Raw genomic sequence first — 57671 nt, 5'->3', positions numbered from 1 at the left:
GTTGGCCGACTACAACATGCCCGGGATGAATGGCCTGCAGCTCTTGGAGGCGGTCAGGTCCAATCGGCAGACCCAGAATGTCGGCTTCATCCTGGTGACCGGCAGCCCGACGAAGGAGATGGTCGACAAGGGACGCGCACTCGGATTGAACAACCTCGTCAAGAAGCCGTTCACGACGGCGTCGCTCAAGGCCTCCATCGAGCAGGTGGTCGGACGACTATGACCGATCGGTTGTCTGACCTTCCCCTCGCCGAGCTTCTTTCCGCGATCGCGCAAGAGATCGACGGCCCTCGCCAGGCCATCCTCTGGGCGGAACAGCACTTGGCCGAAACGCTGGACTGGACCGAGGTTCCCGACGGGTCGGCTCAGGACCTGCAGAGGATCGACCTGGCTTTGCAGGTTCTGAACGATCTGGAGGGCTTCATCCTGCGGCTCGGCCGCCTTGTGCCAGCAGAACTTCGTGTCGACGCAACGGCCGCGCTGGAGGCTCTCAGACTTGAGCGCGTCGCCGTAAACCTGGCTGCCGCCCTCGGGGCGCCCAGGATCCCAACACCCCACGATATCCCCGTCGAGCTTTTCTGAAAGTCTCGTCAACCCGCATGTTTCAGGACGTCCTATGACCCGTCGCTTTCCGCTCACATTGCGCCTGCCCGTCACCGTCATGAGCCTGATGGTCGTCATGACGGCCGCCTTTGCGCTCCTGTTCTATCAGCATGGCCGGGCGGATCCCTTCCACCCTACCCCCAAGCTGGATGGCTTGATGCTGAGCTTCATGGGGTTGGGCTTGGCCATTGCAGGGGCTGTGGGTTGGCTGCTGGCCCGCTCGGTCACCAAGCCACTGGAAGACTTGGGCCGTTCCATGGAGGCCGTCGCCCAGTACGATTTCGATTATCAGATCCCAGGTCTCGATCGAGACGACGAGTTCGGTGACATCGCCACCATTCTCGGGGATTTTCGGCACAAGCTGCGCGAATCCGATCTGATCGAACGAGAAAGACGCTTGGCTCGGGAAGAGCAGGAGCGTGTCGTGACTGAACTCGGCCGCGGTCTTACCCGCCTCGCGCAGGGCGAACTGGGGGCCACCATCGAGGTGCCGTTCCCCCCGGCCTATGAGGCGCTGCGCGCGGACTTCAATCGTACGCTCGACACCCTGAGCAGCATCGTGTCAGCTGTCGTGGGAAGTGCGACCAGCATTCGTGACCGGTCGTCGGAGATCAGCAGCTCGTCCGACGATCTGTCACGTCGCACGGAAAGCCAGGCCGCCGCCCTGGAGCAGACAGCCGCCGCCATCGGCGAGCTCACGGCCAGTGTGGCCTCGGCCGCGGCACGGGCCACAGAGGTCGAGAACGTTGTCGGTGAGGCCCGTGGTGAAGCCGAGAGCAGTGGCTCCGTCGTGCGCGAAGCCGTGTCCGCCATGTCCGAGATCAAGCGTTCTTCGGACGAAATCTCCCAGATCATCGGAGTGATCGACGACATCGCATTCCAGACGAATCTCCTTGCCCTCAATGCTGGGGTCGAGGCCGCCCGCGCAGGGGAGGCTGGGCGCGGCTTTGCCGTCGTGGCATCCGAGGTCCGGTCTCTCGCTCAGAGGTCATCCGAAGCGGCACGCCAGATCAAAGCGTTGATCGAAGGCAGCGCCAAGCAGGTGCAGGACGGCGTGGCACTCGTCGGTCGTGCAGGCACCGCGTTGACCAGCATCGTTGGGCGCGTGTCGGAAATCTCATCCCTCGTGAGCGAAATCGTGGTCGGAGCACGTGAGCAATCGACCGGGCTCGGCGAGATCAATATCGCAATCACACAGCTGGACCAGGTCACTCAGCAAAACGCGGTCATGGTTGAGGAATCGACAGCAGCAAGCCACGTTCTGAGCCAAGATGCCGCCCATCTTGGCGAGATCGTTTCTCGGTTCAGGCTGACGGCTGCCGAAGTCGCGACCAATGTGATCCCGATGATCAAACCCGCGCCTGCGCTGGAACTGTCGCTGAAGGACGCCAGCTTGGCAGAGCATGGACATCGTGTACGCTCGGGTACCGCCGAAGGGGCTTGGGAGGAGTTCTGACCGCTCACGCGGAGAGGGGCTTCAGGTCGGGTGTTCGGCCTGAAGCAACCGCCCTCCCCAACCTGAGTTCCGATGGCTTGCCGAGAGCCTGCTGCGGATTGTTAGGGGCAACACATCCAGGCACACTGGTGGTCCTTGGACGTGATCAGAGCCGCGGGTGCAAGGTCAACGATGGGGAGGTTGCAGGTGAGACCCTTGGGGCTGGTCGCCTGAGGTCAGGTTGAAAGTTGTGGGTGTTCCCTCAAGCGACGGTTCGCTCCCGATTGCCGCTTCGGTGGTCCGATCGACACCTTAAGAGGAGCAATCAAAGGCGTGTTGGCTCTATCACCACGCCAGAACCGCCGGACTGGGGAAACGGTCAGCCAAGACCTGTGTTGCCGGCCCAGGCGACAGCTCAAGCAGCAAGACTTGGCCGGATCGTCTCAGCAAGATGGCCAGCGGCTGGCGACCCCTATGCTCCCCATCTTGTCGTCGCGCATGGACTCCGGCGCTTGCCGCGCCGAACGGGTGTCGTTGCCGCTCCGGAGAACACTCGCCACAAGGCGCCTTGTTGTCCCACGAACGCCAAGGCCATGGGATAGTCCAGCCACTTTGGATGCAACAAGGCCATTGGACCTCGGTGCGGTCCGGCGGCTCAGGCGCGGGCCGCCTGACTCAACCCGCGACTCCGTCCAGCGTGACTGCCGAACCGCGACAGATACCAAACCGTCACCTCGGTCCGATTGCGGGCTCCAAGCTTGCTGATGATGTGATGCATGTGGAGCTTCACGGTATGCTCCGAGAGTCCGAGCTCGGCCGCGACGGACTTGTTCTGCTTGCCCCTCGATACAAGTTCCAGGACTTGGAGTTCCCGGTCGGTCAGGTTCGCCGCCGGGCCGTCCTGCAGCAGCGGCTCGGCCCTCTCCTTGTCCATCTGGTCCGGCGCCAGGTCACGCAGAATGGAGTTCACCACGTCCCGCGGAATATACCCTTCACCGCTGATCAGAAGCGACACGATCGATCTCCAGGCGTCGTACTGGATCCGCATCGGCAAGAGGCTCAGCCGACTGGGCAGCGGCTGATGGCTGATCTTCCGCAGGAACCGGACCGCGAGGTCATGATCGCGGTAGGCCAGGGCCACATGCGCGTTCGGCACCAAGAGTTGGATCTGGGCATAGTCGTCGGCCAATCGACCGGCGAGCCCCTCCTCCAGCACAAGCGTCACCACGGTACCGAGGGCTGCCTCTCCAGAGCTGAGCAACTCGGCGAACGAAGCATGGCGCCTGACCTGAAGACCCGGAAAATCCGGCGAGACGAGACGCATAAGATCGTTGGAAAAGCTGATGCAGTTTCCGACAAAAGCGATCGATAAGCTAACCTCGGACACCGCTGAACCGACTGTTTCAATCTTGCTCACCCAAGAACCTCCATTTCAATCCAGTCGACCTTAGATGAGCTCAAACAGCGATTGCCCTTTGTCGGTCGTTCCCGCGCGCCTAAGTTCCTCAATCAAGGCATGAACGTCAAGAAAAAGCCACTAAGCGTTCACATCTGTTCACATTTTCAACTTGCAGACGAGCCGCAAGCGGACCTCTGGCTCGGGTGCGCAAGCCCGCTGAGACGGCCCACGCTCCGGCATGTCGGAAAGAACGTCACAACGAAACTACCCTGGGGAGAAGGCGGTCGCTGGAAATGCATTAGAGTTCCTATAACGTTCGCAGGAAAAGACGCCGTTTGCTGTCTTTCAGTCTTCGAACGTATTGGCCTCGTCCAAATGTCGGTGACCACGGCAGCCATCGTCCTGCCCGGTGATGGCCCGGTTGGCTCACCTTCTGCGGCGCAAGGATCCGCCCGGATGGATCGCGAGCCGCAGAATCGGTACGTCGCAGGGGGGCCGCATCGACACAGGCTTGGTCATGGATGTCGTAGGCGGGATCCAAGAGGGTTGAGAGCGCGCCCAAAGCTGGGGGTCGTCAAACGGTTGTCTGGATCGGATCTGCCGGGCGGAACTGCTTCCGGCCAGGAGCGGCAGCCCAGCCCGTTCCTGCGCCAAGCAGTGCGGCTAGACATCGAACCAGCCTAAAGTGCGGGCCGACCACAAGGCGATCAAGCTGTTGGCCACCACATGACACAGGATCGCGTCCGAGACCCTGTCCCGACGCAGCTTCACCATGGCAAACACCACCCCAGCCAGGAAACCGACGATCCAACGCTCGTGCAGGGCCGCGAACAGCAGGCTCGACCCGGCGACAGATATGACGCGGCCCAGCCTGCCTCCGACATCCATCCGGTCCTGCAAGTAGCCTCGGAAGAACAACTCCTCAACGACCGGGACCAAGACTGCGCCCCCGACCAGCCGGGACAGGACCCAGGTGACCTGCCATAGCACGGCGGACTGGGAGAGAGATCGGGTCAGGTCCGGATCGGACGTCCCATCCACTTGCGTTGCAACCCAGCCAGCGGCGACGACACCCCCAAGGATCATGGCCGCCAGATCAAGAGAGATGAGCCTGTCCCAGAAGTTACCCGACAGCACAGCCAGCACTGCGGACACCGCGAGCATCCGCGCCGGAAAGATCTGGTCTGGATGGATGGTGAAGGCCGGTGCGATCGCACCTGTCAGCACAAAGACCGAGAACGGCAGGATGCAAGCCGCGAGCCAGTCGTCCCGGAACGGCATCGCAGGCCTTGGCGCGGGATTCCTCTGAAAGCCCGGGACGGCATGAACCACGGCGATCAGACCTAGAGATACCATGGCAAAGAACATCCACCCTGCGTGGCTATGAAACCCGTTCACGGCGATCTCTGGCGACACCCGAGCGCCCATCACGACCAGCGCCGCAATTCGAACCGCGTTCAGGAGCCAGCTCAACACGAGGCCAAGCGGCAGGAGCAGGATGAAGAACCTCCAAAGGTTCAAGCTGCGACGGAACAGAACGCCGTAGTGCAGGATGAAGCCAGAGATCAGGACGATGCCCTCGAGGCCTGCACAGGGCTGACCGACCTCGACAAGAAAGCCGTCTACGCCGAAAACGTGACGCGCGGGATCGGCGTGCACGTTCAAGCCGAGGATCGAGACCATCTGCGCCGCCGCCGCGAACGTCGCGCCCGTAAGGACCTGCCAGTTCCACAAAGGCAGGATCAGGCTCACGATGTCTGGAGCCATGGCCGCAGCTGCGACAATGACGAAGGGCCACCATCTTTCCCTGGCTAGCCAGCCAAACCAGCTTCGGGCAGATGCGATCCAGAGCAGGGCACCAAGCCCGGCCAGGAACGCCCCGACCAGCCACGCCGACACCGAAGTGACAAAGAACACGTTGTCGTCTATGGGCACTGCGGAGAACAGCGGAGCGAACAGCAAGGCGACGCCCGCAAAGTGCAACGCCAAGGATGCAACCGCATAGCGCTCCCGCCCTTTCGGATCCCTCTGGCCGGATGGGACATCGAACGTGCCCAGGTCAGGTCCCGACACGAGGGGGTCTGGTCGATATCCGGGTGCGTCGGAACGTTGGCCTTGCCAGCCCCCTTTTGCCCAAAGAAAAAGCCCGCTGGCGACAAGAACGGTGATCGTCCGCCCAACAAGGCTGCTGAGAAATCCGCAAAGGTGGATGAAATCGGTGGCCCGGCATTCGAAGTCGAGAAACAGCTGATAGGCAAGGACGAGCAGAATCATTTCTGCCGTGATTAGGGCGCCCATCAATGCCACAGATCGCGTCAGGATTGAATAACGACCCATTCTCATACGAAGCCTTTCCGATGGAACAAGCCCATCGCTCCGGCTGACCGTACGATTTGTCAGATAGTTTATCGCAGACTCCGTGGATAAGACTATTGCCCTCCGGTCCAGGCCGGAGGCCACATCGGATAATCCAGGCTGGGATGATCTGGACCTAACGCGCTTCACGAGCGACTGGATCGCGCTGCGAAAGGCCATCGGGATGCAACCGTGGCCGGCCCTAACCCTCAGACGAAGACGACCCAGAAGAAAGGCCGGACCAGATCAGGTGATCAGCGATGGCGTCAGGTCGTTCTGCCCTTCACTAATCCTTCGATCATGGCGCGCGATAGATAAGTCGGAAAGATCAGCGCGGCGCGAAGGTAGCGGGGGGCGAGACGGCGCGGCTCGCACATGGCCCGCCACAACCACTCCAATGCGAGACGTCGCATCCAGACCGGGGCGCGACGCTGTTCGCCCGAGATGAAGTCCAGGCCAGCTCCGATCGACAGGAACGCCAGACCGGGATGACGGGCGCGGCCGACTGCCGCCAGCAGCTCCTGCTTCGGCGCCCCCAACGCCACCAGGACCAGTCGAACGCCGGCCTTGGCCAAATCATCCAGGATTCGAAGCGCTTCGGACCCATTGGGATCGAAACCCATCGGGGGCGCGACGCAGGCCCGAACGTCAAGGTCGGGGATCTCGGCACAGAGTGTCGTTGAAGCAGCAGTGAGACTGGCCTCCGTGCTGCCGATGAAGCCCACGGGCACACCCGCCGCGGCGGCCACACGCAGCACGGGGCGGATCAGGTCGGAGCCGGGAAGAAGATCAACAGGCTGCTTGGCGGCCCGGGCCAGCCAAACGATCGGATTACCGTCGGCGGTGATCAGATCCTGCTTGGCATAAGCGGCACGAAATGCCGTGTTGGTCCGCAATTTCACAAGGTGATCGAGATTCAAGGTCGCCAAGGCAAAACCCTCTCCGACAGCGAAGCGGCGGCCGATCTCGTCAAGCAATATATTCTCGTGCGCAACATTGACCTTGATATTCCTGTCCCCAACCGGAAAAAACATAACAGCACCCCCTCCTCCTGCACGCGCAGGACTCGTACGTTGCAGCAGGTCAGCGCCGGGACCTCCCCCGCCCTCAGCTTGCCTTGATCCTGCCACAAATACGCCCCAAAAAAACCGTAACAGATCGGGGGCTATAATCAAGAAAGATGTTGCCCTCGGGGACAGGTCATCAGGACTCGCCTTTAGGATGATTTTGGATTTATCGGAAGTTGTGTAGATAAGGGCTTCACTCATCGAATTGGCGATCAACGGCGGAACTACTTCGGTCGAGTTATGCTCGCTCTTGCCATTAGCACCCTTTCCAGCTTTTCCTTATGGGGAGGCGCAGGATGCACCGCTTCGTTCAGTCAGGATCCTTTGCGCATTTCGCATCTGTTCCAGTAAGAGGTGGCCATAAGATGATCGACCAGGTTCCGGATCTCGCGGAGGCACCATCCCGGTCGGACATCATCGATACCCATGGGCCGATCGTTCGGCGGTTCGGGCTCTCGGACGCGACTGTCCGTCCGGCGCGTGATCTCCTCCGGCCATCTGCCATGAGTCGGCCTTTGACTGTGGCGTTGCCGGGACCTGTGGCCTGGCTTACCGGAGAATACATCCGTGTCTCGCACACCTTCATGCGCCGGGAAGTAGCCGCCCTCAGGGACCTCGGCTTCGACCTGAGGACCTTCTCGATCAGGCGGAGTGGCCGCGACCAGATCGTGGGCCGCGACCTCGAAGAGGAGGCCGAGCGCACCTTCTATGTGCTGGAGGTGGCAAAGAGGCCGCTCGCGGCTCTTCGCGCGCATGCCTCCGCCTTGGGCCGCTCCCCGCGACTTTGGCTCCGGACGCTGTCGGAGGCATGGTCGACGGCGCCCAAGGGCGTCCAGGGCCGGCTGTATAACCTGATCTACTTCCATGAGGCGGTCGTCCTCGCCGGGGAGCTGCGCAAGCAGGGAATCGTTCATCTGCACAACCACCTGGCGATGTCGTCATCCACGGTGGCGCGACTGGCCGCACCCTTGGCCGGCATCTCCTGGAGCTTCACGCTGCATGGGCCCGATGAGATCGCCGAAGCCGACCACTGGCGGCTCGATGACAAGATCGCGCAAGCCGACTTCGTCGCCTGCATCAGCGCCTTTGCCCGTTCCCAGGCGATGCTCCACGCGCCGCAGGCGGACTGGGCCAAGCTCCATGTCGTTCACTGCGGCGTAGAGCCCGACCGCTACGCCCGGCGGGCGGAGCAGACGACGGATCGCCTGCTGTTCGTGGGGCGACTGGCCGCTGTGAAGGGCGTGCCAGTTCTGCTCGCCGCTCTTGCCCGGGCCCGCGCCACGCGTCCAAGCCTGAGGCTGACCCTCGTGGGCGATGGGCCTGATCGCAAGAAGCTGGAACGGGAAGCTGAAGCCCTTGGCCTTGGCGAGGCGGTCACGTTCCGGGGCTACTGCAACCAGGACGAGGTCGCCCGGATCCTCTCCGAGTCGTCTGCCCTGGTGCTGCCCAGCTTTGCCGAAGGAGTGCCGGTCGTGCTGATGGAAGCATTGGCGACAGGCCTGCCCGTGATCGCTACGCGAATCGCGGGCATTGGTGAGCTGGTCGAGGATGGCGTGTCGGGGCTTCTGGTGCCGCCCGGAGAAGAGGAAGCGCTCGCACGCGCAATCTTGGGGATCACAGAACACCCGGCCCGGGCCGCCGCGATGGGTGCCGCGGGCCAGGCCCGGGTCCGGGAAGAGTATGATTCCCGGGCCGAGGCGGCGCGGCTTGCGTCCCTCGTGCGGTGGGCCGTGGTTGGCGGCCCACGGCCATCGCGCCGGCCCGAGGAGTTTCAGCCATGAGCCGCGTGGGCGCAGTCGCGATCGGCCGCAATGAAGGTCAGCGCCTGGAAAGATGCCTGACCTCTCTTCGCACTCAGGTCGAGCGGATCGTGTATGTCGATTCGGGCTCGAGGGATGGAAGCGTGGCCCTCGCGCGCGGCCTTGGCCTCGATGTGGTTCTCCTCGACACCAGCGTCCCCTTCACGGCAGCCCGTGCCCGTAACGCCGGACTTGAGGCTTTGCTTGCCCAAGGAAATCTGGATTACGTCCAGTTCGTCGATGGGGATTGCGGTGTGGAACCCGGGTGGATCGACGCCGCCTGTGCCACCCTCGACGCGCATCCCGATATCGGGATCGTCACCGGCTGGCGCACGGAGATCGATTCCACAAGAAATATCTACCACGCCATGTGCGAGGTCGAGTGGCACCGCCCAGCCGGGGACATCACCTCCTGCGGGGGGGACATGATGGTGCGAGTCAATGCGTTCCGGCAGGCTGGCGGCTTCAACCCCCGCCTGATCGCGTCGGAGGACGAGGAGTTCTGTCAGCGCCTCGCCGAGCGGACGGGCCTTCGTGTCGTTCGGATCCCCAGGATCATGACCCGCCATGACATCCAGATGACGCGGTTCAGCGAATGGTGGCGCCGACACCTTCGCGCGGGGCACGGCTTCGCGGAAGTCGGAGGCATGTATCCCATGCACTTCCGCCGGGAACGGCTCCGGGCCTGGGGGTATGGCCTGCTGCTTCCGGCCCTTGCCATGGTCGGGCTGCTGACGGGGCAATGGTGGCTGGCGGTCTTGGTCGGCCTGCTTCTTGCCGCGAATATCCTGCGGACGGCGGCGGGGCTTGCCGGCGCCGGGCTGTCATCCGGGGATGCGCGGCGCCAGGCTATCTTCCTTGCGATCTCGAAGTTACCGAACGCTCAGGGGATGCTGACCTATTATCTTCGGCGCCTGCGCCGGAGGGAGTTCCACCTGATCGAATACAAGTAGGGCGGCCCATTTCGATTTGGCACGGGATCAGGACAGGTATATTGCGGATTGCAATGGCATCACCTTGTGGCTGGAAGGTCGAGGGATGGACGAATGGATGAGTCCTCATGCCCCGGAGGCCTGTCATTTCCCCGGCATCATGGCGTCGCGCAGTTTGTTGATGTTACTGGCCTCTTTCTCGTCTAGGCTCAGATCGTGATTGCAGTCGTGCAATGTCTCAAAGCTCACGGTTTCCCGTCATGGGCGAACGGTTTGCCTGGGAATTGGCGCAGGGTTGATGGGACGATGGACGATGTTTGAAGAAGTTCGCAAGAAGGTCCGGTTCGCCACGGCCGAGCCGGTCGAACCTCTGGCATCCCCCGATACCGCTCCAGAGCATGACATCGTCGCCGAGGCCTGGTCCAAGCTGCGTCAATTGACGCTCCGCCCCTCGCTGCTCGACCGAAATCTGGTGATCACGGCCGCGCGCCGCGATCCCGCCCACGGAGCCTTCGATGTCCTGCGGGCCAAGGTGTTCCAGGCCCTGGCCGAACGCAAGTGGCGCCGGGTGGGCATCACCTCGCCCACGAAAGGTTGCGGAAAGTCCTTCGTGGCCGTCAACCTCGCTGTCACCCTGTCGCGCTATGAGAAGTGCCGCACCATTCTTATGGACATGGATCTGCACGTGCCGTCGGTTGCCCGAAAGCTCGGGGTCCGTCCGCCGCATTCCATGGGTGACTTCCTCCGCGGCCTGGTCGCACCTGACGACTTCCTGAGCCAGGTCGGCGGAAAGGGGTTGGCAATCGGTCCTTCGCTGGCGCTGGGGCTCAATGGAAAGCCCGAACCGTTCGCGGCTGAGCTCTTCCACAACCCCTGCACCGAAGAGGCGTTCGGCCGCATGGAGGCCATGCTCGCCCCCGATGTGGTGCTGATGGACCTTCCGCCCGTCTTGGCCCAGGACGATGTCCTTGCGCTCAAGCCGCATCTGGACTGCGTGATCGTGGTTGCCGGCGGCGGACGGACCACGACCCGCGAACTTCAGGAAGCCAGCCACCGGTTAGGGGATGCCTTGCCCATCTTGGGCGTGGTGCTGAACAAGGCCGAAGGCGAAGGAACCCGCGACTACAGCTACTAGGCGTCCTCGCCGTCCGGGCTTGCGGCACCAGTTCCCGTGGGCTGAAGCTCGAGCGAGGATATCTCGGACGTCATCTGCTTGCCGTTGAAGACGGTGACCACGAGAAGCCCGACGAAGAGCGCGACGAGGCCCATCCGGCGACGCGCCGCGGCACGGGACGTCACCTGCGGGATGACCACGACCGGCTGGATCCCAAGCTGGCGTTGCATCTGGGTGGCATTGCGGATGACCTGATGCATCAGCTCCCGCCCGAGGGCGAGGCCGAAGGCCGCCGCAAAGACCGCCATCCCGCCAGCCAGCGCGATCTTCCGCTTGTTGGCCGAGACCGGGAGCTCTGGCGGCACCGCAGTTTCGAGCACGGTGAAGTAGCCGACATCGGTCTGCTCGGCCAGGTACTGGTTCATGGCAGCTTCGGTCCGCTGGGCCGTGATGGAGTCGAGTTCTCCTTCGAGACCCTGGAGCCGCCGCGTGAGGACGTTGAGCTCCCGTTGGACGCCCGGAGCGGCTGCCAAGGCAGCTTCACTGTCGGCGATCGCCTGGACGATGACCTCCCTCTGCTCGGTCAGAAGCGCGCGCTGCCGCTCGGCGACATTGGACCGGAGTTGGCCCAGCGGCCCCCCGTCGAATTCGATCAGCTTCTGATCCAGCTCGATCCGGTCGGAGGTCAATCGCGAGAGCTGGTCTCGCTGGAGTTGAAGGCTTTCAGGCAACGAATCCACGTGGATGGCGCGGTAGTTGGCGATCTCCTCCTCAATGGAGTCGATGTTGGCCGTGACGCGTTTCTCCTCCCGGTCGAGGTAGGCAAGCATCGCTTCCGCACGGTCCAGGGTGGAGGCTTCGCGTGCGCGGGCGCGTCGGGCGTCCTCGCTCACGATGGAGTTCAGCAAGGCGTTGGCGAAAGCCGCAGCCTGGGCCGCATCGTCCAGCCGTACCGTGATCGAAAGACCGTAGGGCTGGGCATCGGGCCTCCAGGCCTGCGCCGGATCCATGAGCTTGGTGATCGCGATGGCCTCCCGCGTGAGCGAGACCTTCTCGTTCTCGCTCTGCAGGTCGGGAAACAGGTCGAAGTTCCGCACATGCATGACGATGTTGTCGCGTGACATCAGCGCCTGCTGGATCTCGTCGAGCTGGCGGTTCACGTTGAGGCCGGTCTGCGCGGCCTGCATTTCCTCGACGCCCAGGACCGCCTTCGCCTCGAAATAGATGGGACGGGACGTCGCGTACCAATAGACCGCGGGCAGTCCGGCGATCACGACGATCAGGATGATCCAGACCTGCCGGCGCAACGCAGCCAGGAAATCGGAGAAGGAGTAAATGGAACCCATGGGGGACGTTCTGCTCGCGATGGATCGGACAATCGGCAACCGGTCCCCGGGGGGCCGGCCTCAGGCTCTGGCTAAACCGCCATCAGGAGTCGGGGCGCACAGCCAAATTCAGCATATCAGTCATTTGGAATCCTAACACCTGACTATTACGGCAGAAAGAACGAAGCGGCCGATGGCCATTTGCCGACCAGCCAATCGCTGCCCCGACGAGAAGCCGGGGGCCGGCCGCATGAACTCGGCCGAGAATTCACCGGTCATTGCAATCTCGAGACGCAAGTCGGCAAATTCGAGTGGCTGCCGGCTCAGCATGTACTGGGCCTTGTAGACCGCTTCCTTGGCGCTGAAAATCCGGATCGCGCGCGACTGATCCTCATCAGGCCGGCATACCTCATGGACGAGGTCCCCGGGCAGCGAAACATCCTCCTCGAGATCCAAGCCGATCGCCCGGAGCCCTGGGCCGAGCCGCCCGACAGCAGCAAGGACCTGGCCGCCGGCATGGGTGATGCTTCCCGTAACGCCCTCCGGCCAGGCTGGAGGTCCGTCGGGGCGGCGAGGAAGAGAACGTGGGAGCAGACCCAGATCGGCCATGGCCTGCCGCGCCGCCGTGCGCCCCGCCACGAATTCCTCTTGGCGCCGTCGGACGGCGCGGGAGATCGCGGACGCCTCGCCCTCCAGGAGGGGGCCCTGGCAGTCGGAGACGCGCCCGCCCGCGACCGCGATCGACGGTCCAAGGGCCTCGCGGGCCTGCGCAAGCAAGCCCGCGGAAAGGGGCGGCTCCATGATGTTCAGCACGCCCGTTCGCCCATCAGGTGGTGGTCAGCCGCCGCGCGCGCAGCTCGCGTCGCCGTGCCATCGCATCGGCGCGGCCGTCGCCAGCCTGCGCGGGCTCTTCGGCCGGAGTCGAAGGCCTGGCGCCCGTCAACTCGTCCACCCGCTGGGCCAAGGCGCCCAATGTCGGGAACCGGAAGATGTCCGTGATCGACAGCTTGTCCGAGCCAAGGCGTGCGCGGATATCGCGGTGCGCCTGCACGGCGAGCAGGGAATGGCCCCCCAGGTCGAAGAAGTTGTCCTGCGGGCCGATCTGCTCCACCCCCAGGATCTTGGACCAGATTGCCGCAATGCCGGCCAGGCTCGGTCCGGCCTGACCCGAGGGCGACACCTCGATCGGCTCCGTGCGGGTGACGGTGGCCGCGGCGACGGGCTTGGACACCTCGCGCGCGCCGGGCACCGGAAGGGCCTTGCGGTCCACCTTGCGGTTGGGCGTGAGCGGGAAGGACTCGAGCCGCACGACGCGCGCCGGGACCATGTGGACCGGAAGCTGCCGTCCCACCGCTTCGCGCAGGGCGGCCTCGTCGACCGGGGCGTCGGCCGTGACATAGCCCACGAGTTGCACGTTGCCAGGCACATCCTCGCGCGCCATCACCACGCTCTGGCGGATGCCGGGCTGCGCGTCGAGCACGGCCTCGATCTCGCCCAGCTCGATACGGTAGCCGCGCAGCTTCACCTGGTGATCGGCGCGACCCAGGAAATCCAGGCCCCCGTCTGCCGTTCGCCGCACGAGATCCCCGGTCCGGTAGAGCCGCCCGCCCGCGCGGAAGGGATCGGGCACGAACCGCTCGGCCGTCAGGTCCGGCCGCTTCCAGTAGCCGTCGGCCACGCCCGTTCCGCCGATCCAGAGCTCACCCTCGGCCCCGACCGGGAGGGGGGTCATCGCCTCGTCCAGCACATGCAGCTGCGTGTTGGCGATGGGGTGGCCGATGCCGACCGTCCCTGCCCCGGCCACGGCTTCGGCGGTCGACGACCAGATCGTCGTTTCGGTCGGGCCATACATGTTGGTCACCCGCGCGCCGGTCAGGCGAAGCTCGGCCGCCAGGGCGCCTGGAAGCGCCTCACCCCCGACAAGGACGTGCGAGAGCCGGTGGAGCGCCTGCGCGGAATCCGGGTTCGTGACCAGCATCCGGGCCATGGACGGGGTGCATTGCAGGTGGGTCACGCTATGGCGCACGATCTGCGCCGCGATCGAGAAGTCGTTCGCGGCGGGTCCGGTGCCACGGCATTCCGCCACGACCCGGGACAGGGGCTTGAGCCCATCCAGGACCTGCTGGACCGGAATGCCGTAGTCGATCAGGCAGGCGACCTCGCCCACGCCGATGGCCTTCAGTTGCTCGACGCGCCCCAAGGCATCCTCGACCGTCCCGAAAAGCCCCGACTCCTCGAAGTAGCGGTGGAAGGCGAACTCAAGGATGCCGTCCAGTTCCTCTTCGGAGAGCGAGCGGAGGTCGATGTCCATGGGCTGCGCCGCGCCCTGGGGTTTCTTGAACGCCGGGAACGCCCAGGCGTACTGCTTGATCAGCCCGGCGGCGGAGCGGAGATAGGCTTTCATCGGCTCCCGCGCGACCTCGCGCGCGGCATCGCGCGTCTCGGCCAGGTAGGTGTGCAGCATCAGCGTGACGGTGAAATCAGCCGGATCATGACCGGCGTCGCGCAGGGCGGCGTGGTAGATCCCGATCTTCTGCTCGACCTCGGCGATCGACTGGCCCAGGAGGTGCGTCAGCACGTTCGCCCCGAGCGTCCCGGCTTCGCGCCAGGTGTCGGGGTTGCCGGCCGTCGTGACCCAGAGAGGCAGCGACTTCGACACGGGGCGGGGCTGGGTCCTGACCTGCTGCGGACCGTTCGGCCCCTGGAACTCCACCGCCTCGCCCACCCAGAGCTTGCGGAGCTGGTGGATGCTGTCGATCATCGCGGCCTTGTTCTTGGGCACCGCGTTTTCGGGCCGGAGGACGAAATCCTCGGGCATCCAGCCCGACGCCACGGCAAGGCCCGTGCGCCCGTTGGTCAGGTTGTCGATGACCGCCCATTCCTCGGCGATGCGGGCGGGGTGGTGGAGCGGCGCCACCACGCTTCCGGCGCGAACGGCGATGTTGTGCGTGATGGCCGCCACGGCCGCGCCGGTGACCGACGGGTTGGGATAGGGCCCACCGAAGGCATGGAAGTGCCGCTCGGGCGTCCAGACGGCACAGAAGCCGTTCTCGTCGGCGATCTTCGCGCCTTCGAGCAGGAGACGGTACTTGTCCCGGCCGACCCCGTCGTCGTTGCCCCAGTAGTAGAGCGAGAAGTCCATGCCGGGCCCGCGCCCGAGGCTCTCCCCGGCGGCAAGGGTGCGTTCGTCGTCGCCCATCACCACGACCTTGAAGCCCCGGGCCAGCGTCCAGAACAGCTCGAGCACGGAGATGTCGAAGGACAGCGAGGTCACGGCAAGCCAGGTGCCCGGCTGCTTGGGTGCGATTCGCGCGTCCATGCCCGCGAAGAAGTTGGCCACGTTGCGATGGGTGACCATGACCCCTTTCGGCCGCCCGGTCGAACCGGAGGTATAGATCAGGTAGGCCAGATCCTCGGACGAGGGTCCCTGGCCCGCCACGCCCTCCGGCAGCGGCGCATCGATCCGGAGGACCCGCGCCGTGTGCGCGGGCAAGGTCGCCGCCAGGGCGGCGTCCGTCAGCACCACCGACGCATCGGAGTCCTCGAGATAGAGTGCGATCCGGTCCGCCGGATACGCCGGGTCGAGCGGCACATAGGCGCCCCCGGCCTTGAGGATGGCCAAGGCGCCGATCACGAGATCCATGGAGCGTCCCAGATGCAGGCCGACCCGGACCCCCGGCCTGACGCCCAAGGCCTGCAGCGATGCGGCAATCCGCTCCGCCCGGGCCTCCATCTCGGCGAAGGTGATCACGCGATCACGGTACGCCAAGGCGGGCGCGTCCGGCGTGCGGGCGGCCTGCTCGGCGATCAGTGTTGAAATCGGGCGATCCTCGAAGTCTGCATCCGTGGCGTTCCAGGCGGCGATGCCGTCCCATTCGGCGGCCGGGATCACGGGGAGAGCGGCCAGCGGCGTGGACGGTTCCCGCCCCGCCAAGTTCGCGAGCACATGCTCCAGCCGCCCGGCCAGAAGGGCGAAGGCCTCGGACGAGAGCTTGGCGGGATCGCCGGTCAGGACCGCGCCGGTCGGCCGGAGGCAGAGCGTCAGCGCCGTGCCGGGCACATGATCCTGCCGGGACAGGCCCACCTGCGGCTGCGCTGGACGGGAGGGTCCCAGGCGGAAGGGCAGATCCGCGGCCATCGGTCCGGGGATCCGAAACGCGTCGGCAAGGCTATGACCGAGATCCGCCAGGGTCGAACCCTCGACCCGGAACGGAACCCAGGTCGCGCTGACGCCAGCCTCGGTCTGCGGGTAAGCCAAGGCAACATCCACGGCCCCGCCACCCGGCGGCAGGATCATGACCGCGAGCGCCATCGCCACATCCCCTGCGGGCAGCGTGCGCTCGAGCGGGGCGTTCCCGCGCGGGCCTCCGAACGGCGGGAGGAGGGCCGGCCTGAGATCCAGCAGTCGGGCACGCCAGTGGCCCTCCGCCGGAACGGTTTCGGCAATCGCGGCATCCAGTTGGGCCACCCGATCCGGGGTCAGCAGCGGGAGCCGTTGCCCCGCCTTCAGCAACGGCAGGCCTTCCCCCAGCGGACGAAGCTTTCCGAGGCGCAGGGCGCCCTGCCCCGTTGCCACGGTCAGCCCTTCCGCCGAGGCTTCGAGGATCTGACCTGGATCGCCCAGACCGCCCACGACGTCGGCGGAGCCGACCAGCGCGATCACCCCGCCCAGGTCCACCTTGGGAAGCGCCAGCGGGTTCGGGTAGTCGCCGTGGTCGAGCGCGCGCACGAGCGCCGCGAGTTCTGTGGCGGGGCGCGACAGATCGAGCACCGCTCCGCCGCGCGGCCGGTCCTTGGCCTTGTGCAGGTGCTGACGCCGCGACAGCTCCTGGGGCTGCGCGCGCAGGCCGTCGCGCAACTGGGCCAGAACCTCGGGGAAGGAGTCCAGGCCCGCCGCGAAGCAGCGCGTGTTGAGCGACAGGGCCGTCTCGCCCTCGGCGACCGAGAAGCGGCGTGCCGCCAGGATCGGCCCGGCGTCGACGCCGCCCTGGATCAGGTGCCATGTGACCCCATGCTCCGGGGCACCCTCGAGAAGGGCCCAGACCGGCGCGTTGAGGCCGGCCCGCTCCGGCAGCGGTCCGTCGTGGAAATTGACCGCCCCACGGGTAGGCAACGCCAGAATATCGGCCGGCAGGATGTCGAGGTTCGCGACCGAAAGCAGCCAGTCGAAGGTCAGCGCGCGAAGTTGCTGGCCGAGATCCCGGCCCGGCGCCATGACCCGCAGGCCCGCCGTTTCGGCCCAGGCGCGCACCTCGCCATGCCGGGTGACCACGGCCTCGATGGTACGTCCGCCCTCCAGGATCATTCGGCCGCAATGCAGGGCCAGGGTGTCGTGGCCAATCAGGACAACGGACATGCTCATGGAAAAACTCCGTTCATTCGGCACCAAACAGTTCTTGCCGACGGGCCGAGGGGCCCGTCATCGCTCTCATGTCATGCGACAGAAGCCGTCGCAGGTAGCCGGGGGGATCGACCGCCCGTCGGCCCGTGAGGCCCATGCGGGCCCGATGAACCAACCCGCCCGCGAGATGGGCCAGGGTGGCGGCGCCCGCGACGGCGGCTCCGTGGTTCTTTCGGAAGTAATGAAGTCGGGAATCGTACCAGTAGTCCGGGACCCGGGACCACGTCTTCATGCCCGTGGACACAGAGCCCAGGTGAAGGACGGAACTCTCCGGGACATAGTGCGTCTCGAACCCGGCGCGGGCGGCCCGAAGGCACAGGTCCGTCTCCTCGAAGTAAAGGAAGAACGTCTCATCGAAGAGGCCGATCCGGTCCAGGACGGACTGCCGCACCATCATGCTGGCCCCAGCCAGCCAATCCACGGGCCCGGAGTTCTGCGGCAGGGCGACAGGCACGACGCGGTGCGCGAGGAGGCGGCTGATCGGGCCGAACCTCGCCGCGCCTTCGAACTCGCTCGCGACCGAAGGAAAGCGGAAGGTGGTCAGGTGCGGGTCGCCGTCAGGCCCATGGATGTAGCTTCCGGCGAGCCCGGCCCGGGGCGTGCGCTCCAGGTAGTCGATCAGGGCACGGATCGCCCCGGCGTCCGGGAAGGCGTCGGAGTTGAGGATGTAGACGAGGTCCGGCGCGGTCCCATCCGGCAGTCCAGCGCGGATGCCGAAGTTGTTGCCCGCGCCGTATCCGCCGTTCCGGCCGGATTGGAGCACGCGCACCCGGTCCGACGTCCAGCCCCGGGCGGCCACGCCCTCGCAGATCAGCGCCTCGGAGCCGTCGCCCGAGTCGTTGTCCACGATGTTGATGGCGCCCTCGATGCCCTGCATCTCGCGGACTGCGGCCTCGGCGGACTCCAGCGTCATGGCCGGGGTGCGCCAATTCAGGATGACGGTCAGGACCTTCACTCGGCGGCCTCCCGAACCGGCCAGGACATGGGCCGCACGGCGTTCCGTTCGGCGGCCTCGATCACCCGTCGGACCCGGGCGGCCAGCACCCGGACGTTGGGCTCGAGCACCATGGAGTCGTGATCGCCGGGAACCTCGACGACCTGCAGACGCGGAGCCCAGGGACCCCAGTCGTTGTCATGGAGCACGTAAGCCCGTTCGGAGGAGATCCACCGCCCCGGCGCCACTTCCCACTTGCCGCGCATCGGCGGGCGGAACAGCGTGAGCGGTCCATCCCAATCCGCCATCTTGTACGCGGCGATGGCCTCGTAGAAGGCGGCTTCGATGACGTCGTTGTGAAAGCCCGGCTGCGGCGGGGCCTCGATCTGCTTGCCGCGCAGCTTCGCCAGTTCCCAGGCCGCGCGCCGTGCCGCCCACTGGACCGGGTAGGCAAGGCCGCGCGACCTGATCTCGAGCCATTGGATCATGGCGCGGTCCCGCTGCGTCAGCGGTCGCCGCTGCGGCAGGGGGGTGTCGAGAAGGACGACCGCGGCCACCTCCTCGCCCGCTGCGCGCAGCTGCTGGGCGATCTCGAACGCCGTGATCCCGCCCCCGGAGAACCCCCCCACCATCCAGGGTCCTTCCCGCTGAACCTGCCGCATCTCGGCGAGGCAGTCGCGCGCAGCCTCGACCAGCGAGGTGTGAGGCGGCTCCCCTCCGACAAGGCCGCGGGCCTGAAGGCCATAGAATGGCCGATCCTGTCCGATCAGCTGAGCCAGGTGCCGCAGGTTCAGCACGTTGCCGAACATCCCGGCCACGAGGAAGAACGGCGTCTTCGGGCCCCCTTCGCCTTGGTGCATCGGGACCAGATGCGTGAAGCGCCGCGCCGGCCGGGCCGGAGCCGCGGGTGCCCCCGGGCCTCCGCTCTGAGCGACCCCGCCCTTTTCGGCAATGAGCCGGGCGCAGGCGCGGATCGTTGGCGCCTCGAACAGGACCGAGATCGGGAAATCGACGCCAAAGGTCTTCTTGATCTGCGCGAACAGCCGGACGGCGATGAGGGAATGGCCACCGAGGTCGAAGAACGAATCCTCTGCCCCGACCTGCGACACCCCCAGGAGATCCGCCCAGAAGGCGGCGAGGCGGGTCTCGATCTCGCCCTCGGGCGCGATGAAGTCGCCTGCGCTGGCGGGACGCTCGAAGCCGCGCGCGGGGGCGGTCACCTCCGCGGCCCCGGCCTGCGCGATCAGATCTGGCAAGGGCATGGACGACACGATGATCTCGGACCGCCCAAGAGCAAGCACCCGGGCGAAGGCCTGGGCCCCCTCCTCGGCCCGGATGCCCTGCCGGATGGCATGGGCGAGCCGTTCCTCGGCCGGCGACAGCGGACGTGGCGTGTCGCGACGAACGGAAGGGCTGGGCGCGGCGAAACCGGGACCGGCCTCGAGACGGCGCATGGTGAACCCTTCGACCTCCACGCAAACCGTCCCGTCGTGGGCAGCCAGGGTGACGTCGAAGCTCGCCACCTCGGAGCCGCCGGAGACGAGCCGCACATGGCTCAGGACCTCGGCCGGAAGAGGCGCGAACACCCGGACGGAGGCATAGGACAACGGAGCCCAAAGGTTGGTGGGCGCATAGCCCGGGATCAGGGCCATGGCCCAGCCCGTCGCCAGATCCAGAAGCCCCGGATGGAGCGGCATCCCTTCCGATCCCATCGGCGGGAGGCTCAGGCGCGCAAGGCCCTCCTCGGCTCCGAGCTTGCCGTCCCGCAGGACGCGCCAGCGGGGACCGAAGGCCAGGTGCCGCTCCTGCGGGGAAGCCAGCGTTCCCCCTGCCGCAGGCGCCAGGAGCGCATCCCGATCGCCGAGCCGCCCCCGGATGAGCGGCAGATCGATCTTCGCCGGCGCCGTGATGCCCAGCACCTCGATCCGAGCTTCGGCGTTGAGCTCGAACGCCTCCCGACCGGAGGCGCTTTCCAGCCGCATGTCATAGCCGCTCGCGTTGCGGCGCAGGGTCAGCCTGACATCGACTCCGCTGTCCGGAGCCCGGAGGGGGCGCAGGAAGGCGAGGTCGCGGATCTCGTAGGCCCCGTCCTCGCCCTGCCCCTGCATCGCCTCGGCGATCAGTTCGATCACCCCGGTCCCGGGCAGGAGCGCATCCCCGGCCTTGGTCCGGTGCTCATCCAGTACCCAGGTCGAGCGCGGGAGCCACCGCGCCGTGAAGAGGCGGCATCCCTCCGAGTCGAAGCCCATCGCGTCCAGCAGCGGCAGGTCCACGGGTTCGGGCTCGGCCTCCGTCCGCCCGGTGCGGGCGGCCATGGCTTCGGCCGCCATGCCGACGCCGTTCCAGACCCCCCAGTCCAAGGCCATGACCCTGGTGCGCCCGCCGGCCCGCGACCGGGCGAACGCGTTGAGGTAGGCGTTGGCCGCCACATAGTCGACCTGCCCCGCCGGCGCGGTTGCCGTCGACGTCGAGGAGCACAGGAGCAGCCAGTCCAGCATCCCGTCCGGGAACAAGGCGTCGAGCACCTGCGTCCCATGCACCTTGGGCGCAAAGACATCCTCGACGGCGAGGGGAGATTTCCCGAGGATCGGCGCGTCGTCCACCACGCCAGCGGCATGGATCACGCCGCTCAGCGGACCGAAGGCCGCCTCGGCCGCGATCTTGGCCTCGCGCATCTCCTCGAGGTTGGCGACATCGGCCGAAAGCGTCAGCACCGTGCCGCCCGCGGCCTCGAGCGATCGCACGGCGCGGATGCGGGCCGCGGTCGCTCCGCCCTCGCGGCGGAGGATGGCATCCCACTCCTCGCGGGCAGGGAGCGGCGTGCGCGCCACCAGCACGATCGGGGCCGTGGCGCGCCGCACCAGCTCCTGCGCCAGGGTCAGGCCGATCCCGCCGAAGCCGCCGGTGATGAGCACCGGACCTCCCGCCCTGAGCACAGGCTCGGCGGCGGGAAGCGGGGCAGGACGATAGCTGCGTTCCAGGCGGCGGCCCTTGCGGAGCGCGGCGATCCGGCTCGTCGGAGAAGCCAGAGCCTCCTCCAGCAGGGCGGCGACCAGGCTGTCGCGCGGCATCGCGAGGTCGATGTCCAGCAGCGCCGAGGTTGCGCCCGTGAACTCCCGCGGGATGACCTGCACGGGTCCGAGAACCGTCGCCTTGGCGGGATGGGCCAGACCTTCGGCCCGGACCTGCATCGTCTCCGAGGTGACCGTCAGGAGGTGGAGCGGAGCGCCGGACGCTTCCTCGCCCCAGGCCTGGGCCAGGAACAGCAGCGACCAGAAGCCCTGCTCCTGCGTGCGATGGAAGAAGCTGGACCCGGGGCGGAAATGCTCTCCCTTGGTGATGAGCCACAGATGCAGGACCCGGGTCGGATGCCGCCCCTGCGAGGAAAGGTCCTGCAGAAGGCGATCGTAGGACTCGCGACCTTGCTCGGGCGGAAGAAGGTACTCCCCTTCGGCCAATCGGGCAAAGCTGTCGCCGGGCCGGACGACCGTGACCGGATGACCAGCCTTGCGCAGGCGCGCCGCCAGATCCGAGCCGAGCCCCAGTTCGTCGGCAAAGACGAGCCAGGTCTCGCGCGGGGCCTGGTCCAGGTCCGTCGTGACATCCAGGTCGCATGCGGCGTACCTGGGGGTCCAGCCATCGACCCACCCCCATTCCGAAACGTCCTCGACCCGCTGCGGCAGGCCGGGCGCCTCGGACATGGAGACGACGCCCGGGTGGATGAAGTATTCGCTCCGCTGGAATGCATAGGTGGGAAGGCGAACCCGGTTGCGCCGTGCCCCGCCCCAGATCTGGTCCCAGTCGAAGCGACCGCCCGCCGCCCAGACCCGCCCCAGCATTGCCTGGAAATAGGCGTCGTCCGCCACCGTGTCGTTCTGGTGGCGAAGGGATCCGAGCACCTGGTTCGGCGTGACGGTGCCATGCTGCCCGGCCAGCGAGGCCAGGGCCTTGCCCGGACCGACCTCGATGTAGATCCGCGCGGACCGCTGGGCCGCGAGGGTCGAAAGCCCCTCGGCGAACAGCACGCTGTTGCGCAGGTGGCCGACCCAGTAATCGGGATCGGTGGCCTGTTCGGCGGTCAGCATTGCCCCGGTGCGGTTCGACACCATCGGGATCCGGGGCGCCCGCAGAGAGATCGAACGCAGGTAGTCGCCGAAACGCCCCAGGATGCCGTCCAGCATCCGGCTATGGGCGGCGATGGCGATCGGGATGCGTTGGGCTTCGATCCCATCGGCCTCGAGTCGGCGCGCCAGCGCATCCAGGGAGTCGGCCCGTCCCGACGCCACTGAAAGCCGGGGCGCATTCTGCCCAGCCAGATCGAGCCCGAACTCCTCGAGGTAAGGCCGCAGTTCGGCTGCCGCGAGGCTCACCGACAACATTCCGCCCGACGGCACCGTATCGAACAGCTGGCCACGCAGATGGACGAGTCCGATGCAGTCCTCGAAGGACATGACGCCGGCCAGGCAGGCCGCCGTGTTCTCGCCCATGGAATGGCCGATCAGGGCGGCAGGCTGCACGCCCCAGCTCATCCAGAGCTGCGCCAGGGCGTATTCGACGATCATGATGAGCGGGAGCTGGACGGACGGCGTCAGGAGCCGCTCCGACGCCCAGGCCTCGCGGTCGGGCGAGGGCAGCCAGACCTCGCGCGGGTCGTAGTCGAGCTTGGGCGTCAGGACGCTGAGCCCCTTGTCCATCCAATCGCGGAAGACGGGCTCGGTCTCATAAAGGTCCCGCGCCATCCCGGCATATTGGGCTCCGCCGCCGGGGAACATGAAGACGATATCCGGGTCCGCCCCCACCACCTGATGCGAGAAGACGCGCCGCGGGTCGCCGGCTTCGAGCATCGCGGCGGCATCCTCGTGCGTGGCGGCGACCAGTACGCGGCGCCGGTCGAAGGCCCGGCGGCCCTCCTTCAGGGTCCAGGCCACGTCGGCCAGCGGCTGCTCGGGATGCGCCCGCAGATGGGCGGCAAGGCGGCGGGAGGCGTCATCCAGCGCGGACTTGCTGCGTGCGGACAGCGTGATCAGCTGGAACGGGAACATCGGTTCCTCGGAGGCGCCACGGACCGGCGGCTCCCCGAGGATCGCATGGGCGTTCGTGCCGCCCACGCCCAGCGAGTTCACAGCCGCGCGGCGCGGACCGTTCAGGGGCCAGTTCTCCAGCCTGTCGGCGACGCGGAACGGGCTGCTCTCGAAGGGGATGGCCGGGTTCGGCGCCTCATAGCCGAGCGAGGGCGGAATCTCCCCGTGGTGCAGCGCGAGCGCCGTCTTGGCGAGGCTTGCGACACCCGCAGCCGTGTCGAGGTGCCCGATGTTGGTCTTGACCGAGCCGATGCGGCAGAACCCCGTCTGGTCGGTGGTCCTGCGGAAGGCTTCGGTCAGGGCGGCCACCTCGATCGGATCGCCCAGATAGGTGCCGGTGCCATGGCATTCGATGTAGCCGATGCTGTCGGCCTTGACCTCCGCGACGGCCTGCGCTTCCGCGATGGCCGCGGCCTGGCCGTCGACCGAGGGAGCAAGATAGCCGGCCTTGGCCGCCCCGTCGTTGTTGACGGCGCTGCCCTTGATCACGGCCCAGATCTCGTCGCCGTCCGCGATCGCGTCCGACAGCCGCCGAAGCACGGCCACCCCGGCGCCGGACCCGAAGACCGTTCCCGCCGCCCGGTGATCGAAGGCATGGCATTCGCCATCGGGGGACAGGATCTCGCCCTCCCGGTAAAGGTAGCCGCGCGCATGGGGCAGCTCGATCGTCACGCCTCCGGCGAGGGCCATGTCGCATTCGCCCGACAGCAGCGCCTGGCAGGCGAAATGCGTGGCCACCAGCGAGGTCGAGCAGGCCGTCTGAAGGTTCACGCTCGGCCCGCGAAGGTCGAGGATGTGGCTCAGGCGCGTGGCAAGAAAATCCTTGTCGTTGCCGGTGTGGCGAAGAAGGAAGAGGCCCGTCCCGTCCACCAGATCCTGGTTCGTCAGGATGTTCTGGTGATAGTAGGTGCCCTGCCCGCAGCCCGCGAAGACCCCGATCCGGCCCTTGAAGCTTTCCGGCATGTGACCCGCATTCTCGAGCGCCTCCCACGCCACCTCGAGGAACTGCCGATGCTGGGGGTCCATGATGCCGGCGTCCTTGGGCGACAGGCCCCAGAACTCGGCGTCGAAGTCGGCGAAGCCGGGCAGGTCGGCGGCGAACGGCACGTAATCGGGCCGATCCACCAGATGAGCGGCCTCCCCCGAGGCCAGCAACTCCTCGCGGGTGAGGCGACGGATCGATCGACGCCCTGACCGAAGGTTCTGCCAAAATTCCTCCGGGCTGCTGGCTCCGGGCACATGGAGCCCGAGCCCGATAATGGCGATATCGGTATCCGCCACGTCGAGCGGCGAAACCTTGTCAAATTGCATAACGGTTCCCCTGTTTCCCCAATCAGGTCCGCGAGCGATGCTGCCTGTGCAGTATGACAGCGATTGTTGTCGATGCGCTACTATTTCCTTCGTCCTCGGGGATTATTGTGGAATGGGCGCGGGGCTGGCCAAATCACAACGGGTCCCGGCCGCCCGGCATCGCTGCAAACTGCTTAACCACTTAGGGTTGTTGGCTTTCCGCACGAACAGGTCGATCAGGGGCCGCATCACGTCATCGGCCCAAGAAGCGACGACATCGAGAACACCACTTGCGCAAACATCCTGCGGGTCCTGCATTCGCCAGCCGTCAAATCTGCAAAGCACAACTCGCGGATGAACATTGCACATCCACAAATTGACAAACCAAGTAATTGTGCGGGTTGGCGGCTGGCTGTCGTCCGACTCGGCGAAGCACTGCCATGTCAGGTCGTTTCAACTCCAAGTCGATAAGTGGATGGAAATGGAATGAATGAGCGGCTCTCGGGAAGACCGTCGCATTAGGCCGACCTGCCCCACCCCACCGGACAGGGTTGCGTCTCAGGATGAACGAGCCCCTCCCGCGTAGCCGACCCAATGGGACGCCATGGACAGGGGCGGAACGCTGCCGTTCGCTTGATCTCGGCACCGCGCCACTCCGAACGGGTCGGTGGTCATCGCCCAGATCGCCAGTCGGTCCCGATGACCAGAGACGTCCCTACCCCGGTCGCACGTCAATCGCTGCAATTCCAGTCCTCTCCGGCAGTGCTGATTCGCGGGCACGGCCGGGCCGGTCCCCGCAGAAGGGCGGCTGCGAATCAGTCGTTCCGTAAGGTGACCCGGGATGTCACTCCGAGCACAGGAAACGAACGTCCGGTGCCTTGGCCCTGTCGCACCATGCGGATTCACCTTCTGTAATCCACCTGGAAGCGAGCGAAACGAACCATTATCCAGCCCGCGCCCGTTTAGGCCCCGACAATGCCTTGACGCAAAGTCATGTTCTCCGTCTCATTCGGCCAGTGCGCGGCCCGAACGACGGCTTCGCTGTCTGCATCAACCGTGGAAAGGTGCTCGGCTTCGACGTCAATCCCATGATCCGTGTGCGGGCACCATCCCGGGACTGGTCATTCAGTGGGCCGCTTCAGGAGTCACGATCCTGAAGGCCCAGTTCGTGTTCGCATTGGTGACGGTTCAAATGAGCACCTCTTGTTGCATGAGGCCCTTGGGGCCGGGGATCCGATCATGAGCGGCGGCATCCTCGACCACCGCTTCGACGCCATCGTCGTCGGCGCAGGCATGGGAGGCGGCGTCCTGGGGCGCACCCTGACCGAGCGGGGCCTGTCGGTGCTCTTCCTTGAAAAGGGGCGGTCGGGCTGGCGCAGGGAAGAGACGGGCCTCGATCTGACCTCGGAGGACCCGGTGGCACGCCTGATGTTCGGTGCCTGGCCCGACCCGATCGAGATCGACGACGGCGGCGGACCCCGAAGCATGTATGCTCCCCTGGGATGTGGAGTCGGCGGCTCTTCGGTCTTCTTCGCGGCCACCCTCGAGCGCCCCGAGCGTCACGATCTCGATGATGGCTGGCCCGTGTCCTACGAGGAGATGGGCCCCTGGTACGATCAGGCCGAACGCATCCTTCATGTAAGGGGAGAGCCCGATCCGCTGTCGGACGTTCCCTGCCCCAACCTTCAGGCGGCACCGCCCTCGACCGCCGCCGACGCGGCGATCATGGGACAGTTGCGGCGGAACGGCCAGCATCCCTACCGCCTTCACGTCGCGCTCAGGTACGTTCCGGGATGTGCGGAGTGCCTGGGTCGCAAGTGCCCCCGGACCTGCAAGATGGATGGCCGGTCAGCCGGTGTGGAACCGGCGCTCGCCACAGGACGGGCCGCGCTCCTCGAGGAGTGCGAGGTGCTCAGGCTCGTCGGGGGGCCAACGCGCATCAGCGCCGTCGAGGTGCTCCATGGCGGCGAGGTGCGGCGCCTGACGGCCCCCCGGATCATCCTTGCCGCCGGCGCCCTTTCGACCCCACGCCTGCTCATCGCGTCGGCGTCCGAGGCTTGGCCCCAAGGCTGCGGCAACGGGGGTGACCTGGTGGGACGCAACCTCATGGTGCACCTGAACGAGATGTTCGCCGTCTGGCCCAGGCGGGGCGACGCGACCGGTGCCGAAGGACCATCCCGGGCCGTGGCGCTGCGCGACTTGATGATCCGGGACGGACACCGCCTGGGCATGGTGCAGAGCCTTGGCGTCGATGCGCGGGAGCCCGAGATCCTGCACGCGTTTCGTCAAAGGATGTCCCGTCACGCCCTGGGCCGCACGCGGCTCGCCCGGGAATGGGCGCGGGTGCCAGCCAAGGCGGCCTCGCGGGTCCTGGGCACAGCGAAGCTGTTCGTCGGCCTCCTGGAGGATCACCCCGATCCGGCGAACCGCATCGTGGTGGACCCAGGCCGGCCGGGCCAAATCATCTGCCGTTACCACATTCCCGAGGAGTTGCAGGCCCGGCGACGTCTGTTCCGACGGGGCATCCGCCAGGCGTTCCGCAATCTTCACCCGCTGTTCCTCAACCACGCCGCGGAACCCAACTGGGGTCACTCCTGCGGGACCGCCCGGATGGGACGGGACCCGGCCACGTCCGTGGTGGACCCGACCTGCCGCGTGCATGGACTGGAGAACCTTTGGATTGCCGACACGAGCGTCTTTCCAACCTCCATGGGGGTCAATCCCAGCCTGACTCTTGCGGCCAATGCGCTCCGCGTCGGCTCGATCATAGCGGGCAAGGCGTCGTGACATGACCACGGGACCCGCCGTCGTGACTGGAGCGGACGGCGCGCTCGGCAGGGCGATCGCGATCGAACTCTGCGCCATGGGGCGCCGGGTGGTCGGATTGGGGCGGCGTCAGCCGGACCTGGACGCCACAGCCGCCCGCGCGGGCGAGCTCTTTCTGGGCATCGCCTGCGACATCGCCGACCCGGCCGAGACCCGCCACGCGTTCTCGGAGTTGCGGAGGCAGGTGGGGCCTGCGGAGATCCTGATCACCAGCCCGGTCGAAGCCCCCCGCCGCGACATCCTTGATGAAACCGCCGAGAGTTTCACGGCGACCGTCGTGGCGCAACTTGGGGGCGTGATGGCCTGCACGCACGAAGCGCTGGTCGACATGGTCGAGCGCGGCGAAGGCCGGATCATGCACATCGGCAGCCTGGCGGATCTTGACCCCGTTCCGGCATCGTCCGCGCTTGCTGTCGCAACGGGGGCGGTGCGGATCTTTTCCCGGACGGTGGTGGCTGATTTGGCCAGCCGCTTTCCCAGGATCGTGGTCAACCATTGGGTTCCCGGCGACCCGACCCCCAGGATCGATGGGTCCGAAGGCATGGATGCGGCGCAGATGGCCCGCTGGGGCGCAAAGCTCGCGTTGATGCGGGACCCCTCGCTGACAGGCAGCCTATGGAACGGCCATCGCGAGATGGTGCGGCAGGTTCCGCTCCGACGCCGGATCGTCCTGCGCCTCCTGGGACGGCAGCGGATCGGACGCGTGATCACCTGAGGCAAGACCTGTGATCCGGCAACTGGCGTTCGATCAGGTTACGGGTCCGCATGGAGCCTGGCCGCCATGCCGACTCCGTCTCAACCCGGGTCTCCCCCTGTCGGCGGACCGCAAGGGGACCAGCGTCCACGCGCCCTGGCCTTAGTGCGGAATGAGCGCGAGGTCGATCTGATTGGTCCAGAGCGCAAGAGCCGCCAGAAGCGCGGCGGCCACCATGAAGCGGGCGTCCACCGCGGGATCCCAGGCGCCGTGCGGGCGGACGAGCCAAGCCAGCGCCGGGTAGGTCACGATCTGCGCCACGCCTTGGCCCACAACCGCACCCACGAGCCCACCCAGATGCAGGCCAATTCCGAGGCCCGCCGTGACCAGCACCGCTCGAACCAGGGTAAGCACGAAGTAGCGCCGGGAGTCACCCATCGCCAAGGCGGCATGATCGCAGGTCAGGATCACCAGGGCTGGCGTCTGCGTGGCGGCGATCAGCACGACGATGCCCGCGGCTTCCTGATAGCGCGCGTCATAAAGGAGCCGTACGAGCGCCCCACCGCCAAAGGCCAGAACCGCCGACAGCCCCAGGAGCGCCACCAGAGCCCCCTCGCGCAGCCGCCGCACCCGCGCCGCATTGGCAGGTGAGGCCAGGGGCGGGGAATTGCAATAGACCGGGATCAGCACGCGTCGCATGACCACCGCGCCCAGCATGACCGGGAGCGACGCAAGCGAATAGGCGATGTTGTAAAGGCCGAAATGTCCAAGATCGAGGTGCCGCCCCAGGATGACCTTGTCCGCTTGGCCGACTGCGAATCCGCACAGCGTCGCCAGCAGTATCCACTTGCCGAAGTGAATGAGCTCTGCAGCCGCGGCAGGCTCCCATCCAAGCCGGTTGCGGTGGCCCGGCAGAAGCAGGTGCAAGAGCATCAGCTGCGCGATGCTGGCCACCACGCCTGATATGACCAGAGCCCAGACGCTTTGAAAGGCCCAGGCCAGTGCCATGGCGACGCAGACGCTGATGACCTGCGAGCCGATCTCCACAAGCGTCACGAGCCCCGCCTGAAGATGTCGGTTCGCCGTCTCGAGCCGGGTGGGAAAGAAGCCCATCACGATCAGCGCGAGCGCCGCGACGGGCAGGAAGGAGTTCAGGTCAGGTTCGCCGTAGAACCAGGCCAAGCCTGGCGTCGCCGCCAGCGCAACCAGCCAGAGAACGACGCCCCGGACGATCTGGATGGTCCAGGCCGTGTCCAGGAACACGGGATCGTCCCCCCGGCTGGACTGCATGATGGCCGGGCCGGTTCCGATATCCGACAGCATGACGATCGCCATCAGGAACACCGAGACCAGGGCCATCATCCCGAACGCTTCGGGAAACAGGAGCCGGGTCAGGATCAGGTTGGTCCCCAAGCGGATCACTTGCGTCGCGCCGAAACCAACGACCGTGATGGCCGATGATCGGAGAACCCGGCGACCCAGGGTTGGAGCTGCGGTTGCGGTCATCGTCCTCGGCTCCAGCTTCCATCTCCGGGCCACGCTCGGACCGCCAGGGCGACCGTGGCATAGAACACGAACCCGACGGGGTCTCGAAGGATCAATCCCAGAAGGCCCGCCGACGTGATCGGCAGCTTGTCTTCGTTGGCCAGGAGTCGGGGGAACCGCTCCGCGATCTCGGCCGTGCCACGGTCCTGGCGGCGTCGGACCCGCGTCAGGGCGTGAAGTCCCTCAGCGATGGGCCAGTCATAAGGTTCGGGCACCAGATGCCGTTCGGACGGTGCGAAATGCAGGCGCGCGTATAGGTCGTCCGCAATGATGGCTGGCCAATCGCCCCATCGGGCGCGTCCGGGCGCATTCACCGCGAAGAGGCCACAGCCGGGCACGCCCTTGGTCATGAAGGGGACGCGGGACCAAAGACGCGCGTAAGCACGAGAGATCGTGCCCCGCGCACGGATGGTCACGCGACCGGCGGCGTAGGCCGCCTCGGGCCGGTCGAGGACACGCACGAGGCTGGCCAGCAGACGCGGCGATACGGTCACGTCCGCATCCAGATAGACCCTTGTATCGCCCCGCGCGGCAAGGTCGCCGGCGTTGAGAGCGCGGAGTTTGCCACCTTGTGGGAGGTCAAGAACCGTCAGGTCCCATCCCCTGGCCCTGGCCTGCTCCTGGAAAGTTGCGGCCACCTCGGCCGTCCCATCCCGGGAGCCGTTGGACACCACGACGATCTCCGCCCCCGTGGTCAGGCCCTCCGAAGCCAGGACCGCGCGCAGGCAGTTCGGCAGGACACGAGCCTCATTCGAGGCAGGAATTATCACCGTCAACATGTAGATACGACCGATCAGCAGTGGCCTTGCCTATCTTCAACGGTCCGCATCCGCAAAGCAAACCATTCTTTGCAGCGCAATGGGATCATATCAAAGCGCTCAGGCACTTCGGACATCTTGTCACGCGGTTTCAGTGCCCCAATGCATTCCGTCATAGGGTTGTTCGCGCATCCGGAAAGCAAGAGAACATCTGCCATGGCATTGCACTTGGCCGGCAACCAAATCTATCTTGGGTTGTAGATCCTGGACAAGCTAGGCCGAAATATGAGTGCGACTTGACCCAATCCAACCCTGAGGACATCCAATCCACCGGAAGTTGCAATAACTGAGTGCTTATCTCGCCCTCTGACTTTAGGTGCCCCGCCGCACTCTATGGATCTCACGACGAGAAGTATATGGCCACCGCTTAGTTGATTGTCATTCGCCGCCTGCCTTACTGCTCCAGATTGTCTGCGACCCGCTATGGATGAACAATATCATCACCCGCTTCGCAAAGTTGCGGATCAGGACCCCTGCTGGTCGGCGGTGTTTCGATAGCTCGCTGAGCACCACGCGCGGAAACTCGGATTGCGCAGCCGTCGCGCCTGCATGGCACTGGTGTCCATAATCGGGCGGTCGGGCCGCAGCGTCGGACCCACATCGTCGACAGCGGCGCGGAACGGCCTCGACCGCAGCCCGGGAAGTCTTATGCCGGAACGCACGACCAGATCAGCAGGGGCGTAGGCTCCACAATCGCGCGCACGAGTCAGCGCACGAAAGGGAACTTGTACAGGATCCGACATCAAACCTTGACGGAGCGTCCCAAGGGCCGTTTGGGCATCATCCTGAGACGATACCCTGCCGATGAGCGTGGGGAGAACTCCAAAGCTCGATCCGTTCGGGACCTGGTGGAACAGGCCAGAGCATCGCGAGCCTGCCCTGGACTCCGGATGTCAGGTCCAGGTCTCATCCTGCATTCCACGGCCCTCTGAGCCTGCCAAGTTGGCCCAGGCACCGGCTAGGCAGCCGGGTTCTCCTTCCGAAGCAGTTGTTCAGCCTCCCCGCCGCCCAGATACCATTGACGCGTCACATCGCGCATCTGCATACCTTCGATCATCACCTCGCGCGGAGCAGCGTGACTGATGAAGTGGATTGGGCTCGCGGTCAGGCCATAAGCGCCGCTGGTATGGACGGCGACCACGTCACCTTCCTCCAAGCGAGGCAGCAGGATCCCTGTCGCGAGCCGGTCGATCGAGGTGCAAAGCGGCCCCGACAGGTCGATCTTCTCCTCGCCGTCTCCACCGCCCACCCGGTGCATCTGGTAGTTCCGGCGGATGACCATTCCGAAATGACCGGAGGCGGGAAGGTGATTGTTCATCCCACCGTCGCAAACCCCGATCCGGGTGCCGCGCGACTCCTTGATCGATACCACGCGAGTCAGGAAATACCCCGCTTCCCCAACCAGATACCGGCCCAACTCAAGGATCAGCTGGGTCCCTCTGAACCGAGGGTCGTTCTTGAGGTCATCCAGATCGGCACCAATCCCCAAGGCCACGGCCGCAAGATCAAGGCCACTGTCGCCCGCATGGTAGGGAATGCCGAGCCCCGACCCGAAGACCAGCTTTTCGGGCGTGAGATCAAGCAACTCGCACGTGCTGCGGAAGCACTCGATGAAGATGCGATAATTGTCGCAGATCGCATCCGGCTTCAGGGATTGGGTGCCCGAGTAGATGTGCAGGCCGACGATCCGCAGACGCGGGAGCGATGCGATCCGGCGGAGATCATCGGATGAGGATTCGACATCCAACCCGAATGGGCTGGGCCGCCCGGCCATGTGGTCACCGAACCCCTTGGGCACGACGGCGGGGGACAGACGGATCAGGATGTCCTGCACGCGGCCGCGACGCTGGGCCATCCGGTCGGCAATCTGCGCCTCCCGGTAGCTTTCGACCACGAGCTCTCCCAGTTCGGAGGCGATGGCTTCATCGATCTCGAAGTCCTGCTTGCCGGGTCCGGTGAAGCTCGCCAGCCGTGCCGCCCAGCCGGCGGACCGGGCCAATCTGAACTCGCCGATCGAGGACACGTCCAGAAGGTCGACCCTGCCCGAAAGCCAGCGAAGCAGTTCCGGGTTGGGGTTGCACTTCATCGCATAGCTGAAGGCGAACCAAGGGCCCAGATGCGCGCGCAACTCCGCGAGACGCCTCTCGATCGCGTCGGTGACATAGACGTAGCTCGGCGTCCCGATGGTTTCGGCCACCCGGGCCAGCAGGCCATCCAGGCCCGTCATGTCAGCGCCGGGTCTCGACATAGGCCTCGATCCGCTGCGGAGTGTCGAAGTTCTCGAGGGTAACGTCGCCGGCGCGCACCTCGATCCGCGCCTTCTCCTCGACAAAGCCGATGAGGTTGAGCATCGCGACCGAGTCCAGAAGCCCATTGGAAAACAGCGCGCTTTCCACGTCGATGGGGTCATCGACGTTCAGGGCATCGCGAAGAAAGTCGATGACGTCGTGGCTGGTCAGGCTCATGAAACACCTTCCTGAAGAATATCGATAAGGCCCGCCTTGGAGCGGGAGATCACATAAGGCCGGTCCAGCTTGCCGCTGGAGGTCCGGGGCATGGCGGCCGGCCACACGTGGAAGCGACGCGGGACCATGTAATGGGGCATCACGCGGCGGCAGTGCGCCATCAGGGCCGCCTCCTCGTAGGCGCCGAGCGGGGTCAGCGCGACATGCACAACCTGACCGAAATCGTCGTCATCCACTCCATAGGCGACGATGTCGGACGCCAGGCCGCTACGAGCCACCAGATCCTCCACCTCGGTCGGGCTGAGACGGAAGCCGTTGGTCTTGATCATGTCGTCCATGCGCCCGACGAACCAAAGGTCGCCGTCCTCGTCCACCCGCACCAGATCGCCGCTGAACACGACAGGCGCGTCCCCGATCAGCCCGGCCAGTTCCGGGCAGGGCCGGATCTTCTGGGCGGTCAGTTCCGGCTTCTGCCAGTAGCCGAGGCTCACGAGGGGACCGCCATGGACCAGCTCCCCCTGCTCGCCCGGACCGGCCAGGCCGATGCCATGCTTGACGACAAAGATCTGCGCGTTCGGAATGGCTTGGCCGATGGAGCCCATCTTCCGGGTGAACCTGTCGGGGCGGAGATAGGTCGACCGGAATGCCTCGGTCAGACCATACATCAGGTAGATGTCCACCTCCGGGAAGACTATGGGCATCCGTTCGAGGATGTTCGGGGGCAGCTTGCCGCCGGTGTTGGTGATCCGTCGCAGGGACGGCATCGGGATCCGGGTCTCGTCCAGATAGCGAACGATCTGGTTCCAGAGCGGCGGCACCCCGGCAAACCCGGTCACCTCATGCACCCGAACCGTCCTGACCAGTTCCGAGGGGATCGCCACCGGCTGATGCACCACCGTGCCGCCAGCCATCAGCATGGTCGTCAACTGGTTCAGTCCGGCGTCAAAGCTGTAGGGAAGCACGCTGATCAGACGATCCTCGCCGGTCAGGCCCAGGTACTGGATGACCGACTCCGCTCCAACCCAGATGTTGCTGTGGGTGAGCATCACACCCTTGGGCATTCCGGTGGAGCCGGACGTATAGATGATCATCGCCAGGCTGTCGGACGCGACGGGAACCTCGGCCACGTCGCGGCCCGAGTTCTGGGCCTCGATGACGTCGTAGCCCTCGGGCAGCGGCGCTCCCGACGCGCCGAGCACGAGCACCCGCTCCAGCGACTCCGGAAGGGGGCGCCCAGCCAGCGCCTTGACCCCCTCCGGTCCGATGACAAGAGCTCTCGCGCCGCAATCGCCGGCCACGTAGGCCAGTTGCTCGGGCGTCCACAGGACGTTGACGTTGACGACCACCGCCCCGATCTTGGCCGCCCCCAGCATCGCGGTCACCTCGGCGATGCTCTTGCGGACATGGACGATGACCCGGTCGCCTGGGGCGATCCCTACTCCGGCAAGATAGGCCGCGACCCGGTCCACCTCTTGGGCCAGTTCCGAATAGGTCACCGCACGGCCCTTGTCCGCGTCGATCAGCGCCGCCTTGTGGGCGCGTTGCGGCAGATTGCCGGACAGGAGGCGATACACGCTGGGCGAGTTGATCATGACGCACACTTGGGCTGGTTGGCATCGGAGCGGGCCGCGCCCTGGGTTCCACCTCCCAGGGGGGCGAGCCGGGCAAACACGCGCGCGGGCGAGCCGACCACGACCGAGTCGGGCGGCACGTTGCGGGTCACGGCGGTGTTCGCCGCGATGCGGACCCGATCGCCGATCTTGACACGCCCCAGAATGGTCGAATTCACGCCGATGAACACGTCGTTGCCGATCACCGGCGCGCCGGGACCCATGTTGGTGCCGATGGTGACGTTGTGCATGACCCCGACGCGGTCGCCGATGACGACGTCGGGGTGAATGGAAAGCGAACCCTCCGCATGAATGATATGGAAATCCTTTCCGATCACCACCTGCGGTGGAATCCAGACTTTGGTCACGTTCAGGATGAAGAACTTGAGCAGGCCATACAATTTATTGGCGAGCCAGCGCATCGCCGGACTCTTCCGATGGATCGCCCATCGCCCATAACGATAAACCACGAGGGAAATGAACGCCGGCTCGACCAGTGAGCGGCCATGCCGTTCATAGTCGCCTCGCAGGACCTCGAAGGCCGATTCGTTTCGGACCGGAGCCCCAGGCTCCGCATGATCGCTTCCGAGAAAAGGACCGAAGCTCGTTACCCTTGATCGACGAAGAAACAAAGCACTCCCTCAGCACTGTCCCGGTTGGCAGACAATCGGACGCTCCGGCCTGGTCCCTACTGGGCCGACACGGCCATGTCGTACGTTCGTCTGATATCTTCCCAATTGGCAGTAAAGCTGTCTGTCCCACTTTCGGCAACAACAAAGGCAAACTTTTGGGCCTGTCTATCCGTCAGGGACTTCAGAATCGAACAAACCCGTTCCGGAGGTTGAATAACCAGAAGAATTGCAGCTTCTGGCATCATCATGATTCCATGGACGAGATGACTGCCCTCGACTCCGGCCACGACGCGGGCACGACCGCAGGCCGCCGCGATCTCATCGAGCGTGGAGTTGGACGGGTCCAGGATCTCGAAACCGAGCTCCTGCGCGAAGCGCTCCGCGATAGCGCGTTCGTTGGCCAAGACGCGGGGATCGCCTCCCGTGCCGCGCATCAGGTAGACGCCTGGAAGGGATGGCTCCCGACCCGGGCCGACCAGCCTTGACCTCAGATCGCGCGCCCGCTCCGCCTTGCCGAGGTTGTTCGACAGGTCGTCGAACAGGACGAGCTCATCGAAGTGCATGTCTCCGACGAACCGCGGCGCGATGGCCAGCCGCGCCTCATAGGCTGGCCTGTGCCACCATTCGCTCTTCGGGATCGTCGCGACGACGGGCAGGCCCGACGCCTCGGCCAACCGATAGGTCAGACAATCCTCGTGGAGCCAGACACCGAACCAGCGGTTCCCGTTCCAGCTTTCGTACACTGCCGCGGACATGGCCTCCCGAGGAGGCCGATACACGGGCACCCGGAGGCTGCGGGGGCGAAGGTGCCGCTGCGCGCCGGACCCGAACAGCACCCCGTCCACCAGATCCACGTCCATGATCCGATAGGCCCTGGTCGGCGGATGTTCGACATCGAACCCGCCACGGAAAACCGCAAGGACATCGGTCAAGGAGGCAAACTCCGTGCCCCTGATCCGATCGAGCTGGCCCGGAAGGTGGATGGCGGGGGGGACATGAGTGACGCCGCCCGGCGCCGCGTCCCACTGATCCCGCGCCAGCATGCTCAGATCAGGGATCGTGCCACTGTAGACTTTGCGGATAAGCCCCGCCACCGGTCGAAATCGGATCACGCTCCGTTCCCATCTTGGCAGGCCGAACCAAATTTCCCCACAGGGCTGGATCAGGATCCACCCCTGCCGGGTTCATCTGAGCGGTCGAGCCCGCTGTTCAGCCCTGTCTCCCCTATAATACAGCATACATGTTTTCCGATCGGGAGGAATGAAATCCCGTTCGGCGGGCGCTGCCCCGGCGAACGCCGGGCCTAATGCCCCTTGGCTTCGGCCGCATCGTCCCACATTCCCGGTCGCGCCTCGATATAGTCGATGAGAGCCTGCGCCACGGTCTCGTGGTCGGACAAGGACGGGTGCCAATCGCAGGCCGAACGGTCCATCTGCGGAAGGATGATCAGATCGACGCGGGCCTCCCCCTGGGCCTTCAGATCCCGAACGATGGCCTGATGAGCCAGCATGTAGTCGGGACCGTACTGCTCCCATGCACCGAGCAGGAGGTACGCCCCGGGATGGGCGCGGCGGATGGCCTTCAGGAATTCGACATAGCCGGCCTGGAAATCGGTTCGGAGGTCGTCGTTGTCGGCCCACCTCTCCCCTTCGGTCAGCGGCGTGGCGAAGTCGTTGGATCCCAAGGCCAGAACGATGATGTCAGGCGCCCACCTGTCCCCTGCCTTCGGCGCGGCTTCATCGGGCAGTGCGCGAGGGTAGATCAAGGGTATCGTGCGCCCAGGCAGCGCACCATCGTAGTTGCGCACCACGCCGATGCCAGACTGCGCCATCGTTTCGTAATCGGCGTGGAAGTGTCGGGCGACCCGCGGACCGAACGCTTCCCGGGTGTCCGTCAGCCCAAGGAGATCCTCAGGCGCGCAGTCGCGGTCCAATGACAGATTGCCGTAGCCCACCGTGTCGGAATCGCCGATGAACTCGATCTGCCGATCCAGTGGGGCTGGCGGAGGTCGGCCGTGGCCTTCCGGCACTCCAATCCCGATGAAGCGCCCTGACGCATCCGGGGATTCGCTGATTTTGTCGATGCGGATCAGGTGCGCGCCCGGACCGAGGCCAGCCAATCGGATCGATCGGCGACCTGGCCGGTTGACGACGATGACAGGCCCAGGCTCCCCGTCCACCGCGATCCGATACCGGTTCAGGCCGTCGTCGAACCCAATCACCACGGTGTCTCCATCGAACCGGCCTGTCGCATAGACACCGGGCCACTGATGCCGGAAACCGCCCTCGCCTTCGGCCGGATTGCCCGGCTCCGACAAGGTCCGGCCGATCAGGGTCAATGGCAGAGCCTGCAGCTGTAGCTTCCCGACCTCGTGCCAACTGAGCTCCGCGACTGTCAGGTCCGGCGCCGAGCCCAGTCGGAGGACCGTCCAGAGAGCCGAGGAAACTGGGGCGGATGTCACAGCGGGCCACCCGGAGCAGGCCCAGGCCAGAAGAGATCCGCCCAAGAGCGCCGACATCCCGACCACCGCCCATAGCCGACCGGCACGCACGTTGACTCCTCCACAACCATGTCGCCAGTCATGACTGGTTCCCGCGCGCTCCGTCCAGTCCCAGCCCGGGATCAGGGCTCCCGAGCGCCTGCCGAGGGTCGTGCCCAGATGACCGCTGCCGTGAGCGCGAAAAGCTCAACCACCCCCGCGCCTGGAAAATCATTCGATCTACCCAGGATTGATCATATAGAACATGAAGTCATTATTTCACAACTTTCAATCGAGTGGAGCCGGGATACGCATTCACAGAATCGAGCTCGGAAAAACGGCGTCGAAAAGGCCGAATCTGCCTCGTATTTCTATTGCATCACTGTTTCCGATCTGGAAATATAACAACATACATGTTGGAAATGTTGACTTTGCATCGGGTTGCCAGGGAAGGCCACGCGACACCATGAAATCAAAACTGCTGACTGCGCTTGTCTACGTAGCACTGGCCTCACCGGCCCTTGCTCATCATACGCCCACCCACAGGGGTGGTCCCCCACCCCATGTGCCGAAGCCTCCTGTCGTTCACCAAGTCCCCGAAATCGATGCCTCGGCGGGGTTGCTCGCCATTGCGGCAGTGGCCAGCATCACCTTGCTTGCTTGGGAGCGGAGCCGTCGTCGTCGCGAGGCGGTTTGAACTTTGCGCTCCATGGCTCGTGCGGGTCCACCCGGACGAGCCGCCGTCAAGGATCGGACCCTCCCTGCGCTGCGGGTCCAGATCAGGTCTGATCGGCGCGCAACGGGGTGGCGACCTGCATCGTTTCGCCCGATCGCGCTGGTCGGAGCCGTCACCGCAACCTGAAACCGAACTCTGCAACCTCCCGCAATCGCGTTTGCCGCTGCCCAGGTCGATGTCTGCCTGGACAAGGATTGACAGCAACGGCATCGGATGGACCGATGTCGCGTTCACCCTGACACTGGTCTGTCCAGCGGCACGGTTTCTGCCGGTTCGATCGCGGCTTGCCGCCCTTGCGCGTTCGCCCTCGTGACTGGCCTCCCGGCTCCTTGGAGGAGCAATGGGGTGGCGGCCAAGCCTGCTTCGGGTCTTCCTCGACCGTATGCAGGCCGTGTCGCCGGAGCAGGCACGTGCCCCTCACCTCAGGCCGCCGTCTCCACTTGAACTCCGGTCGCGGGCATTTCCGTCACCACCTGCCAGACGATCTCCTGCATCAGCCTGGCCAGTGCCACGGAAGGCGGCGCGGCAGCGGTGCTATCGGCCCGCCTCAACTCGCGCGGCAGGCCTGTCGGGTCCTGCCGGTAAAGCACCGCGAAGTGGGCCAGGGCCACGAGATAATTTCCCAGATCATTCAGGTGTATGGGATCGAGCGTTCCGTCGGCGTCCCGTGCGAAGAGATCTTTGCGACTGCCCGCTTCGTCGATGCCGCCGCGCGCTTCGACCTCGCGCACGAAGCGGGCCAGGATCTGACCTGCCGGAATGATGTGGGCCGGGCGAACGGCTGCGTCGACGGACAGGGCGGGCCGGAGGACGCCGCGGTCCCAGGACTGGTCAAGATCGCCGTCCAGCCTCTCGAGCCAGCCATCCGGCGTGTCTAGGGCATGCCACGTCTCGTAGAGGTAGACGCGGATGTCCGGATTGCCGTTGCGGGCCAGTCGCATCCACTTCAGGGCGTGGCCGGAGCTGTCGTGATAGCGGATGGCATCCCGGATCTCGACCATCTCGGTGAAGATGAAGGCGTCGTAGTCACCGCTTGATAGCGCATCGCGCGCGTCCCGGAACCGGGAATGGGCATTCTCCTCGTCGAAGCCGGCGACGGCGTCTTTCCCCTCCCAGTGCGCTTTCAACGTGGCGCCCCAGCCAAGCTGGGATTCGTATCTGTGCCCCGCTGACGCCAGTTGCGCCAGCATCGCCGGCATATCGCGTCCGACCAGGCTATGACCGAGGTGGTACACCCTCAGGGGTCCGCCCGGGGGCGGCGCTGGCGTAGCGTAGATGTCGGCCAGTTCCGCATCGCTGAGTTGCCGGGTCCCCAAGACGTGCCGCAGCCAGCCGCCCAAGATGGCCGTGGCTCCGCTGGCGGCAACGGCGGCGGCCAGAACGCGACGTCGCGGCCAAATCGCTCTTAACGGATCGCGCCAGACGCCGGTCTGGAGCATGCTGAACCTCCCTCACCGTCCAAGAACCGATGTGCTGCAACCCTTGGTCCGAAATCTGCCCATCCGGTATCGCCCGTCGATCCCGCCGATCCGACCAAGCGATGTCCGATCGCCGTGCAGGTTCCGGCCGCATCGCTGTCACCATGGTCCAGACTGAACCGCTTGGGCCTTGTCAGCCAGAACATCGACCGAATCTGGAATGGTCTTAGACTTCGGGCCAGCTTGGGCGTGGCCCGGATCATCAAATCGCAGAGTCGCGTTTCTGAGCTGATCTTCCGATCAAGAACACTCGGGCCAGTTTCGGAAGGATCGGCGCACATACAAGAACAATAGTATCTCATCGCGCACTGAGCTAGGGTGAATCAGGAAGCTGTTGTAGTCGAGCGCATAATCGATGCCGGCCAATGCAAAGCGGATAGGATGGATCGATACGGCCAAAGGCGGCTCTATCCTGCTGGTTGTATTCTGGCATGCTTTCCTGATCGCGCGACTGCATGGACCCTTTCCCGAGGCCCTCGCCACCCTGAACCTTTGGCTCACGCATGTGCGAATGCCAGTGTTTTTCCTGGCGTCCGGAATCCTGTCCGAACGGGTGGTCCAGGCATCCTTCGGGCAACTGGTCCGCAAAAGGATCGGACCTTTGGCGTGGCTGCTCGTCATTTGGACGATCATCGGCAGGGCCATCAACGCCTGGATCCCTCTGTATCCCTGGCTGGATGGCAATCTTCCCCGGCTGAGCGAACTTCTGTGGGAGCCGCAGGGCGAACTATGGTTCCTGTACGCCCTCATGCTGTTCGCCGTGACGGCCCGGATCACGATGGCTTTTGGCAACCTGTGGCGAGCGGTCTTCGTGCTCGCGTTCTTTGGCATCCTGGCCGCCTACAACGAATGGCGCGATGAATATTACACCTACGCGATGGTTTCGAACTATCCGTTCTACATGTTCGGCGTCCTGGGGGCCGCCCTCATACGTCAGGCAACCGCCACCTATGCCCGCGCGTCCGTCATAGCTTTCCTGTGCATTGGCGGGTTCTTCATCGCTCACGCCCTGGTCTCGTCCGGCCTGGTCCAGGGGACGGCCGAAAGCCTGGCCTGTGCAGGTTTCGCCGTGGCCACCGCCGTGGGCGTCCAGGCCGTCCCGGTCCTGCGTCGAACCTTTGACGCCTTCGGGCGCCGTTCGCTGCCGATCTTCCTGGGTCACATGCCTGTCATGGCCGGCATCTACGCCGTCATGCCGGTCCAGCTTCTCATCCTGCATCCTCTGGCCGTGTGGCTTGGACTGTTCGCTACGGCAGTGACCGGGTCCCTGATCCTGGAGTACATCGCCACACGCGTGGGTCTTGGCTGGTTCTACAGGCTCCCAGTCCCGATCCTGCAAGCGGCTTGGCCGCCCGCGTTTGTCGCTGCGGATCTGCGACGCGGGAGCCTGTCCAAGGACGCAGAGTCCAAGGTCGTCGGTCAGAGCTGAGCCTCGCGACCGGAGCCGTCCGATGGCCATGCACCCGGCCCAGACCCCGCGGCTGTCCGCCGCCAGGGGCCAGCCTCAGTCAACCGGATCATGATGTCGGGCCGACGCAGTCCCAAGCGGTCGGGTCAAACTGGATCACGAGAGGCCGACCTCCGTGGCCCGTGGGAGCTACCCGGCACCACCGATCTCTTTGGGGGCGGACGCATGATCTTCGACCAAGGCCGATCGGACTGGGCAGCCTAGCGTTCCCGTTCGATCCAGGCCCCGCCAACGATCAGACCCACCCACTTCCAGCGCAGGGGCAGGTTCCAGACGGTCGCAAACTGCTCCAGGTCCGGGACGGTCCGAGCCCTCGCAAGGGTCACACGTCCACGCATCAGGGGATCGGACCACCACAGGACGTAGAGGTCGCCGTTGTCCAGGTCGTTCGACGCATCGAGCAGACCTTGCGGAAGTTTCCCGTGGGATCCGTTGGCGGACATTTCAGTTGGGTCGGGGCAGAAGCTCATCATCGCACATCATGCCCCGATGCAATTCTTCACAGGCCCCGTCGCGGCCCTCGTTCACTCAGATCGCCTGACATCGCAAGGGGCAGATAGATCAGTGCACCAGACTTTCAAATTCCCCGGCCAGCAGGTTCCGCAGGAGCGGCTGCAACACGCCGGACATGTATCCCTGAGGGACCTCGATGATCCAGACCTCGAAGCGTTCATGTCCGGCAGCTTGTGCGCCCCTGCAGTTATCCCGCCGTCAGTGAAGCGAACGACGCGCCTTACGCAGCCCCAACCAGGTCACGCCGACCACGACGGGCGCCACCACTGCCGCGAGGACCGGCTTCTCGAAGCCCGCGAACTTCTCCAAGGGGCCAAGAAGGTACATCGCCAGTCCCACACCGTAGTAGCTGACGGCCACAACGCTCAGCCCTTCGACCGTGTGCTGGAGCCGGAGTGCCAGATCGGCGCGGCGGTCCATGCTCTCGAGCAGGCGCTGGTTCTGCGCCGACCGTTCCACGTCCACCCGCGTCCGCAGCAGGTCCCCCGCCCGCAGCGCCCGCGCCGACATGGCCTGGAGCCGCCGCTCGGTGCTGCCGGCGGTCCGCATGGCGGGATCGAAGCGGCGCTGCATGAACTCGCCGAAGGTGGGGCGTCCGCCGAAGCGCGCCTCCCGCAGCGCCTCGATGCGCTGGAGCACGATGGTCTCGTAGGCGACGGTGGCCGAAAGGCGGAAGCTCGACCGCGCGACCAGATGCTCGAGTTCCGCCGAGATGCCGAGGAGGTTGTGAAGGGTCTCGGCCGGCTGCTCGTGCTCCGAGGCCATCGCCTCGATCAGCGCCGACAGGCGGCGGTCGAGGTCAGCCATGGGCTGCGCCAGGTCGCGGGCGGTGGCGAAGCCCAGCATGGCCATGGCGCGATAGGTCTCGATCTCGCAGAGCTGCTGGACCACGCGGCCAGTGCGCCGTTCCCCCAGGTCATCGCGGGCGAACACGGCAAAGCGCATGTGCCCTGCCGCGTCGATGCGGAAGTCCCCCGCGACCACCGCCTGATCGTCGAGCACCCGCGACACGGTCAGGCTTTCGGCCACGAACCACTCGGCGGCCTTGTCGACGATGTCCTCCTCGTCCCGGAGCGGCTCCACCCGGATCAGGGCCGAAGCGACCCGCGCGCCCGGCGCCGCGGCCAGCCAGTCGGCCGGGAACTTGCGCAGGAGATCGGGGTGGAAGGCGGGACCGGCCGCCCCCTCCTCCCAGAGGAGGTAGGTCACGAACTCCGTGTGGCTTTCCCACTTCAGCTCGCAGCGCCCGATCCGTCCGGACCAGTGGGTCGCCCCGGGCGCGGGGTGCGGCGCCCCATGCCGGTCGAGAAGGTCGAGGAGATGCGACCGCTCGGCCTCCCGGTTCCGGGCCGCTCCATCCACCGGCTTGATCGCGAGATAGACGGCATCGCCCGGTGCACGCAGCGACGGAAAGGGCCGGGCGTGCAGTTCGTTGGCGAGGGCGACGCGCTGGGGGTGGTCCGGCAGCGCGGCAATGGGCTGGGCAAAGGTCATGAGGCGCGCCTTCAGCAGATGCGGGGAAGCTGCTCGCCCACCAGCATATCCACGATCCGCCGTCCGCCGAAAGCCGTTCGCATGGTGACGCGCCCGGGACCTTGGTCGGACGCCCGCCCGATGATCGCCGCCGCCCGTCCTTCGGGCCGCGTGCGCATCGCGGCCAGAGCGGCCTCGGCCTCCTCGGGCGGAACGAACAGCACGAGAGTCCCTTCGTTCGCGAGGTAGAGCGGGTCGAGGCCCAGGATCTCGCACATTCCCTTCACCTCGGGGCGGAGCGGCAGCGCCGCCTCGTCGATCTCCACGCCGACGCCCGCCGCCTGCGCCATCTCGTTGAGCGCGGCGGCAAGGCCCCCGCGCGTGGCATCCCGCGCGGCGCGGGCGTTCGGGGCCGCCGTCAGCACGGCCTCCATCAGGTGCCCGAGGCTCGCACAGTCGGACTGCAGGTCCGTCGACAGCGCGAGGTCGCCGCGCGCGGCGAGGATCGCCGCGCCGTGGTCGCCCAGAACGCCGTTCACCAGCGCCACGTCGCCGGGCCGGATCGTGTCGGCCGCGAGGTGCCGCCCGGGCGGGATCACCCCCACTCCGGCGGTCGTCACGAAGACCTTGTCGGCCGAGCCGCGCCCGACGACCTTCGTGTCCCCCGTCACGATCCGCACGCCCGAGCGATCGGCCTCCTCCCGCATCGTCTTCGCGATGCGGCGGAGAAGCGCCACTTCGCAGCCTTCCTCGATGATGAAGGCCGCCGAAAGCCAGAGCGGCCGCGCCCCGCCCACGGCGAGATCGTTGACCGTCCCACAGACCGCGAGCTTGCCGATGTCGCCGCCCGGGAACTCGACCGGCGTCACCACGAAGCTGTCGGTGGTGAAGGCCAGCTTCGCGCCGGGCTCCTGAAGCGCCGCGTCCATGAGGCGGGCCTGATCCTCCTGCCCCTCGGGCTCGAAGACCGAGGCGATCAAGTCCCGCATCGCCTTGCCGCCGCCGCCGTGGGCGAGGGTGACGTGCGTGTCGCGCAGCGCCATCATTCCGCGGCCTCCAGCGCCCGCGCGCCGCCGTACTGCCAGTAGGCCGCGCAGGCGCCCTCGGACGACACCATGAGCGCGCCGAGCGGCGTCTCGGGCGTGCAGCCGTTGCCGTAGCGCGGGCAGGCCGTGGGCTTCACGCGGCCTGTCATGACCAGCCCGCAGGCGCAGCCCTCGGGCTCCTCGATCTCGCGGGCCGTGGGCGCGCCGTAGCCGATGGCAAAGCGCGCCTCGGCGTCGAAGGCGCGGAAGGCGTCGCGGATGCGCAGGCCCGAGGCGTCGATCTCGCCCATGCCGCGCCATTCGAAGGAGGGACGCGGCTCGTAGACCTCCGCCATGGCCTTGAGCGACACGGGGTTGCCATGCTCGGGCACGACTCGGGCGTACTGGTTCCCGACCTCCGCCCGCCCGTCGCGGGCCTGTCGCAGCACCATCAGCACGGACTGGAGGAGGTCCAGCGGCTCGAAGCCCGCGACGACGACGGGCTTGCCGTAGTCGGCGGGGATGAAGTCGTAGATGTGGGTGCCCGTGACCATGGACACATGACCCGGCCCGATGAAGGCGTCGATCATGTTCAGCGGGTCCTGCAGCAGCGCGCGCAGCGGCGGGGGCAGCAGGATGTGATTGCAGAACACGGTGAAGTTCCCGAGCCCCTCGCGCGCCGCCTGAAGGATGGCGAGTGCGGTCGAGGGCGTCGTCGTCTCGAACCCCAGGCCGAAGAACACCACCTGCCGGTCCGGGTTGCGTCGCGCAAGCTCCAGCGCGTCGAGCGGGGAATAGACCATGCGGATGTCGGCCCCGGCGGCCTTCGCCTGCATCAAGGAGCCCTTGGCCCCCGGCACCCGCATGGCGTCGCCGAAGGTGGTCAGGATCACGCCCGGTTGCCGCGCGATCTCGATGCATTCGTCCACGCGGGCCATCGGCAGCACGCACACCGGGCAGCCGGGACCGTGGATGAACTCGATCCCCGGCGGGACCAGCTTGTCGAGGCCGAAGCGGAAGATCGCGTGCGTGTGCCCGCCGCAGATCTCCATGATGCGGAGCGGTTGCTCGGCGGTCAGGCCCATGTCGTCGGACAAGGCCTTGATATGCGCCAGCACGGCCTGTGCGGCGGCGGGGTCGCGGAACTCCTCGACATATTTCATGCCGCGCCCTCCAAAGCCCGATCCCCTTCGGCCATCATGGCCAGGGCTTCCTGCGCCTCGCCTAAGGACCGCAGCGCCTCCAGTGTCCGCTCGGCCTCGTCCTCGTCGATCAGTGCCATGGCAAAGCCCACATGGATCAGCGCCCAGCGCCCGATCAGGCCGGGCAGCGCGCCGTCCGCCACGCAGGCCACGTTGACGGCCCGGCGCACGCCGGACACGTCCGCGACCATCATCAGCGTCGCCTCGTCCGCGACGGCCACGAGCCGTCCGGGAATCCCCAGGCACATCGGTCAGTCCTCCTCTGCCACGACCGCGCCCTTGGGCGGCTTCACGCCATAGCGGTCGAGCTTGGCGCGCAGCCCCACGCGGGACAGTCCCAGCTCGGCCGCCGCGCGGCTCTTGTTCCATCTCAGGCGGGTCAGCGTCTCGCGCAGGATCCGCATCTCGATCAGCTCCACCCGGTCCTTGAGCGTCCCCGACCCTTCCAGCACGCGGTCGGCGCTGCGGTCGGCCCCGTCCTCGGCGGGCTGGGCCTGGAGGATGTGGCGCGAGATCAGCTCAGGCCCCAGCACCTTGCCCTGGGCAAAGATCAGCATCCGCGTGACCTCGTTCGAGAGTTCCCGCAGGTTGCCAGGCCAGTCGTAGTTCTCGAGGAACGCGAGCGCCTCGTCCGAAAAGCCGTGGACCGATTTCCCATGCGCCGCGGCAGCCTCCATCAGGAGATTGCCCGCGAGGAGCGCGATGTCGCCGGGCCGGGCGCGCAGCGGCGGCAGCGCGACCTCGGTCACCGCGAGGGCGAAGTAGAGGTCGGCGCGGAACGCGCCCTCGGCCACCAAGGCGCGCAGGTCGCGGTGCGACCCCACGAGGAGCCGCATCCCCGCTGTCAGCGTCTCGTGCGAGCCCAAGGGCTGGAACGACCGCTCCGTCGCCACGCGCAGCAGCGCAAGCTGCATCCGGGGGCTCAACGAGTCGACGCCGCTCAGGAACAGCGTCCCCCGCTCGGCCTTTTGCAGCAGGCCCACCTTGGTCGTGACCAGCCCCGGCAGCGCCCCGCGCTTGGCACCGAAAAGCTGCGCCTCCAGCAGATCGTCCGGCATCCCTGTGCAGTCGAGGTCAAAGAAGGGCCGGTCCGACCGCAGCGAGGCGTAGTGGATCGCCCGCGCCATCGCGGCCTTGCCCGTCCCGGCCTCGCCCTGGATCAGCACCGGGACGTCGAAGCTGGCGTATTGCCGGGCCGCCGCGACCACGGCGTTCAGGGGCGAGCTTGGGCCGCGCAGGACGGACTGGAACCCCAGCCCCTCGCGCAGGGCCTGCCGCCGCTTGTCGAGCTTGGAGTCCGCCGACCGCGCCAGATAGCGCATCTCGATGCTCATCCGCTCATGGTCGCGGGTGAGCTGGAAGAGCCGCGCGGCGTTCCGCGCCGCCATCAAAAGCTGGTCGGGGTGCCAGGGCTTGGCGATGAACTGGTAGATCCCGGCGTCGTTGATCGCGCCGATCATATCGGAGGTCTCGGTGTAGCCGGTGATGATGATCCGCACCGTCTCGGGCCAGCGCTCGCGCATGGCGGTCAGGAGCTCCACCCCCGTCCGGCCCGGCATGCGCTGATCGCAGAACACGGCCTGGACGTCGTTCTCCTCCATGAGGCGCCAGGCCTCCTCGGCCCCGGGCGCCTCCAGGCAGTCGAACGCGTCCTCGAGCGCCATCCGCATGGCGGCCAGGGAATGCGGCTCGTCGTCGACGAGGAGGAGGGTCGGCAACGTCGTCATGCCGCGAGCGCCTTGGCGAGGAGCTGGGCACGGAGCCAGCCGGTCCAGGCCCCGAACCCTTCGCCGGTGCGGGCCGAGAGGCGAATGATCTCGATCCCCGGGTTCACGCGACGCAGGTTCGCCTCGTAAAGGTCGAGGTCCACGTCGCAATAGGGCGCGAGGTCGATCTTGTTCAGAAGCGCGAGCCGCGCCGCCGTGAACATGTCGGGGTACTTGAGCGGCTTGTCCTCGCCCTCGGTCACCGAGAGGACGGCGACCTTGGCGTCCTCGCCCAGGTCGAACCCCGCCGGGCAGACGAGGTTGCCCACGTTCTCGATGAACAGGAGCGACCCGGTCCGGGGCGCCAGCGCGTCCATGGCGCGCGCGACCATCTCGGCGTCGAGGTGGCATCCCTTGCCGGTGTTGACCTGCACGGCAGGCGCCCCGGTCGCGCGGATGCGCTCGGCGTCGTTGGCGGTCTGCTGGTCGCCCTCGATCACCGCGAGGGGGACGCCCTGCAACTCGCCGACTGTGCGGCACAGCAGCGTCGTCTTGCCCGACCCGGGCGAGGAGACGAGGTTCACCGCGAGCGTCCGCAGCACGGCGAGGCGGGCGCGGTTGACGGCGGCCAACTGGTCGTTCTTGGACAGGATCGCCGTCTCGACCTCGATCAGCCGGGCCTGACTCATGCCGGGAACGCTGACCCCTGCTGCGCCGAGCCCAAAGTGGAGGTCGGGGCCGTGGTGGTGATGGTGGTTCGCGTGGATCGTCCCGTCCGCGTGGAAGTGGAAGCCGCGATCAAGGGTCGCCGCGTCGCCGCAGCCGCAGACCGTGCACATCAGATCACCTCCAGGTCCTTGATCCGCATCTCCTGGCCCCCGGTCGGGACCAGCTTGCCGCCTCCGCAGAGCGGACAGGGGGACAGGCGCTCCTCGATATCCACCTCGCGCCCGCAGTCGAAGCAGAGCGCCTGTCCGGGGACATCCAGCATCACCAGCTCCGCCCCCTCGGCGGGGGTGCCGCGCATGACAATGTCCCAGGCGAAGGACAGGGCCTGCTTCTCCACGCCCGCGAAGCGCCCGATCTCCAGCCGCACGCGGGTCACGCGCGCGACGGCGTGCGCCCTCGCCTGCTCCTCCACGATGCTGCGGATGCCCTCGCAGAGCGACATCTCATGCATGGTCGGCCTCCCTCAGCCGCACCGGGCTGCACGGGTCGAGGATGTCGAGGACCAGAGGCGCGAGGGCCGCGCGGGTGGGGTCGAGCGTGGCGAGCGCGAGGTCGAGGACGCCGCCGGGGGCCAACAGATGGTCTGTCGGCGTGACCCGCGCGAAGGCGGCCACCCGGCCCTGCGACACCCGGGCGGTCACGACGTAGAGACCGCGTGCGGCGGGGACGGCAACGCGGCCCGGCCCGGCCTCGACGCCCGGAAGGGCGTCGTTCAGGCAGGCCTCCAGATCCAGCGCCCGGCCCAGCGCGCGCCAGAAGGGGCTACGCCCCCACCCCGCCTCAACGACCCGCATGAGCGGATGCGCCGCCTGCCGGGCCGCGACAGAGTTCTCGACCGCGCGGACCTCGTGGGCGGTGGCAGGCTCGACCAGCGGCAGGGCGGGCGTCACTGCTTCGCCGGGGCGGAAGCAACCAGAGATGGCCGACAGCGTCGGCGCGATACCGTGGCCGGAGGCGAGGAAGGCGCCGAGGTCGGCGAGAGTCGCGGGCATCCGCCCGGGGGGCCCGAACAGCGCCTCTCGCGCCGCGCGGGAGCCCGAGACCCAATCGGGCGGCAGCGGCATCGCGGCGCGGGCGAAGTAGGCTGGCCAGGCGAGATGCAGCTTCATCAGGTGGTCGCGCGCGATCTCGCGCCGCAGGTCGCCCGCGGCCCCCTCGGGCGCGGGCAGGCCCAGCGCGACCCGGCCCGCAAGTCCTTGCGCGGCGCGGCACAGGTTGAACAGGCGCGGCAGCAACGCGGCGGCTTCCTCGGCGGGTTTGCCGAGAAGCAGCGCCTCGACCGGCAGACCGGGCGCGCGGACCGCCACGAGCCGTCCCGAGACGACCGCGCCATCCATTCAGGCCACCTGCGGCTGGGCGCGACCGCCCAGGAGCTGGCGGCGCGTGGGGGCGACCTGCGCGGGCTTCTCGCGCCTGGGCAGCTCCACCCGGTTCTTCGGATCGAACAGCGCGGGCAGGATGGCCTTCGCGACGTCGACGGCCTGCGCCTGAGTGCGGAACTCGCCCATGGCCGAGAACAGCGAACAGGCCATGTAGCCCCCCGTCTGCTCGCGGGTGTTGTGGATGAATTCGTAGTCGCCCGAGGGGAAGGCCACGTCCTCCTTGGTGCCGGGAATCAGGTCCGACCAGTCCTCGCCCTCGCCGGGCAGGATGACGAGGTTCATGAACCACGGCGACACGAGGACGCCCAAGGGCCGCCCCTCCCACATCCGGAAGCCCACGGCCTCGATGGCGAGGAGCTTGTTGACCAGCGGCACGTCCCGCATCTTGCCGTTCCAGATCTCCTGGAAGTCGGCGACGAGGGCGCGGGTCCGTTCCGCCAGGAACGCGGCCTCGGCCTCCTCCGGCCCGCCGGGGTCGGAGTGCACGAGGAACTGCGCCTTGGGCGAGGAGCAGACCGGGCAGGACCAGTCCCAGGGCAGGTCCGTGAAGGGCGTGCCGGGTTCGACCTGCCGCGTCACGTCCCCTTGGGCGGGATCGTAGCGGGTCCAGCAGATCTTGCATTCCATGATGGCCGCCGGGCCGATCTTGGCCGAGGAGCCGAGGTAGGAGCCTTCGAAGCCGCTCATTGCAGTTGCTCCAGGAGGTCGCGGATTCGCTTCGCGCTGTCGGACAGGTCCTCGGGGGCCGCCAGCGCGACCTCGGGGACGGCGGTGACCTCGAAGGTGTCGAGGATCGGCGTGTCCATGCTGTTGAAGAACTGCACGCGCCAGACCTGCGGCAGCGCCGTCGCGGTGATCCGGCAGTTGCCGTAGCCGCGCGACAGGATGGTCACCGACCCCTCGCCCAGCGTGGTGTCGAGCCACAGGAGGTCCTCGGGCGAGTGCGGCAGCAGGGTCAGGTTGACGACGTGCAGGCCGTCGGCGGGGGTCCAGGCGGCCGACTTGGCCTCAAGCTCCGTGACGATGGCGGGGGCGCTCATCAGGACCTCGGGCGTGGGCGAGGTGCTGCGCGGGCGGCGGGGCACGAAGGCGCGGGCCTGGGCGAGGCTGGGGAGCGGCGCGACCTCCACCCGGTCCACGCCGGAGCCAGCCAGCGACCAGACGCCCGCGAAGACGCTCTCCTGCGCGGCGATGGCCGGGACGCCCAGCATCCTCACCGAGACCTCGCCCTCGCCCAGCGTTTCGGCCAGGAAGCGGCGCGAGGCGGGGTCGAGCTGCGCCACGTCGAAGACCTCGGTCGCCCCGTCAGCCACGGCGCGGTCGCAGGCCTCGGCGATCCGGGCCAGCAGCGCCATCGCGGGGGCGACGCTGGCGACCTCCTCCACCTCGGGCAGGTGGGGGATGTAGGTCCGCATCCCTTGAGGCAGCGGGATGTGGTTCGTCGGCAGGTCGGCCTCGTGGGCCTGGGAGCCGGGGCCGAAGCCCATGGGGGGAAGGGTGAAGCCGCTCATGGGGTCCTCAATGGGCCAGGGCCGGTTCGGCCAGGATCTGCGCGGTCCGCGCGAGGTAGTCGGCCCAGTCCCGCATCTTGGGGATCGCGCCGATCTGCCGGCCGTCGCGGAAGAAGATGATGGAGGGCGTCTTGTAGACCTGCGTGGCCTCGCGGAACCCCGTTTCGGCGTCCTCGGACACAACGGCGCAGTCGAAGCGGCCCGCGAAGGCCTTGTGCAACTCCGGCAGGATCACGGCGACGTCGGCCGTCTCCAGGTTGCGCGTCGGGTCGCCGGGCACGAAGACCGCGTGGCAGCCGGGCGCCCCGGCGTAGGCGGTCGTGGCCTCGGCGCTGTCGAGCGAGGGCCAGCCGAGCTGGCCGGTCAGGCGGGCGATCAGGGGATGGGTCATGGCGTCCTCAGGCAATCTCGCGGCCCTCGGCGAGGGCGGCCTGCAAATGGGGGGGAAGGCGGGGGCCGGTGGCCTCCAGGTCGGCGAAGGCGTCGCCGACATCGCCGCCAGTCATCACCGACCGGAGCGCCGCGAGCGCCGCCGCGATGTGCCGGGCCTCATCCTCGGAGATGACCTCGCGCGCGGTACCGAGGAAGGTCAGCACCCAGGTGCCCGGCGCGACGGGGCCGGTGAGCGACAGGTCGATCAGCGCCTCGCGGGGACCGTTGGTCGCCATGGCGGCGATGCCGTCCACCGACAGGATGCGGAAGGGCTCGCCCACGCACATCAGGCGACACCCTCGGGCAGGACGCGGGCGTCGCCGATGCGGCAGGCCTCCTCCGCGCTGGGGCGGCCGGATTCATAGGCGTCGCGCCTGACCGAAGGATCGGCGAGCAGCGAGGCGTCGGCCTGCCCCGGACGGGCGATGATGCCCCAGTCGGCGAGGCGGGCGAGGCCCAGCGCGAGGGCCAGGTCGATCCGGGCGGCGATGGCGTCGCGCAGGCCGCCGCCGTAATCCTCGATCTCCTCGGGCTGGCAGCCCACGAGGACGAGGCGTCCGGGGCAGCGGCCCAGGAGCTTCGCGGTGGCGATCACGTCCTGAAAGCCCGTCTGGTGCAGGCTCATCTTCTTGGCGCCCATGAAGGCGGGCACGTCGTCGCCCTCGATCACCTTCAGAGTGCCGGGCGGGAGGCCGTAGTCGATGGCATCGAAGACGAGGAGGATGTCGGCCTCCTCGAGGAACGGCAGCAGGTAAAGGCCCTGCGTGCCGCCGTCGAGCAGGCACACGTTGTCGTCGAAGGCGTGGGTCTGGGCAAGCCGCTCCACGCAGCGGACCCCGAAGCCCTCGTCGGCCCAGAGGACGTTGCCGATACCAAGGATCAGCGCGCGGGGCGCCATGCCGTTTCCTCCCGTGTCCCATCGCGCCGGTCATCCGCTTGCCGGCTCTGGTTGGCATTCTACCGCAACGGCGGCCCGACCGGTCACGAAGCTTCCGCCTGGACGCCCGACTTGCCAAGTCGCTGATGCTGAGCGCGAATTCAGTATACCGCCCCAGGCAAGCCCAGCACCTTGATGCAGATCAAGCTGCCATTCATCCAGCAACATGGAAACTGGGTGACCACCCGGACCGAAGCCGTCCGAATCGATGGTCCCGAAACGAAAACAGCGGGCCCGGGTGGGGGCCCGCCGCAACGGGGTCGGTCAGTCTAGAGCGGGTTCAATCCGGCCGATCGTCCTTGAAGGTGCGCTGGCCCGAGATCATCGTGGAGATGATCGACTGGCGGCTCATGATGTCCTCGCGCACCGCGACGTAGATGTGGACCAGGGTGAAGATCACGATGGACCACATGCCGAGGTGATGGAGCGAGTGGACCATCTGGCTGCCCCCTGCGAGGGGGATCACCCAGCCGAAGCCCCGCCCGATCCAGCTCAGCGCCCCCTCGCCTTCGCCATAGAGCGCGAGGCCGGTCACGATCATGAACAGCACGCCCAGCGTGATGAAGGTGAACATGGCCAACTGCGCGAGCGGGTTGTGGCCCGCGTACTTGCGCGGCTGCCGTTCAAGGAAGGCGTACCAGCGGATCTCGTGCCAGACCTCCTTCCACCATTGGAAATTGAAGAGCGGAAGAGTGAAGATCTGGCGGGCGTGGTGGTTGCCGACCAGCGCCCAGTAGGCGCGGGCCGCAAAGCCCACGATCAGGATCATAGCCGCCGCGAAATGCGTGAAGCGGACGTAGCCCATGACGAACTGGTGGGCGGCCTCGCCGATCTGCATGGTGGGCAGCGGCGAGGCGATCAGGTAGCCGGTGATGCAGAGCACGACGATGGCGAAGGCGTTGATCCAGTGCCAGAGCCGCACCGGCACCTCGTAGACGTAGACGGCGGTCAGCCGCCGCGCCCCGCGGGCGCCGCCCAAGGGCAGGTCGGTGACGGTGGCCTTGCGGCTTGGGGCGGGCTGGAACGGGCCGGGCTGCGGGATGCTCATGGCGTCCCCCCTCAGCCCAACGCCGCGAGGAGGAGGCCCGAACCCATCAGCGATGCCCCCAGCGCGCGCTGCACGAAGGGACGCCCGGCAGCGATGCGTGCGAGGCCGATGCCAGCCAGATGCAACGCCGCCGTGGAGATCAGGAACCCGCCCAGGTAGGTGCCCACCTGCCCTGCCGTTTCGCTCGCATGGGCGTAGCCGTGGGCCAGGGCGAAGCCCGCGATGGCGGCGAGGGACGCCGCCGTGACCACAGGTGCCTGCCCGCGCCGGGACACCAGGACCATCAGGCCGAAGGCCACCACCGAGGCAAGGGTCAGACCCTCCACGCCCGGCAGGCCGAAGCCTGCCCAGCTCAGGCCCGCGCCGGCCGACATGGCCGTGAGGAACGCCGCCGCGCCCGCCCAGACGCGCCGGGGCAGGACGAAGCCGGACCACAGGCCCACCGCCAGCATGGCGAGCAGGTGGTCCGCCCCCCAAAGCGGGTGCACGAGCCCCGCCGCGAGGCCGGTCGCGCCATGGCCGGGATGGGCCAGCGCCGGCGTGGCGAGCAGCGCCAGAAGGGTCGTCGGAACGATGCGCTTCATGGTCGTCCTCCTCAGCGGACCTTGACGGTGGTGAGTTCCTCGCCCTCGGGCGACATGACGTGCGTGGAGCAGGCGAGGCAGGGGTCGAAGCTGTGGAGCGTGCGCAGGATCTCCACCGGCTCCTCGGGGCGTTCCATCTTGGTGTTCATCAGGCTGGCCTCGAAGGCGCCGATGTTGCCGGCCGCGTCGCGGGGCGAGCCGTTCCAGGTCGTCGGCACCACGCACTGGTAGTTCTCGATCCGGCCGTCCTTGATGCGGATCCAGTGGCCCAGCGCGCCGCGCGGCGCCTCGGTCATGCCGACGCCCTTGGCCTCGGCGGGCCAGGTCTTGGGGTCCCACTTGGCGACGTTCGCAGTCGAGCTGTCGCCCGCCTTGATGTTGGCCACCAGCTTGTCGAAGAAGTGCCGCTGGAGCCGGGTGCAGTATTCGGATTCCAGCGCGCGGGCGGCGGTGCGGCCCAGCGTCGAGAAGAGCGCGGTCACCGGCAGGTCCATGGTCCGCAGCAGGCCGTCGACCTGGGTCTTGATGTCCTCGTGGCCCTTGGCATAGCCCACGATGTAGCGGGCGAGCGGGCCCACCTCCATCGCATGGCCGCGCCAGCGCGGGGCCTTGATCCAGGAATACTTCGCGCCTTCGTCGATCTCCTGGATATTGGTGCGGGTGCCCTTGAGGTTGGGGCCGAGCTCGAACTTCGCCTCGGTCACGCCGTCCCAGGGATGCAGGCCCACGCCGGGCTGGCCGTAGGCGTACCAGCTATGGTCCACGAACTCCTGCACCTGCTCGGGGTCGCGGACGTCCACGTCATGGACGGTCGAGAGGTCGCCGCCGACGATCGCGCCGCGCGGCAGCAGCATGTTCTCGGAGGAGAAGTCGTTGGCCCGCTCGGGGATGTCGCCATAGGCCATGACCGACTGGCCCGAGAGGCCGCCGCCGTAGAGCCAGTCCTTGTAGAAGCCGCCGATGGCCACGACGTCGGGCAGGTAGACGTTGCGGACGAAGTCTTCGCAGAGCGTGATGATCGAGCTGACCTGGTTCAGCCGCTCCATGTTGATGGCGCCGACCGCGCCCACGCCGTCGATGTTGATGGGGCACGGGACGCCGCCCACCAGCCAGTTCGGGTGCGGGTTCTTGCCGCCGAAGATTGTGTGGATCTTCACGATCTCCTTCTGGAGGTCGAGCGCCTCGAGGTAGTGCGTCGTCGCCATCAGGTCCGCCTCGGGCGGGAGGCGATAGGCCGGGTTGTCCCAGTAGCCGTTCTTGAACAGGCCGAGCTGGCCAGATTCGACGAAGGCCTTGAGCCGGTTCTGCACGTCCCGGAAGTAGCCCGGCGAGGACATCGGGTGGCTGGGCGAGACGGTCTGCTGCAGTTCGGAGGTCTTCTTGGGGTCCGCCCGCAGCGCGTTGATCGGGTTGACCCAATCGAGCGCGTGCAGGTGGTAGAAATGGACCACGTGGTCGTGGATCTGCAGGTTCAGCTGCATCATGTTGCGGATGGAGTTCGCGTTCTCGGGGATCGTGATTCCGAGCGCGTCCTCCACGGCCCGCACGCTGGTCAGCGCATGCGTGCCGGTGCAGACGCCGCAGATGCGTTCGGTGAAGGCCCAGGCGTCGCGCGGGTCGCGGCCCTTGAGGATGACCTCCAGCCCCCGCCACATCGTGCCGGTGGAGACGGCGTTGGTGATGACGCCCTCGTCGTTGACGTTGACCTCGCAGCGCATGTGGCCCTCGATCCGGGTCACCGGGTCGACGACGATGCGGCGGCCGGTGGTGTCGAGGTCGAAGCCGTTCGGTGTGGTCATGCCCATGGTCAGGCCTCCTCGCGCAGCGCGGCGCGGTTCTGGGCGGCCTTGAGGGCCGAGATGGCGGCGTGGATGGCGACGCCCGCGCCGACGACGCCGGTCGCCGCAAGGCCGATCTGGTCGGCGTTGGCCTCGACCCCGAACTGGGTGAGGTCCGTCACACGGTTGTAGAAGGAGCCCTGATCCCAGAACCCGTCCTCGGAGCAGCCGATGCAGCCGTGGCCGGACTGGATCGGGAAGCTCGTCCCGTCGTTCCAGCCGATGGTGGAGCAGGCGTTGTAGGTGGTCGGGCCCTTGCAGCCCATCTTGTAGAGGCAGTAGCCCTTGCGCGCGTTCTCGTCGTCCCAGCTTTCCACGAACTGGCCGGCGTCGAAGTGGGCGCGGCGGTAACACTTGTCGTGGATGCGCTGGCCGTAGAACATCGCCGGGCGGCCCTGGCGGTCCAGTTCCGGCAGGCGGTCGAAGGTCAGCATGTAGGTGATGACGCCGGTCATGACCTCAGCGATGGGCGGGCAGCCCGGCACGCGGATGATCGGCTTGTCGGTGATGACCTCGTGGATCGGGGTCGCGCGGGTCGGGTTCGGTTTCGCCGCCTGCACGCAGCCGTAGGAGGCGCAGGCCCCCCAGGCGATCACGGCCTTGGCGCCCTCGGCGGCCCGCTTGAGCTGGTCGAGGAAGGGCCGCCCGCCGATGATGCAGAACATCCCGTCCTCGTTCAGGGGCGGGTTGCCCTCGACGGCGAGGATGTAGTTGCCCTTGTACTTCTCGAGCGTCTCTTCCAGAGCGGCCTCGGCGTGGTGGCCGGCGGCGGCCATCAGCGTGTGGTTGTAGTCGAGCGAGATCATCGACAGCACCACATCCTTGGCGAGCGGGTGCGCGCCGCGGATGAAGCTTTCCGAGCAGCAGGTGCATTCGAGGCCCGAGACCCAGACGACGGGCGTGCGGGGCTTCGTCTCCATCGCGTGGGCGATCTGGGGGACGAAGGACGGACCCAAGCCCAGCGCCGAGGCGGTGAGCGAGCAGTATTTCATGAAGCTGCGCCGGGTGATCCCCTGCTTGCGCATGACCTCGTAGAAGGTTTCGATCGGTGGCAAGGTCCCCTCCGTAGCGTGCCGCGAGCCTTGGGCTGCGTAGTGCACCGAGGTATGCCGAAGAAGGAGATGGCGGGGGTGTGGAAACCGTGGCGGTGCCGCGCGGAGCATTCCGAAGGATTCTCCAGACACTTAGCCGATTCCGGCCGGACTGCCGGATGGCAGGAGGCTGATCGGTCGGACAGGCGTCGTGGTCAGGCGCTTTCCGCCAGCCGCGCGGCGCCTACCAGAGCCTGACCCAGAGCGAGTCCGCCGTCGTTCGCCGGGACGCGGCGGTGGATCAGGACGGGGAGGCCGTCGAGCTCGCGCAGGCAGAGGTCGAGGAGCGTGGCGTTCTGGAAGCAGCCGCCGGTGAGGGCGACGGCGCGGGCTCGACCCTGTTCGACCTCGATGCGGGCGCGGCGGCAGAAGGCCTGGGCCAGGCCCGACTGGAAGCGGGCGGCGATGTGGCCCGGCGGGGTGCCGGCGGCGAGGTCGGCGGCGATGGCCTGGATCAGGGGCACGGGGTCGATGACCGGGCCGTCCTGCGCGAAGGGATAGGGCTCGGCGTCCGGGGCGGTGAGGGCCAGGGCCTCGACCCGCATCGCGGCCTCGCCCTCGAAGCTCTGGGCGGCATCGCCGAAGCCGACCAGCGCGGCCACGGCGTCGAACAGGCGGCCCGCCGAGGAAGAGAGCGGCGCGTTGACCCCGGCGCGGGCGGCCCGGCGGAGGAGGTCGCGCGGGCGATCCGGGAACAGCCGGTCGGCGAGGTCG

General features: G+C 66.9%; 46 protein-coding genes (2 of these 46 cut by a window edge). 10 read left to right on the top strand and 36 right to left on the bottom strand.

Annotated features, from left to right (window positions below; translation table 11 throughout):
• The 3 genes in view from J3P31_RS09410 to J3P31_RS09400 are tightly spaced (at most 34 nt apart) and all read left to right on the top strand, a layout consistent with a single transcriptional unit that may run on beyond the window.
• Positions 1-223, top strand: partial view of a response regulator gene (locus J3P31_RS09410; RefSeq protein ID WP_210528181.1) — the 3' portion only. 164 nt of this gene lie to the left of the window's left edge; 223 of the gene's 387 nt are visible here — the last part of the coding sequence; its start codon lies beyond the left edge, outside the window; it ends in the stop codon at positions 221-223.
• Between the two features lie 8 nt (positions 224-231).
• Positions 232-582, top strand: coding sequence for a DUF8776 family protein (locus J3P31_RS09405; protein ID WP_210528180.1), 351 nt, complete (start codon positions 232-234; stop codon positions 580-582).
• 34 nt (positions 583-616) lie between these two features.
• Complete coding sequence (locus tag J3P31_RS09400; RefSeq protein WP_210528179.1) at positions 617-2059, top strand: methyl-accepting chemotaxis protein; 1443 nt, start codon at positions 617-619, stop codon at positions 2057-2059.
• Between the two features lie 634 nt (positions 2060-2693).
• Here the strand turns inward: J3P31_RS09400 and J3P31_RS21845 are convergent.
• The 3 genes from J3P31_RS21845 to J3P31_RS09385 all read right to left on the bottom strand — a co-directional run bounded on the left by J3P31_RS21845 (position 2694) and on the right by J3P31_RS09385 (position 6826).
• Complete coding sequence (locus J3P31_RS21845; RefSeq protein ID WP_210528178.1) at positions 2694-3455, bottom strand: helix-turn-helix transcriptional regulator; 762 nt, start codon at positions 3453-3455, stop codon at positions 2694-2696.
• A gap of 645 nt (positions 3456-4100) precedes the next feature.
• Positions 4101-5711: an exosortase E/protease, VPEID-CTERM system gene (xrtE, locus tag J3P31_RS09390; RefSeq protein ID WP_210528177.1), complete on the bottom strand. Its 1611-nt coding sequence runs from the start codon at positions 5709-5711 to the stop codon at positions 4101-4103.
• A 347-nt stretch (positions 5712-6058) separates the two neighbouring features.
• Positions 6059-6826, bottom strand: a complete 768-nt coding sequence (locus J3P31_RS09385; RefSeq protein ID WP_210528176.1) for a WecB/TagA/CpsF family glycosyltransferase — start codon at positions 6824-6826, stop codon at positions 6059-6061.
• A 554-nt stretch (positions 6827-7380) separates the two neighbouring features.
• Between J3P31_RS09385 and J3P31_RS09380 the strand changes: the two genes are divergently transcribed.
• The 3 genes from J3P31_RS09380 to J3P31_RS09370 all read left to right on the top strand — a co-directional run bounded on the left by J3P31_RS09380 (position 7381) and on the right by J3P31_RS09370 (position 10725).
• On the top strand, positions 7381-8640 hold the full coding sequence (locus J3P31_RS09380) for a glycosyltransferase family 4 protein (RefSeq protein ID WP_210528356.1): 1260 nt from the start codon (positions 7381-7383) through the stop codon (positions 8638-8640).
• Positions 8637-9611 (top strand): glycosyltransferase family 2 protein, encoded by a 975-nt coding sequence (locus J3P31_RS09375; RefSeq protein ID WP_210528175.1) that lies wholly within the window; start codon positions 8637-8639, stop codon positions 9609-9611. Before J3P31_RS09380 ends, J3P31_RS09375 begins: the two co-directional genes overlap by 4 nt.
• Before the next feature lie 292 nt (positions 9612-9903).
• On the top strand, positions 9904-10725 hold the full coding sequence (locus J3P31_RS09370; protein ID WP_210528174.1) for a CpsD/CapB family tyrosine-protein kinase: 822 nt from the start codon (positions 9904-9906) through the stop codon (positions 10723-10725).
• On the opposite strand, the gene J3P31_RS09365 is transcribed toward J3P31_RS09370, so the two are convergent.
• The 5 genes from J3P31_RS09365 to J3P31_RS09345 form a co-directional block, all read right to left on the bottom strand.
• Positions 10722-12050, bottom strand: coding sequence for a GumC domain-containing protein (locus tag J3P31_RS09365; RefSeq protein WP_210528173.1), 1329 nt, complete (start codon positions 12048-12050; stop codon positions 10722-10724). The two genes, J3P31_RS09370 and J3P31_RS09365, sit on opposite strands and share 4 nt — an antisense overlap.
• 132 nt (positions 12051-12182) lie before the next feature.
• Positions 12183-12842, bottom strand: coding sequence for a 4'-phosphopantetheinyl transferase family protein (locus J3P31_RS09360; protein ID WP_210528172.1), 660 nt, complete (start codon positions 12840-12842; stop codon positions 12183-12185).
• Positions 12843-12855: 13 nt separating this feature from the next.
• Entirely contained in the window at positions 12856-17391 is a 4536-nt protein-coding gene (locus J3P31_RS09355; protein ID WP_210528171.1) for a MupA/Atu3671 family FMN-dependent luciferase-like monooxygenase, read from the bottom strand.
• A 13-nt stretch (positions 17392-17404) separates the two neighbouring features.
• On the bottom strand, positions 17405-18343 hold the full coding sequence (locus J3P31_RS09350) for a glycosyltransferase family 2 protein (protein ID WP_210528355.1): 939 nt from the start codon (positions 18341-18343) through the stop codon (positions 17405-17407).
• A gap of 38 nt (positions 18344-18381) precedes the next feature.
• Positions 18382-24756: a type I polyketide synthase gene (locus tag J3P31_RS09345; protein ID WP_210528170.1), complete on the bottom strand. Its 6375-nt coding sequence runs from the start codon at positions 24754-24756 to the stop codon at positions 18382-18384.
• A 1218-nt stretch (positions 24757-25974) separates the two neighbouring features.
• Between J3P31_RS09345 and J3P31_RS09340 the strand changes: the two genes are divergently transcribed.
• Together J3P31_RS09340 and J3P31_RS09335 are read left to right on the top strand one after the other, a co-directional pair.
• On the top strand, positions 25975-27522 hold the full coding sequence (locus J3P31_RS09340) for a GMC oxidoreductase (RefSeq protein ID WP_210528169.1): 1548 nt from the start codon (positions 25975-25977) through the stop codon (positions 27520-27522).
• A 1-nt stretch (position 27523) separates the two neighbouring features.
• Complete coding sequence (locus J3P31_RS09335; protein WP_210528168.1) at positions 27524-28276, top strand: SDR family oxidoreductase; 753 nt, start codon at positions 27524-27526, stop codon at positions 28274-28276.
• 141 nt (positions 28277-28417) lie between these two features.
• Here the strand turns inward: J3P31_RS09335 and J3P31_RS09330 are convergent, their stop codons facing one another.
• From J3P31_RS09330 to J3P31_RS09295, 8 genes are all read right to left on the bottom strand, one after another.
• Positions 28418-29761 (bottom strand): oligosaccharide flippase family protein, encoded by a 1344-nt coding sequence (locus tag J3P31_RS09330; RefSeq protein ID WP_210528167.1) that lies wholly within the window; start codon positions 29759-29761, stop codon positions 28418-28420.
• Positions 29758-30579 (bottom strand): glycosyltransferase family 2 protein, encoded by an 822-nt coding sequence (locus J3P31_RS09325; RefSeq protein WP_210528166.1) that lies wholly within the window; start codon positions 30577-30579, stop codon positions 29758-29760. The genes J3P31_RS09330 and J3P31_RS09325 overlap by 4 nt, the downstream gene beginning before the upstream one ends.
• A 997-nt stretch (positions 30580-31576) precedes the next feature.
• Positions 31577-32845 (bottom strand): type III PLP-dependent enzyme domain-containing protein, encoded by a 1269-nt coding sequence (locus J3P31_RS09320; protein WP_246849408.1) that lies wholly within the window; start codon positions 32843-32845, stop codon positions 31577-31579.
• Position 32846: 1 nt separating this feature from the next.
• On the bottom strand, positions 32847-33083 hold the full coding sequence (locus tag J3P31_RS09315; protein WP_210528164.1) for an acyl carrier protein: 237 nt from the start codon (positions 33081-33083) through the stop codon (positions 32847-32849).
• Positions 33080-34675, bottom strand: coding sequence for an AMP-binding protein (locus J3P31_RS09310; protein ID WP_210528163.1), 1596 nt, complete (start codon positions 34673-34675; stop codon positions 33080-33082). The genes J3P31_RS09315 and J3P31_RS09310 overlap by 4 nt, the downstream gene beginning before the upstream one ends.
• Positions 34672-35115: a serine O-acetyltransferase gene (locus J3P31_RS09305; protein ID WP_246849409.1), complete on the bottom strand. Its 444-nt coding sequence runs from the start codon at positions 35113-35115 to the stop codon at positions 34672-34674. Before J3P31_RS09305 ends, J3P31_RS09310 begins: the two co-directional genes overlap by 4 nt.
• Before the next feature lie 266 nt (positions 35116-35381).
• Entirely contained in the window at positions 35382-36437 is a 1056-nt protein-coding gene (locus tag J3P31_RS09300) for a glycosyltransferase family 61 protein (RefSeq protein WP_210528161.1), read from the bottom strand.
• A gap of 191 nt (positions 36438-36628) precedes the next feature.
• Positions 36629-37663 carry an SGNH/GDSL hydrolase family protein gene (locus tag J3P31_RS09295; protein ID WP_210528160.1) on the bottom strand — a complete coding sequence of 345 codons (1035 nt, stop codon included), beginning with the start codon at positions 37661-37663 and terminating at the stop codon, positions 36629-36631.
• 406 nt (positions 37664-38069) lie between these two features.
• Between J3P31_RS09295 and J3P31_RS21840 the strand changes: the two genes are divergently transcribed.
• Positions 38070-38501 (top strand): VPEID-CTERM sorting domain-containing protein, encoded by a 432-nt coding sequence (locus tag J3P31_RS21840; RefSeq protein ID WP_368373048.1) that lies wholly within the window; start codon positions 38070-38072, stop codon positions 38499-38501.
• 461 nt (positions 38502-38962) lie between these two features.
• On the opposite strand, the gene J3P31_RS09285 is transcribed toward J3P31_RS21840, so the two are convergent.
• Complete coding sequence (locus J3P31_RS09285; protein ID WP_246849410.1) at positions 38963-39979, bottom strand: hypothetical protein; 1017 nt, start codon at positions 39977-39979, stop codon at positions 38963-38965.
• A gap of 394 nt (positions 39980-40373) precedes the next feature.
• Here J3P31_RS09285 and J3P31_RS09280 point away from each other — a divergent pair, with 394 nt between their 5' ends.
• On the top strand, positions 40374-41447 hold the full coding sequence (locus J3P31_RS09280) for an acyltransferase family protein (protein ID WP_210528159.1): 1074 nt from the start codon (positions 40374-40376) through the stop codon (positions 41445-41447).
• A gap of 239 nt (positions 41448-41686) precedes the next feature.
• Here the strand turns inward: J3P31_RS09280 and J3P31_RS09275 are convergent, their stop codons facing one another.
• From J3P31_RS09275 to hypF, 19 genes are all read right to left on the bottom strand, one after another.
• Positions 41687-41959, bottom strand: coding sequence for a hypothetical protein (locus J3P31_RS09275; protein WP_210528158.1), 273 nt, complete (start codon positions 41957-41959; stop codon positions 41687-41689).
• A 238-nt stretch (positions 41960-42197) separates the two neighbouring features.
• Positions 42198-43493 (bottom strand): DUF3422 family protein, encoded by a 1296-nt coding sequence (locus tag J3P31_RS09270; RefSeq protein WP_246849411.1) that lies wholly within the window; start codon positions 43491-43493, stop codon positions 42198-42200.
• Positions 43494-43504: 11 nt separating this feature from the next.
• Entirely contained in the window at positions 43505-44515 is a 1011-nt protein-coding gene (hypE, locus tag J3P31_RS09265) for a hydrogenase expression/formation protein HypE (RefSeq protein WP_210528351.1), read from the bottom strand.
• Positions 44515-45660 (bottom strand): hydrogenase formation protein HypD, encoded by a 1146-nt coding sequence (hypD, locus tag J3P31_RS09260; protein ID WP_210528157.1) that lies wholly within the window; start codon positions 45658-45660, stop codon positions 44515-44517. The genes hypE and hypD overlap by 1 nt, the downstream gene beginning before the upstream one ends.
• On the bottom strand, positions 45657-45947 hold the full coding sequence (gene hypC, locus J3P31_RS09255; RefSeq protein ID WP_210528156.1) for a HypC/HybG/HupF family hydrogenase formation chaperone: 291 nt from the start codon (positions 45945-45947) through the stop codon (positions 45657-45659). Before hypC ends, hypD begins: the two co-directional genes overlap by 4 nt.
• A 3-nt stretch (positions 45948-45950) precedes the next feature.
• Positions 45951-47426, bottom strand: coding sequence for a sigma-54-dependent transcriptional regulator (locus J3P31_RS09250; protein WP_210528155.1), 1476 nt, complete (start codon positions 47424-47426; stop codon positions 45951-45953).
• Positions 47423-48244 (bottom strand): hydrogenase nickel incorporation protein HypB, encoded by an 822-nt coding sequence (gene hypB / locus J3P31_RS09245; protein WP_210528154.1) that lies wholly within the window; start codon positions 48242-48244, stop codon positions 47423-47425. The genes J3P31_RS09250 and hypB overlap by 4 nt, the downstream gene beginning before the upstream one ends.
• Positions 48244-48585: a hydrogenase maturation nickel metallochaperone HypA gene (gene hypA, locus J3P31_RS09240; RefSeq protein ID WP_210528153.1), complete on the bottom strand. Its 342-nt coding sequence runs from the start codon at positions 48583-48585 to the stop codon at positions 48244-48246. The genes hypB and hypA overlap by 1 nt, the downstream gene beginning before the upstream one ends.
• On the bottom strand, positions 48578-49471 hold the full coding sequence (locus J3P31_RS09235) for a hydrogenase expression/formation protein HupK (RefSeq protein ID WP_210528152.1): 894 nt from the start codon (positions 49469-49471) through the stop codon (positions 48578-48580). The genes hypA and J3P31_RS09235 overlap by 8 nt, the downstream gene beginning before the upstream one ends.
• On the bottom strand, positions 49472-50203 hold the full coding sequence (gene hybE / locus J3P31_RS09230) for a [NiFe]-hydrogenase assembly chaperone HybE (protein ID WP_210528151.1): 732 nt from the start codon (positions 50201-50203) through the stop codon (positions 49472-49474). It lies immediately after the preceding gene.
• Complete coding sequence (locus tag J3P31_RS09225; RefSeq protein WP_210528150.1) at positions 50200-51027, bottom strand: hydrogenase expression/formation protein; 828 nt, start codon at positions 51025-51027, stop codon at positions 50200-50202. Before J3P31_RS09225 ends, hybE begins: the two co-directional genes overlap by 4 nt.
• 7 nt (positions 51028-51034) lie before the next feature.
• Positions 51035-51418, bottom strand: coding sequence for a thioredoxin domain-containing protein (locus J3P31_RS09220; RefSeq protein ID WP_210528149.1), 384 nt, complete (start codon positions 51416-51418; stop codon positions 51035-51037).
• Between the two features lie 7 nt (positions 51419-51425).
• On the bottom strand, positions 51426-51746 hold the full coding sequence (locus J3P31_RS09215) for a HypC/HybG/HupF family hydrogenase formation chaperone (protein ID WP_210528148.1): 321 nt from the start codon (positions 51744-51746) through the stop codon (positions 51426-51428).
• The gene (locus J3P31_RS09210; protein WP_210528147.1) at positions 51746-52357 is read right to left on the bottom strand and encodes a HyaD/HybD family hydrogenase maturation endopeptidase; all 612 of its coding nucleotides are present in this window, start codon (positions 52355-52357) and stop codon (positions 51746-51748) included. The genes J3P31_RS09215 and J3P31_RS09210 overlap by 1 nt, the downstream gene beginning before the upstream one ends.
• Before the next feature lie 319 nt (positions 52358-52676).
• Positions 52677-53444 (bottom strand): Ni/Fe-hydrogenase, b-type cytochrome subunit, encoded by a 768-nt coding sequence (gene cybH / locus J3P31_RS09205; protein WP_210528146.1) that lies wholly within the window; start codon positions 53442-53444, stop codon positions 52677-52679.
• An 11-nt stretch (positions 53445-53455) separates the two neighbouring features.
• Positions 53456-54028, bottom strand: a complete 573-nt coding sequence (locus tag J3P31_RS09200; RefSeq protein ID WP_210528145.1) for a HupE/UreJ family protein — start codon at positions 54026-54028, stop codon at positions 53456-53458.
• Positions 54029-54039: 11 nt separating this feature from the next.
• Entirely contained in the window at positions 54040-55833 is a 1794-nt protein-coding gene (locus tag J3P31_RS09195; protein ID WP_210528144.1) for a nickel-dependent hydrogenase large subunit, read from the bottom strand.
• Between the two features lie 2 nt (positions 55834-55835).
• Positions 55836-56921 (bottom strand): hydrogenase small subunit, encoded by a 1086-nt coding sequence (locus tag J3P31_RS09190; protein WP_210528143.1) that lies wholly within the window; start codon positions 56919-56921, stop codon positions 55836-55838.
• Between the two features lie 191 nt (positions 56922-57112).
• A protein-coding gene (gene hypF / locus J3P31_RS09185; RefSeq protein WP_246849428.1) for a carbamoyltransferase HypF crosses the window boundary here: on the bottom strand, positions 57113-57671 show its 3' end. 1700 nt of this gene lie beyond the right edge of the window; 559 of the gene's 2259 nt are visible here — the last part of the coding sequence; the start codon falls outside the window, past its right edge — the gene reads right to left on this strand; its stop codon occupies positions 57113-57115.

The organism is Rubellimicrobium arenae (assembly GCF_017916275.1).
GTDB lineage: Bacteria > Pseudomonadota > Alphaproteobacteria > Rhodobacterales > Rhodobacteraceae > Rubellimicrobium > Rubellimicrobium arenae.
The sequence above is the reverse complement of the archived record's forward strand: the minus strand, read 5'-3'. Positions and strand labels throughout refer to the sequence as shown.

Bases quoted from the DNA above. Each gene is read 5' to 3' on its own strand.
- J3P31_RS09365 (WP_210528173.1), bottom strand. From the start codon at position 12,050: ATGGGTTCCATTTACTCCTTCTCCGATTTCCTGGCTGCGTTGCGCCGG.
- J3P31_RS09195 (WP_210528144.1), bottom strand. From the start codon at position 55,833: ATGGGCATGACCACACCGAACGGCTTCGACCTCGACACCACCGGCCGC.
- J3P31_RS09315 (WP_210528164.1), bottom strand. From the start codon at position 33,083: ATGAGCCTGACCAGCCACGACGTCATCGACTTTCTTCGCGATGCCCTG.
- J3P31_RS09330 (WP_210528167.1), bottom strand. From the start codon at position 29,761: ATGACCGCAACCGCAGCTCCAACCCTGGGTCGCCGGGTTCTCCGATCA.
- J3P31_RS09305 (WP_246849409.1), bottom strand. From the start codon at position 35,115: ATGCGCTGGCTCGCCAATAAATTGTATGGCCTGCTCAAGTTCTTCATC.
- hypD (WP_210528157.1), bottom strand. From the start codon at position 45,660: ATGAAATATGTCGAGGAGTTCCGCGACCCCGCCGCCGCACAGGCCGTG.
- J3P31_RS09250 (WP_210528155.1), bottom strand. From the start codon at position 47,426: ATGACGACGTTGCCGACCCTCCTCCTCGTCGACGACGAGCCGCATTCC.
- hypB (WP_210528154.1), bottom strand. From the start codon at position 48,244: ATGTGCACGGTCTGCGGCTGCGGCGACGCGGCGACCCTTGATCGCGGC.
- J3P31_RS09215 (WP_210528148.1), bottom strand. From the start codon at position 51,746: ATGTGCGTGGGCGAGCCCTTCCGCATCCTGTCGGTGGACGGCATCGCC.
- J3P31_RS09225 (WP_210528150.1), bottom strand. From the start codon at position 51,027: ATGAGCGGCTTCACCCTTCCCCCCATGGGCTTCGGCCCCGGCTCCCAG.
- J3P31_RS09335 (WP_210528168.1), top strand. From the start codon at position 27,524: ATGACCACGGGACCCGCCGTCGTGACTGGAGCGGACGGCGCGCTCGGC.
- J3P31_RS09310 (WP_210528163.1), bottom strand. From the start codon at position 34,675: ATGATCAACTCGCCCAGCGTGTATCGCCTCCTGTCCGGCAATCTGCCG.
- J3P31_RS09285 (WP_246849410.1), bottom strand. From the start codon at position 39,979: ATGCTCCAGACCGGCGTCTGGCGCGATCCGTTAAGAGCGATTTGGCCG.
- J3P31_RS09220 (WP_210528149.1), bottom strand. From the start codon at position 51,418: ATGACCCATCCCCTGATCGCCCGCCTGACCGGCCAGCTCGGCTGGCCC.
- J3P31_RS09200 (WP_210528145.1), bottom strand. From the start codon at position 54,028: ATGAAGCGCATCGTTCCGACGACCCTTCTGGCGCTGCTCGCCACGCCG.
- hypC (WP_210528156.1), bottom strand. From the start codon at position 45,947: ATGTGCCTGGGGATTCCCGGACGGCTCGTGGCCGTCGCGGACGAGGCG.
- J3P31_RS09280 (WP_210528159.1), top strand. From the start codon at position 40,374: ATGCCGGCCAATGCAAAGCGGATAGGATGGATCGATACGGCCAAAGGC.
- J3P31_RS09320 (WP_246849408.1), bottom strand. From the start codon at position 32,845: ATGACGGGCCTGGATGGCCTGCTGGCCCGGGTGGCCGAAACCATCGGG.
- J3P31_RS09385 (WP_210528176.1), bottom strand. From the start codon at position 6,826: ATGTTTTTTCCGGTTGGGGACAGGAATATCAAGGTCAATGTTGCGCAC.
- J3P31_RS09270 (WP_246849411.1), bottom strand. From the start codon at position 43,493: ATGACCTTTGCCCAGCCCATTGCCGCGCTGCCGGACCACCCCCAGCGC.
- cybH (WP_210528146.1), bottom strand. From the start codon at position 53,444: ATGAGCATCCCGCAGCCCGGCCCGTTCCAGCCCGCCCCAAGCCGCAAG.
- hypE (WP_210528351.1), bottom strand. From the start codon at position 44,515: ATGGCGCTGCGCGACACGCACGTCACCCTCGCCCACGGCGGCGGCGGC.
- J3P31_RS09375 (WP_210528175.1), top strand. From the start codon at position 8,637: ATGAGCCGCGTGGGCGCAGTCGCGATCGGCCGCAATGAAGGTCAGCGC.
- J3P31_RS09350 (WP_210528355.1), bottom strand. From the start codon at position 18,343: ATGACGCTGGAGTCCGCCGAGGCCGCAGTCCGCGAGATGCAGGGCATC.
- J3P31_RS09370 (WP_210528174.1), top strand. From the start codon at position 9,904: ATGTTTGAAGAAGTTCGCAAGAAGGTCCGGTTCGCCACGGCCGAGCCG.
- J3P31_RS09340 (WP_210528169.1), top strand. From the start codon at position 25,975: ATGAGCGGCGGCATCCTCGACCACCGCTTCGACGCCATCGTCGTCGGC.
- J3P31_RS21840 (WP_368373048.1), top strand. From the start codon at position 38,070: ATGAAGTCATTATTTCACAACTTTCAATCGAGTGGAGCCGGGATACGC.
- xrtE (WP_210528177.1), bottom strand. From the start codon at position 5,711: ATGATTCTGCTCGTCCTTGCCTATCAGCTGTTTCTCGACTTCGAATGC.
- J3P31_RS09235 (WP_210528152.1), bottom strand. From the start codon at position 49,471: ATGGATGGCGCGGTCGTCTCGGGACGGCTCGTGGCGGTCCGCGCGCCC.
- J3P31_RS09400 (WP_210528179.1), top strand. From the start codon at position 617: ATGACCCGTCGCTTTCCGCTCACATTGCGCCTGCCCGTCACCGTCATG.
- hybE (WP_210528151.1), bottom strand. From the start codon at position 50,203: ATGAGCGGCTTCGAAGGCTCCTACCTCGGCTCCTCGGCCAAGATCGGC.
- J3P31_RS09275 (WP_210528158.1), bottom strand. From the start codon at position 41,959: ATGATGAGCTTCTGCCCCGACCCAACTGAAATGTCCGCCAACGGATCC.
- J3P31_RS09210 (WP_210528147.1), bottom strand. From the start codon at position 52,357: ATGGCGCCCCGCGCGCTGATCCTTGGTATCGGCAACGTCCTCTGGGCC.
- J3P31_RS09345 (WP_210528170.1), bottom strand. From the start codon at position 24,756: ATGCAATTTGACAAGGTTTCGCCGCTCGACGTGGCGGATACCGATATC.
- hypA (WP_210528153.1), bottom strand. From the start codon at position 48,585: ATGCATGAGATGTCGCTCTGCGAGGGCATCCGCAGCATCGTGGAGGAG.
- J3P31_RS09325 (WP_210528166.1), bottom strand. From the start codon at position 30,579: ATGTTGACGGTGATAATTCCTGCCTCGAATGAGGCTCGTGTCCTGCCG.
- J3P31_RS09355 (WP_210528171.1), bottom strand. From the start codon at position 17,391: ATGAGCATGTCCGTTGTCCTGATTGGCCACGACACCCTGGCCCTGCAT.